General features: G+C 67.4%; 45 protein-coding genes, 1 tRNA gene and 1 pseudogene (1 of these 47 cut by a window edge). 34 read left to right on the forward strand and 13 right to left on the reverse strand.

Going from position 1 to position 54,389, the window contains the following annotated elements; translation table 11 throughout:
* Positions 1-1,773, forward strand: partial view of an amidase gene (locus J2T21_RS11870; RefSeq protein WP_307581570.1) — the 3' portion only. The gene continues 231 nt to the left of window position 1, outside the view; the window shows 1,773 of its 2,004 coding nt (coding positions 232-2,004); its start codon lies off the left edge, out of view; its stop codon occupies positions 1,771-1,773.
* Positions 1,774-1,795: 22 nt separating this feature from the next.
* Here the strand turns inward: J2T21_RS11870 and J2T21_RS11875 are convergent, their stop codons facing one another.
* Positions 1,796-2,428 carry a TIGR03085 family metal-binding protein gene (locus tag J2T21_RS11875; protein WP_307581571.1) on the reverse strand — a complete coding sequence of 211 codons (633 nt, stop codon included), beginning with the start codon at positions 2,426-2,428 and terminating at the stop codon, positions 1,796-1,798.
* Between the two features lie 143 nt (positions 2,429-2,571).
* Here J2T21_RS11875 and hisI point away from each other — a divergent pair, with 143 nt between their 5' ends.
* The 8 genes from hisI (at position 2,572) to lgt (ending at position 9,553) form a co-directional block, all read left to right on the forward strand.
* A complete protein-coding gene (hisI, locus tag J2T21_RS11880) occupies positions 2,572-2,973 on the forward strand; it encodes a phosphoribosyl-AMP cyclohydrolase (protein WP_071213331.1) in 402 nt (133 codons plus the stop codon).
* 46 nt (positions 2,974-3,019) lie between these two features.
* A complete protein-coding gene (locus tag J2T21_RS11885) occupies positions 3,020-4,579 on the forward strand; it encodes an anthranilate synthase component I (RefSeq protein WP_307581572.1) in 1,560 nt (519 codons plus the stop codon).
* Complete coding sequence (locus J2T21_RS11890; protein ID WP_307581573.1) at positions 4,576-5,181, forward strand: Trp biosynthesis-associated membrane protein; 606 nt, start codon at positions 4,576-4,578, stop codon at positions 5,179-5,181. The genes J2T21_RS11885 and J2T21_RS11890 overlap by 4 nt, the downstream gene beginning before the upstream one ends.
* A 114-nt stretch (positions 5,182-5,295) precedes the next feature.
* Positions 5,296-5,547 (forward strand): HGxxPAAW family protein, encoded by a 252-nt coding sequence (locus J2T21_RS11895; RefSeq protein WP_071213328.1) that lies wholly within the window; start codon positions 5,296-5,298, stop codon positions 5,545-5,547.
* A 2-nt stretch (positions 5,548-5,549) separates the two neighbouring features.
* Entirely contained in the window at positions 5,550-6,380 is an 831-nt protein-coding gene (gene trpC / locus J2T21_RS11900; RefSeq protein WP_307581574.1) for an indole-3-glycerol phosphate synthase TrpC, read from the forward strand.
* A gap of 64 nt (positions 6,381-6,444) precedes the next feature.
* Positions 6,445-7,725, forward strand: coding sequence for a tryptophan synthase subunit beta (gene trpB, locus J2T21_RS11905; protein ID WP_307581612.1), 1,281 nt, complete (start codon positions 6,445-6,447; stop codon positions 7,723-7,725).
* Positions 7,722-8,516, forward strand: coding sequence for a tryptophan synthase subunit alpha (gene trpA, locus J2T21_RS11910; protein WP_373457926.1), 795 nt, complete (start codon positions 7,722-7,724; stop codon positions 8,514-8,516). Before trpB ends, trpA begins: the two co-directional genes overlap by 4 nt.
* A complete protein-coding gene (lgt, locus tag J2T21_RS11915) occupies positions 8,513-9,553 on the forward strand; it encodes a prolipoprotein diacylglyceryl transferase (protein ID WP_307581576.1) in 1,041 nt (346 codons plus the stop codon). The genes trpA and lgt overlap by 4 nt, the downstream gene beginning before the upstream one ends.
* A 60-nt stretch (positions 9,554-9,613) precedes the next feature.
* On the opposite strand, the gene J2T21_RS11920 is transcribed toward lgt, so the two are convergent.
* From J2T21_RS11920 to J2T21_RS11935, 4 genes are all read right to left on the reverse strand, one after another.
* Entirely contained in the window at positions 9,614-9,898 is a 285-nt protein-coding gene (locus J2T21_RS11920; RefSeq protein WP_307581577.1) for a hypothetical protein, read from the reverse strand.
* Positions 9,895-10,395, reverse strand: coding sequence for a DUF2306 domain-containing protein (locus J2T21_RS11925; protein WP_307581578.1), 501 nt, complete (start codon positions 10,393-10,395; stop codon positions 9,895-9,897). The genes J2T21_RS11920 and J2T21_RS11925 overlap by 4 nt, the downstream gene beginning before the upstream one ends.
* 93 nt (positions 10,396-10,488) lie before the next feature.
* Positions 10,489-11,178: a hypothetical protein gene (locus J2T21_RS11930; protein WP_307581579.1), complete on the reverse strand. Its 690-nt coding sequence runs from the start codon at positions 11,176-11,178 to the stop codon at positions 10,489-10,491.
* Positions 11,179-11,306: 128 nt separating this feature from the next.
* Entirely contained in the window at positions 11,307-14,000 is a 2,694-nt protein-coding gene (locus J2T21_RS11935; RefSeq protein ID WP_307581580.1) for a LuxR C-terminal-related transcriptional regulator, read from the reverse strand.
* A gap of 545 nt (positions 14,001-14,545) precedes the next feature.
* Here J2T21_RS11935 and gltB point away from each other — a divergent pair.
* The 3 genes from gltB (at position 14,546) to pyk (ending at position 22,184) form a co-directional block, all read left to right on the forward strand.
* Positions 14,546-19,150 carry a glutamate synthase large subunit gene (gltB, locus tag J2T21_RS11940; protein WP_307581581.1) on the forward strand — a complete coding sequence of 1,535 codons (4,605 nt, stop codon included), beginning with the start codon at positions 14,546-14,548 and terminating at the stop codon, positions 19,148-19,150.
* Entirely contained in the window at positions 19,143-20,600 is a 1,458-nt protein-coding gene (locus J2T21_RS11945) for a glutamate synthase subunit beta (protein ID WP_307581582.1), read from the forward strand. Before gltB ends, J2T21_RS11945 begins: the two co-directional genes overlap by 8 nt.
* Before the next feature lie 66 nt (positions 20,601-20,666).
* Positions 20,667-22,184 (forward strand): pyruvate kinase, encoded by a 1,518-nt coding sequence (pyk, locus tag J2T21_RS11950; RefSeq protein ID WP_307581583.1) that lies wholly within the window; start codon positions 20,667-20,669, stop codon positions 22,182-22,184.
* 80 nt (positions 22,185-22,264) lie between these two features.
* On the opposite strand, the gene J2T21_RS11955 is transcribed toward pyk, so the two are convergent.
* Both J2T21_RS11955 and J2T21_RS11960 read right to left on the reverse strand, forming a co-directional pair.
* Entirely contained in the window at positions 22,265-23,191 is a 927-nt protein-coding gene (locus tag J2T21_RS11955; RefSeq protein ID WP_307581584.1) for a S1C family serine protease, read from the reverse strand.
* A 434-nt stretch (positions 23,192-23,625) separates the two neighbouring features.
* A tRNA-Leu gene (locus J2T21_RS11960) sits at positions 23,626-23,706 on the reverse strand.
* 158 nt (positions 23,707-23,864) lie between these two features.
* Here J2T21_RS11960 and J2T21_RS11965 point away from each other — a divergent pair.
* The 3 genes from J2T21_RS11965 (at position 23,865) to J2T21_RS11975 (ending at position 26,072) form a co-directional block, all read left to right on the forward strand.
* Positions 23,865-24,485: an ANTAR domain-containing response regulator gene (locus tag J2T21_RS11965; RefSeq protein ID WP_307581585.1), complete on the forward strand. Its 621-nt coding sequence runs from the start codon at positions 23,865-23,867 to the stop codon at positions 24,483-24,485.
* A 176-nt stretch (positions 24,486-24,661) separates the two neighbouring features.
* Positions 24,662-25,594 (forward strand): aldose 1-epimerase family protein, encoded by a 933-nt coding sequence (locus tag J2T21_RS11970; RefSeq protein WP_307581586.1) that lies wholly within the window; start codon positions 24,662-24,664, stop codon positions 25,592-25,594.
* Positions 25,595-25,643: 49 nt separating this feature from the next.
* A complete protein-coding gene (locus J2T21_RS11975) occupies positions 25,644-26,072 on the forward strand; it encodes a VOC family protein (protein WP_307581587.1) in 429 nt (142 codons plus the stop codon).
* Between the two features lie 17 nt (positions 26,073-26,089).
* On the opposite strand, the gene J2T21_RS11980 is transcribed toward J2T21_RS11975, so the two are convergent.
* Positions 26,090-26,713: an L-threonylcarbamoyladenylate synthase gene (locus J2T21_RS11980; RefSeq protein ID WP_307581588.1), complete on the reverse strand. Its 624-nt coding sequence runs from the start codon at positions 26,711-26,713 to the stop codon at positions 26,090-26,092.
* Positions 26,714-26,830: 117 nt separating this feature from the next.
* Here J2T21_RS11980 and J2T21_RS11985 point away from each other — a divergent pair, with 117 nt between their 5' ends.
* The 5 genes from J2T21_RS11985 (at position 26,831) to J2T21_RS12005 (ending at position 32,096) form a co-directional block, all read left to right on the forward strand.
* Positions 26,831-28,198: an MFS transporter gene (locus J2T21_RS11985; RefSeq protein WP_307581589.1), complete on the forward strand. Its 1,368-nt coding sequence runs from the start codon at positions 26,831-26,833 to the stop codon at positions 28,196-28,198.
* A 15-nt stretch (positions 28,199-28,213) separates the two neighbouring features.
* Complete coding sequence (locus J2T21_RS11990; protein WP_307581590.1) at positions 28,214-29,677, forward strand: pyridoxal phosphate-dependent decarboxylase family protein; 1,464 nt, start codon at positions 28,214-28,216, stop codon at positions 29,675-29,677.
* Between the two features lie 252 nt (positions 29,678-29,929).
* Positions 29,930-31,135, forward strand: coding sequence for an inorganic phosphate transporter (locus J2T21_RS11995; RefSeq protein ID WP_307581591.1), 1,206 nt, complete (start codon positions 29,930-29,932; stop codon positions 31,133-31,135).
* Positions 31,135-31,374 carry a hypothetical protein gene (locus J2T21_RS12000; RefSeq protein WP_083410980.1) on the forward strand — a complete coding sequence of 80 codons (240 nt, stop codon included), beginning with the start codon at positions 31,135-31,137 and terminating at the stop codon, positions 31,372-31,374. The genes J2T21_RS11995 and J2T21_RS12000 overlap by 1 nt, the downstream gene beginning before the upstream one ends.
* 158 nt (positions 31,375-31,532) lie before the next feature.
* The gene (locus J2T21_RS12005; RefSeq protein ID WP_307581592.1) at positions 31,533-32,096 is read left to right on the forward strand and encodes a dihydrofolate reductase family protein; all 564 of its coding nucleotides are present in this window, start codon (positions 31,533-31,535) and stop codon (positions 32,094-32,096) included.
* Between the two features lie 30 nt (positions 32,097-32,126).
* Here J2T21_RS12005 and J2T21_RS12010 read toward each other — a convergent pair whose 3' ends face one another.
* Entirely contained in the window at positions 32,127-32,654 is a 528-nt protein-coding gene (locus J2T21_RS12010; RefSeq protein WP_307581593.1) for a hotdog fold thioesterase, read from the reverse strand.
* 85 nt (positions 32,655-32,739) lie between these two features.
* Between J2T21_RS12010 and polA the strand changes: the two genes are divergently transcribed.
* From polA to J2T21_RS12055, 9 genes are all read left to right on the forward strand, one after another.
* Positions 32,740-35,370 (forward strand): DNA polymerase I, encoded by a 2,631-nt coding sequence (gene polA, locus J2T21_RS12015; protein ID WP_307581613.1) that lies wholly within the window; start codon positions 32,740-32,742, stop codon positions 35,368-35,370.
* Positions 35,370-36,668 carry a GNAT family N-acetyltransferase gene (locus J2T21_RS12020; protein ID WP_307581594.1) on the forward strand — a complete coding sequence of 433 codons (1,299 nt, stop codon included), beginning with the start codon at positions 35,370-35,372 and terminating at the stop codon, positions 36,666-36,668. Before polA ends, J2T21_RS12020 begins: the two co-directional genes overlap by 1 nt.
* 56 nt (positions 36,669-36,724) lie before the next feature.
* Positions 36,725-38,020 (forward strand): GNAT family N-acetyltransferase, encoded by a 1,296-nt coding sequence (locus J2T21_RS12025; RefSeq protein WP_307581595.1) that lies wholly within the window; start codon positions 36,725-36,727, stop codon positions 38,018-38,020.
* A gap of 4 nt (positions 38,021-38,024) precedes the next feature.
* Complete coding sequence (locus J2T21_RS12030; RefSeq protein ID WP_307581596.1) at positions 38,025-38,933, forward strand: polysaccharide deacetylase family protein; 909 nt, start codon at positions 38,025-38,027, stop codon at positions 38,931-38,933.
* Positions 38,934-39,095: 162 nt separating this feature from the next.
* Positions 39,096-40,562 (forward strand): 30S ribosomal protein S1, encoded by a 1,467-nt coding sequence (gene rpsA, locus J2T21_RS12035; RefSeq protein WP_307581597.1) that lies wholly within the window; start codon positions 39,096-39,098, stop codon positions 40,560-40,562.
* 317 nt (positions 40,563-40,879) lie between these two features.
* Positions 40,880-42,262, forward strand: coding sequence for an SNF2 helicase-associated domain-containing protein (locus J2T21_RS12040; protein WP_307581598.1), 1,383 nt, complete (start codon positions 40,880-40,882; stop codon positions 42,260-42,262).
* A 411-nt stretch (positions 42,263-42,673) separates the two neighbouring features.
* Positions 42,674-43,258 carry a hypothetical protein gene (locus J2T21_RS12045; protein ID WP_307581599.1) on the forward strand — a complete coding sequence of 195 codons (585 nt, stop codon included), beginning with the start codon at positions 42,674-42,676 and terminating at the stop codon, positions 43,256-43,258.
* A 28-nt stretch (positions 43,259-43,286) separates the two neighbouring features.
* Complete coding sequence (locus J2T21_RS12050; protein ID WP_209908480.1) at positions 43,287-43,787, forward strand: DUF4231 domain-containing protein; 501 nt, start codon at positions 43,287-43,289, stop codon at positions 43,785-43,787.
* An 8-nt stretch (positions 43,788-43,795) separates the two neighbouring features.
* Entirely contained in the window at positions 43,796-45,274 is a 1,479-nt protein-coding gene (locus J2T21_RS12055; protein WP_307581600.1) for a TIR domain-containing protein, read from the forward strand.
* Positions 45,275-45,842: 568 nt separating this feature from the next.
* On the opposite strand, the pseudogene J2T21_RS12060 reads toward J2T21_RS12055, so the two are convergent.
* A pseudogene (locus J2T21_RS12060) lies at positions 45,843-46,886 on the reverse strand (glycosyltransferase); the annotation flags it as partial.
* A 386-nt stretch (positions 46,887-47,272) separates the two neighbouring features.
* Between J2T21_RS12060 and J2T21_RS12065 the strand changes: the two are divergent.
* A complete protein-coding gene (locus tag J2T21_RS12065) occupies positions 47,273-47,974 on the forward strand; it encodes an AfsR/SARP family transcriptional regulator (RefSeq protein ID WP_307581601.1) in 702 nt (233 codons plus the stop codon).
* 26 nt (positions 47,975-48,000) lie between these two features.
* Here the strand turns inward: J2T21_RS12065 and J2T21_RS12070 are convergent, their stop codons facing one another.
* Complete coding sequence (locus tag J2T21_RS12070; protein WP_307581602.1) at positions 48,001-48,318, reverse strand: hypothetical protein; 318 nt, start codon at positions 48,316-48,318, stop codon at positions 48,001-48,003.
* Positions 48,319-48,592: 274 nt separating this feature from the next.
* On the opposite strand from J2T21_RS12070, the gene J2T21_RS12075 reads away from it, so the two are divergent.
* From J2T21_RS12075 to J2T21_RS12090, 4 genes are all read left to right on the forward strand, one after another.
* The gene (locus J2T21_RS12075; protein WP_307581603.1) at positions 48,593-49,972 is read left to right on the forward strand and encodes an NAD(P)-binding protein; all 1,380 of its coding nucleotides are present in this window, start codon (positions 48,593-48,595) and stop codon (positions 49,970-49,972) included.
* Between the two features lie 1,223 nt (positions 49,973-51,195).
* A complete protein-coding gene (locus tag J2T21_RS12080) occupies positions 51,196-51,414 on the forward strand; it encodes a hypothetical protein (RefSeq protein WP_209908448.1) in 219 nt (72 codons plus the stop codon).
* A gap of 3 nt (positions 51,415-51,417) precedes the next feature.
* Positions 51,418-52,308 carry a DUF692 domain-containing protein gene (locus J2T21_RS12085; RefSeq protein ID WP_307581604.1) on the forward strand — a complete coding sequence of 297 codons (891 nt, stop codon included), beginning with the start codon at positions 51,418-51,420 and terminating at the stop codon, positions 52,306-52,308.
* Positions 52,305-52,883, forward strand: a complete 579-nt coding sequence (locus J2T21_RS12090; protein ID WP_307581605.1) for a hypothetical protein — start codon at positions 52,305-52,307, stop codon at positions 52,881-52,883. Before J2T21_RS12085 ends, J2T21_RS12090 begins: the two co-directional genes overlap by 4 nt.
* Positions 52,884-53,037: 154 nt before the next feature.
* Here J2T21_RS12090 and J2T21_RS12095 read toward each other — a convergent pair whose 3' ends face one another.
* Both J2T21_RS12095 and J2T21_RS12100 read right to left on the reverse strand, forming a co-directional pair.
* On the reverse strand, positions 53,038-53,427 hold the full coding sequence (locus J2T21_RS12095; protein WP_209908445.1) for a hypothetical protein: 390 nt from the start codon (positions 53,425-53,427) through the stop codon (positions 53,038-53,040).
* A 17-nt stretch (positions 53,428-53,444) separates the two neighbouring features.
* A complete protein-coding gene (locus J2T21_RS12100) occupies positions 53,445-54,308 on the reverse strand; it encodes an FHA domain-containing protein (protein WP_307581606.1) in 864 nt (287 codons plus the stop codon).
* Positions 54,309-54,389: the final 81 nt, after the last annotated feature.

Below are 54,389 nucleotides of genomic sequence, written 5' to 3' on the forward strand. Positions count from 1 at the left end.
GGAGTGCCGTTCACCGTCAAGGACAGCTACATGGTCGCCGGGCTCACCGTGGCCTCCGGCTCACCGGCCTTCAAGGACCTCGTGGCCCAGCACGACGCATTCACCTTGGCCCGCATCCGCGAGGCCGGGGGAGTGCTGCTGGGCAAGACCAACATGCCTCCCATGGCCGACGGCGGCATGCAGCGCGGTCTCTACGGACGCGCCGAAAGCCCCTACAACACCAACTACCTCGCCGCTGCCTACGCGTCGGGCTCGTCCAACGGCTCGGCGGTCGCCACCGCTGCCAGCATGGGGGTCTTTGGCATGGGGGAGGAAACGGTGTCCTCGGGCCGCAGTCCCGCCTCCAACAACGGGCTGTGCGCCTACACTCCCTCGCGCGGGGTCATCTCGATCCGCGGCAACTGGCCGTTGTTCCCGACCCGCGACGTCGTGGTCCCGCACACCCGTTCCATGGATGACATGTTCCGGCTGCTGGACGTGGTCGTCGCCGACGACCCCAAGACCGCGGGGGATTTCTGGCGCGACCAAGAGGCCGTCGAACTGCCTGCCGCCTCGTCCGTGCGCCCCGAAAGCTACGCAAGACTGGCCGATGCCGACGCCTTGAAGGGCAGGCGCTTCGGGGTGCCGCGGATGTACCTGGGGCAGGAGCCCATGTTCCCGATCCGCGTGCGCCCCAGCGTACTGGCGCTCTGGGCGGCAGCCCGCAAACGGCTCGAGGACCTCGGGGCCACGGTCGTCGAGGTCGACTTCCCGGTCATCGAAAAATACGAGGGCGACACCCCGGGCGGAGAGCAGCTCGGCGCCCTCGGCGTGCTGCCCGAGGGATGGATGGATATCGAATTCAACGAGATCCTCTCCCACGGCTGGGACACGTTCCTGCGCGAAAACAACGACCCGGCACTGAACCGCCTGGCCGATGTAGACCACGCCAGGATCTTCCCCGCGCCCGCGGGGTCGTTGCCCGACCGCTACGACGAGGTCGCGGACTACGAGAACCGATACCGCGACGTGGTGCAGCTGGCGGCCGACGGCCTGCCCGAACTGGCCGACCTGCCCGGATTCGCCCGGGGGCTCAAGGCCCTTGAGGCCCTGCGCAAGGAACTGTTCGAGGACTGGCTCACCGAGCACCACCTCGACGGGGTGCTCTTCCCCGCCAACTCCGATGTCGGCGCCGCCACCGCAGACATCGAGAAGGAAGCGGCCGACAAGGCTTGGGAAAACGGGATCTTCTTCTCCAACGGCAACTACGCGATGCGCCACTTCGGCATCCCGTCCATCACCGTGGCCATGGGCACGATGGACGACATCGGCATGCCGGTGGGGCTCACGTTCGCCGGTCCGGCCTATGCGGACAACGCGATCCTCGGATGGGGCTGGGCCTTTGAGCATGCAGGCACCCTGCGCACGGCCCCTGCGTTCGCTCCCGGGCTGCCCGGGGACCGGAGCTGGTCAGATAGCCCTGCAGGCACATGGACCGAAACGCCGGAAATATCCATCACGGCAGGGGTGGACCCCGCAAGCCAGCACGAGGGCGCCCGGCACGTGCTTCTTGAGGGCAGCGTCCGGGCCCCGCAGTGCGCCGCGCTCCGGCTGACTGTCAATGGCGAACCGGCGGCGGTCCTGCGCGAAGGAACAACATGGAGGGCCACTGCGGTCCTGCCTGCGGCGGCGGAACCGGCTGCCGTCGGGTCGAACCCGGCCGGGCGTAGCCTGGCGGTTATCCATGTGGTGGCAGGCGGAGGACTGGCGGCCGGGGCCTATACGGAGATCTAGGCCCCCGCGGCCTGGTGTCCTGCTAGAGCGAGACCGACAGCAGGGCGATGGCTTCCTGGGCGCCCTCGAACGTCACCAGGGCCTCTTCGCGGCGTCCGGAGGCATGCAGCAACAGCTCGCCCGCGCGCCCGGTGATGGCCACCGAGGTGCTGGACTTGCGCGCCACGTGGCGCCGGCCGTCTGGCAGCACCAGGATGATCCCGACATCGACTCCGCGGTAGTAGTGCGCGGCCCGGCGCACCAGATCCTCCCACAGCAGGTCTTCGTACCTGGAGTCGAGCGCACGCGGAACCCAGCGGTCGCCCGCACGGCGGACGTCCTCGGTGTGGATGAAGAACTCGGAGAGGTTCGCGGCATGGTCCATGCGGGGCACCGACAGCGGGGAGATCCTCGGGGCGCCGGCCTTGAATTCATCCACGATCGAGGCGTAGGCATTGCGATCCAGCGCGCGATCGGCGCGGCGGGAAAGTTCGGCCTCCATGCGGTGCGCCAGGGGCTTCAGCACCAGGCCCGCGGCCAGCAGCGACTGCTCCCGCAGCACCAGGTGCGCGGCCAGGTGCCGGGTCTCCCATCCTGCGCACAGGGTGGGGGCCGTTGGCCCTGCCGCCAGCAGGACTTCGGCCAATACTTCACGCGAGGCTGGTACGAAATGCATCACTTCGAAACTAACACGTTCGGAGGCACTTGGAGCCCCTGTGTCGCGCCCGGGTCGCGGCATCTGTGGCCAAATCGTCACCGGGGGTCGCACCCACGTGGGTCGGCCCGCGTTTTGCCGCCCGTGGCACTAGACTGGTGTGGATGTCGCAGAACCCAGCCTTCGCCGCCCCCGCCTCCGTTGACGGGAAATTGTCCGCGCAGATTTCCGCCGCCCTGAAGAAGGACGACGCCGGATTGGTGGCCGCCGTCATCCAGCAGCACGGCACCGGTGAGGTGCTGATGCTCGGATGGATGGACGAGGAGGCACTGCGCCGCACCCTGACCACCGGGCGGGTGACCTTCTGGTCCCGCTCGCGCCAGGAATACTGGCGCAAGGGCGACACCTCCGGGCACTCCCAGCTGGTCCGCTCCGTGGCCCTTGACTGCGACGGAGACGCCCTGCTGGTGGTCGTCGACCAGATCGGCGCCGCCTGCCACACCGGGACGCGCACGTGCTTCGACGGCCGCGAACTGCCCGCCGTCGTGGGCCGCCGCGTTTCCTGATTTTCCCCCCGCTCGACTCCGTACACGCAAGGACCATTCTTCGCTCATGCAAGCTCTCGGCGCCCTGACCCCCACCCGCGAGCAATTCCGCGCGCTCGCCGCGGAACGCCGCGTCGTTCCCGTAAGCATGAGGGTGCTGGCCGATGCGCTGACACCCATCTCCATCTACCGCCGGCTGGCGGACGGCCGCCCCGGAACCTTCCTGATGGAATCCGCGGCCGCCGGGGGAGTGTGGTCGCGCTACTCCTTCATCGGCGTGAACTCGCCCGCCACGCTGACCACCCTGGACGGCAAGGCCCACTGGCAGGGCACCCCGCCGGCGGGCATGCCCACCGAGGGCAACCCGGTCGAGGTGCTGCGCGACACCGTCCGCGCCCTGCGCACCGAAGCGCTGCACGGGCTGCCGCCGCTGACCAGCGGCATGGTCGGCTTCATCGGCTGGGAGGCCGTGCGCCACTGGGAAAAGCTGCCCAACCCGCCGGCCGACGACCTGCACCTGCCCGAGCTGGCCATGAACCTGGTCGGCGACATGGCCGTGCACGACAACACCGACGGCACCCTGACGCTGATCGCCAACGCCATCAACTTCAACGGCACCACCGAGGGTGTCGACGGCGCCTACGACCACGCCGTGGCGCGCCTGGGCGAGATGCTCGAGGCGCTCGGCGAGGCGGCGGACAACCCGGTCTCGGTGCTCTCGGGCACCGACGTCCCGGCCGAAGAGCTGATGAACGCCGTCACCCACTCCTGGGACGAGGACTCCTACCGCCGGGCGGTGCTGCGCGGCAAGGAAGCCATCGTCGACGGCGAGGTCTTCCAGGTGGTCGTCTCCCGCCGCTTCGAGCTCGAGACCCACGCCGACCCGCTGGACGTGTACCGGATCCTGCGCGGCACCAACCCCAGCCCCTACATGTACCTGTTCTCGCTGCAGGATGCCCACGGCAAGGGCTACTCGATCGTCGGTTCCTCGCCCGAGGCGCTGGTCACCGTCAACGACGACCACGTGGTCACCCACCCGATCGCCGGCTCGCGCCCGCGCGGGGCCAACTACGAGGACGACCAGCTGCACGAAAAGAACCTGCTGGCCGACGAGAAGGAACGCGCCGAGCACCTGATGCTGGTGGACCTCTCGCGCAACGACCTGTCCAAGGTCTGCGTCCCGGGCTCGGTCGAGGTCACCCAGTTCATGGAGGTCGAGCGCTTCAGCCACATCATGCACCTGGTCTCCAACGTGGTCGGCAAGCTGCAGCCAGGCACCGACGGCTACGACGTGCTCGCCGCGACCTTCCCGGCCGGCACGCTGTCCGGGGCCCCGAAGCCGCGGGCACTCTCGCTGCTCGACGAGCTCGAACCCTACCGCCGCGGCATCTACGGCGGGGTGGTGGGCTACCTGGACTTCACCGGGGACATGGACATGGCCATCGCCATCCGCTCCGCGCTGATCAAGGGCAACCGCGCCTACGTGCAGGCCGGCGGCGGCATCGTCGCCGACTCCGACCTGGACGCCGAGGCACTGGAAACCATCAACAAGTCGGCCGCACCCCTGCGCGCCGTCTGGGCCGCCGGGACCATGGCGCCGGCACAAGTGGACGGCACCAACACATGAGCACCACAACGAAACCCCGCCGCAGTTCCAAGCGCTCCGTGATGCTGCTGGGGCTGCTCGGCGCGGTGCTGGCGCTGGCCACCAGCACCCGGACCTGGATCAACGTCCAGCCCGAGGTCGGCTCCGTGAAGATCCCGCTGATCCAGATCGCGGGCTCCGATGCCGCCACCGCCGTGGCCGCGCTGGCCGTGGTGGCCCTGGCCGGCTCGCTGGCCGCGATGATCGCGGGGAAAATTGCCCGCTACATCATCGCCGCGATCCTGCTGCTGGCAGGAGGCGGCATCGCCGGCGCCGGCATCTCGGTGCTCGCCGATCCCGTGTTTGCCGCCGCCACCAAGGTCGGGGAAGCCACCGGGTTGAACACCTCCGGCGGCGACTACGACCTGACCCCCTGGCCCTGGTTCGCGGTGCTGGCCGGCGCGATCCTCGTGGCCAGCGCGTTGCTGCTGGGCATCACCGGCCGGAACTGGGCCGGGTCGCGCAAGTACGCCCGCGACGCGGTGGCAACCGCGCCCGGGACCACGGCGGCCGAGCCGACGGGGCAGATCGATGAGATCTCCGGCTGGGACTCGCTCTCCCGGGGGGATGATCCCACCGGCTGATGCGCACACACTGCGCAACATGGCATGCCATCGCCTTAAAGAATGGCAGAATGGAACCGAGAAATGAATCGGGGCCACTCCCGATTGGCACGAGGTGAGAAGGAGTCTCCCACCATGGCTAACGCCAACACCCAGATCGATCCAATGCACGCAGAAGAAATCGGCCACGGCAACTCGAAGGCCGCTTGGGCGGCCGTCGGCATCATGATGGTCGGCTTCGTCGCCGGCGGCATCGCCTTCGCAGCACACAACCACCTCGTGGTGTACATCTGCTCCGGCGTCGTCCTGCTCGGCCTGGTCGTCGGCTGGATCATGAAGAAGGCCGGCTACGGCGTCAACGGCTCCAAATCGGGTGACTCGCACTAGCCGTGAGCGTACTAACTGAAATCATCGCGGGCGTCCGGATCGATCTGGACGCCCGTCGGTCCATCCGGAGCCAGGCGCAAATCGAGACCGACGCCACTTTGGCGGCCCCGGCACGTGACGGCTATGCCGCCCTGGGCGGCAACACCGACCCCGGGGCACGCGACGCCTCGATGCGCGTGATCTCCGAGGTCAAGCGCAAATCCCCCTCCAAGGGGGAGCTGGCCGACATCGGCAGCCCCGCGGACCTGGCCCGTGCCTACGCCGCCGGGGGCGCCTCGGTGATCTCCGTGCTGACCGAGGAACGCCGCTTCGGCGGTTCGCTGGCCGACTTCGACGCGGTGCGCGCCGCGGTGGACATCCCGCTGCTGCGCAAGGACTTCACCGTCGACGCCTACCAGATCCACGAGGCCCGTGCCCACGGTGCCGACCTGGTGCTGCTGATCGTCGCGGCCCTGGATGACGCGCAGCTGCGCGAATTCCTCGACCTGACCCACGCCCTGGGCATGAACGCCCTGGTCGAGACGCACACCGAGGAAGAAATCGCCCGCGCCGTGAAGCTCGGGTCCAAGATCATCGGCGTGAACGTGCGCAACCTCAAGACCCTTGAGGTGGACCGCGGCAACTTCGCCCGCCTGGCCGAAAACATCCCCTCCGATGTCGTCATCGTGGCCGAATCCGGGGTCCGCGACGTCGCGGATGTCGAGCACTATGCGTCCCACGGTGCCGATGCGGTCCTGGTGGGCGAGGCCCTGGTCAAGGACAACGACCCGCGTGCCGCCGTTCAGCGCTTCATCGAGGCCGGAACCGCCGCCAAGCCGGCCCGCGACCGCTAAGCAACACCCCCAAAACCCCCTCGAAGAATTCCTGAGCAAGAAAAGGATGCGCCAGATGAACCCGATGACCGGTGACCCAGACCAGGGTGAAAGCAAGCCCGCCTCCGAGCCTTCCCATTCCCTGCGCCACGCCGCGGGCCCGTACTTCGGCGACTACGGCGGACGCTGGATGCCCGAATCCCTGATCGCCGCCATGGACGAGCTCAACGAGACCTTCGAGGCGGCCAAGGCCGATCCGGAGTTCATCGCCCAGGTCAAGGACCTGAACAAGAACTACTCGGGCCGCCCCTCGCTGCTCACCGAGGCCAAGCGCTTCTCCGAGGCCGCAGGCGGGGTGCGCGTCTTCCTCAAGCGCGAGGATTTGAACCACACCGGCAGCCACAAGATCAACAACGTCCTGGGCCAGGCGTTGCTGGCCAAGCGCATGGGCAAGACCCGCATCATCGCCGAGACCGGCGCGGGCCAGCACGGCGTCGCCTCGGCCACCGCCGCGGCCCTCATGGGCCTGGAATGCGTGGTCTACATGGGTGCGGAGGACACGCGCCGGCAGGCCCTGAACGTCGCCCGCATGCAATTGCTTGGCGCCACCGTCATCCCGGTGACCGCCGGCTCCCAGACGCTCAAGGACGCGATCAACGAGGCGCTGCGCGACTGGGTCGCCAACGTGGGAACCACCCACTACCTGCTGGGCACCGCCGCCGGGGGACACCCGTTCCCCGCCATGGTCCGCTACTTCCACGAGGTCATCGGCGAGGAGGCCCGCGAGCAGATCATCGCCCAGGCCGGCCGGCTGCCCGACGCCGTGGCCGCCTGCATCGGCGGCGGCTCCAACGCCATCGGCATCTTCCACGGCTTCCTGGACGACGCCGAGGTCGAGCTCTACGGCTTCGAGGCCGGGGGAGACGGCATCGACACCCCCCGCCACGCCGCGACCATCACACTGGGCAAGCCCGGTGTGCTGCACGGGGCCAAGAGCTACCTGATGCAGGACGACGACGGCCAGACCATCGAGTCGCACTCGATCTCCGCCGGCCTGGACTACCCGGGCGTCGGCCCGGAGCATGCCTACCTGGCGGACATCGGACGGGTCCACTACGAGCCGATCACCGACACGGAGGCCATGGACGCCTTCTCGCTGCTCTGCCGCACCGAGGGCATCATCCCGGCCATCGAGTCCTCCCACGCACTGGCCGGCGTGCTGAAGATCGCCGAGCGGAAGATCGCCGGCGGTGCGGTGCCGGAAGAAACCATCATCATCGCCAACCTTTCGGGTCGCGGCGACAAGGACGTTGGAACCGCAGCGGAATGGTTCAACCTCATCGACACCGAAAAGGACGCCAAGTGAGCCCCGTATCCAAGAGTGCCGCGGCGATCGCCGCGGCCCGTGCCGAAGGCCGCCCGGCGCTGATCTGCTACCTGCCCGCCGGCTTCCCCGACGTGCAGGGCACCATTGACGCGGCCGTGGCGATGGCCGAGAACGGCGCCGACATCATCGAGGTCGGCATCCCGTACTCGGACCCCGTGATGGACGGCTCGGTCATCCAGGCCGCCACGGTCCAGTCGCTGGCCCAGGGCTTCAAGGTCGCCCAGGTGTTCGACATCGTCAAGGGCATCACCGAGCGCTGCGACGCCACCGTGATGATCATGACCTACTGGAACCCGGTGCTGCGCATGGGCGTGGACGAGTTCTCCCGCCGCCTGGCCGAGGCCGGCGGCGCCGGGCTGATCACTCCCGATCTGGTCCCCGACGAGGCGGCCGAGTGGTTTGAGGCCTCCGACAAGTACGGCCTTGACCGCGTCTTCCTGGTCGCACCGTCCTCCACCGAGGCCCGCATGAAGGCCACCGTGGACGCCAGCCGCGGCTTCGTCTACTGCGTCTCGGTCATGGGCGTCACCGGCGCCCGCGCCGAGGTCTCCGACGCCGCTGCCGCCGTGGTCGCCGCGGCCCACGCCGCCGGAGCCGAAAACGCCTGCGTCGGCCTGGGTGTCTCGCAGCGCAAGCACGTGGAAGAAATCGGCGCCTACTCCGACGGCGTCATTGTGGGCACCGCCCTGGTCGCGGCCCTGCGCGACGGGGGAGTGGACGCGGTGGCCAAGCTGACCGCGGAACTCAGCGGGCGGGCAGTGAACGCATGATGCCGCTGGCCGTGGCGGGAGCCAATATCCTGGCCTCGATCCCGAGCCCGCCGTCCGAGTTCTCGAAGTTCTCCATCGGCCCGCTGACCATCCACGCCTACGCGATCTGCATCATGGTCGGCATCATTGCCGCCATGTGGATCGCCTCCCGGCGCTGGCGGGCCAAGGGCGGGCCGGAGGACGTGGTCTGGGACATCTGCATCTGGGCGATCCCCTTCGGCATCGTCGGCGGACGCCTCTACCACGTGCTGGTCACCGACCCCGAGTACTACTTCGGCCTCCAGGGCCAGTCGGCGCACCTTTCCGAAATCCCGCAGATCTGGGCCGGAGGGCTGGGCATCATGGGTGCCATCTCGCTGGGCTCCCTGGGTGCCTGGATCGCCTGCCGGCGTGCCGGGGTGCGCCTCTCGGCGTTCCTGGACGCCGCGGTCCCGGGCGTGCTGCTGGCCCAGGCCTTCGGCCGCTGGGGCAACTGGTTCAACCAGGAACTCTTCGGCAAACCCACCACGCTGCCGTGGGGCCTGGAAATCGACCCGAACAGCTACAACTTCCCCCCGGGCCTGCCGGCCGGAACCCTGTTCCAGCCCACCTTCCTCTACGAATCGCTGTGGAACGTGGCCGGGGTCTTCCTGCTGCTGGCCCTTGACCGGAAGTTCAAGCTGCGCCGGGCTTCCCTGTTCTGGACCTACATCCTGTGGTACGGCATCGGCCGGACCATCATGGAAACCATGCGCATCGACGCCGCGGACACCATCACCATCCTGGGCATCGGGTTGCGCGTACACATGTGGCTGGCCATTGTCATGATCATCATGGGCGCCATCGGGTTGGCCTTCGTGCTCATCCGCCTGCGCCCGCTGCCGGATCCCGGGGTCTACCTCAAGGGCCGCGAATCCAAGGCCGAAGTCGCCGCCGGGACCACGATGGCGGACGCCTCCGGCTCGGAGGCGCAAGCCACTGGGAAGCCGGAGGGCAACAAGCCCGAGGACGGCAAGCCGGAAACGGGCGAGACCGGTCCCGGAATGCAGGACAAATAACACCACTGCGCCCGCCAAAACGGCTCCACGGTGCCGAGCGACGGCCGGTCCTCCCCTTCTTCACGGAAGGGGAGGACCGGCCGTCGCTGTCTGTTCCAGGGGTTCCCCGCCGGGTGTCGGATCGATGACTTCCACGGAGAGCAGGACGAGGCCAAGGTCCCGTATCTTCGCGAGCAGTCCGTGCAGCGCCGCCTGGTCCGGGACGAAACCGCCAATGCCGGTGGTGCCGTCGGACTCCGGTGACAGGGCCAGGCCGTCGAACCAGGCCGACCATCCGGGATCCAACCGGCCCTCGACCCGAACGCGGTAGCCGGCCGGAACCCGCGGCGCGGGAAGCCGGCTCATCGGGATGCCGCCTTCGCCATGGCACCGCCGAGGCGTTGGCCGCGGGGGGAACGGATGAGGATCTCCGCGGCCACGAGGTTGATCGCCCACCCGGCACCCATCATCAGTGCGGTGGTCAGTTCGCTTCTTCCGAAGAGGGAATTGCCGATGCCCTGGGTCAATACCTGGGTGCCGGCACCCAGTGCCAGCGCATAGGCCCGCACCATCCAGGCCCGGTGGGCCGGTACATCGCCGCGGCGTATTGCCGCGAATCCCAGGACGACGGCGGCAGCCATGCCCGTGCCGAACAGCAGCCGCAGCCCGAAGAGCAACTGGCCGGTGCCGGGAGCCCTGGCATAGAACAGCGTCATCCACAACGCCGAGAAGGCCACCGCCAGGCCCAGCGGCACCAAGACCCTGCCCGTCCAGCGGTGCCAGCGCGGGCGGCGGAGGCGGAAGCCGGGGGAGAACTGGAACGCCCCAAGCCCCGCGTAGGCGATCGCGGCAACGATGTGCACGGACACCGGCCACCGCGGGGACCAGCACCAGGGCGATGAGCGCGAACGGCACCCACCGCCCCGGTGCGCCGCTTCGTGAAGTGGGCAGGGAACTCATTTTGCACCGTGCTTCACCGGTGCCGAGGCGGTGGAGAGCCCCAAGGCCGCATCATTCGCGGTGCGCTGCACGCGCCACAGAGAGTATCCGAGGCCGAGCAGTGCCACCCCGGTGGGCACCGCGAACAACCTTTCGTTGACCATGGGCAGCAGGGGGATGGCGATGGTTGCGGCCGTGCCCGCGGCCAGCAGCGCGGCAGCCCATCGTGCGAGGAACCCGGCCCGGAACAAGGCGATGCCGAAAATGGTCCCGCCGGCGATGTAGGTCCCGGCGGAGGCCAGGGAGAGGGCGGTCATCAACCCGATGCCCTCGGTCGGGCTGCCACCGGTGGCGGCCGCGAACACGTCGTTGACGTACCCCGGTGCGCCGTGGGCCAGCACCGGCAGGACGACCGCCCCGATGGTTTCCACGCTCATCATGATGAGGTGGCAGGCGCCGAAGAGGAGGTATCCGAGCAGGCCAAGTACCCCCATTTTCCTGGTCTGGGTCAGGTACATGCCGGTGATTCCGATGAGCGCGAGGATTGACATCAGCAGCTTTGCCCCCTGGCGCAGCAGGTACTCGGGCGTGGTGGCAAAGGCAGCGTCCAGGTGCGGGTGGTTGACCTGGACCGCGAGGAACAGCAGGCCCGCTGCAACTGCGCACAATCCGGCGGCGCGGGCGATCTTGGTGGTGGTGATGGACATGTCGGGCTCCCTGGTTGCGGGTTTCCGCGACGGCTGCCGCGGGATGGCTCCAGACTAGGAATCCGCGGGGTGAGGGGGCATCACCCAAAGAGGTGAGCGTCGGGGTGAGATGCGGATGTTGCGGCGGTTTACAGCAAGCCGCGTTCACGCGCCCGGAGGACCGCTGCCCGGCGGTCGGTGACATCAAGCTTGGTGAAGATGTGCTTGGTGTGGGTGCGCAGCGTGTTGTACGAAATGAACAGTTCCGCCGCGATCTGCGGCCCGTTCATCGAGCTGTCCAACAACCCCAGCACCTGCAGCTCCCGTTCGCTGAGGGTGCCCGGCGAGGCGGGTGGGGGCGCCGCCCCGGGAATCGTGACGAGGCGCAGCAGCCGGGCGATGTCCGCACCGGCGCCCAGGCTGCGGGAGGCATTGCGCAGCAGCCCGAGCAGGGGCTCGCCCTCGTCGAGGAAGAGCCGGAGGTACGCGCCCGGCTCGGGAACACCGGAGATCGCCCGGGCCAGTGCGGCCCGGGCTTGTGCCCCGTGTCCGAGGGCATCATGTGCCAGGGCCAGCAGCAGCCGGATCTCCAGCACGCTCCCGGTGCGCCCGGATGCCCCGGCACCCGGAAGAAGCCGATCCAGCAGCGCGGCGGCGTCCCGGGCCGCTTCGGTCCCGGGATCCACCCGGTGCCGTGCGATCAGCAGGCGCACCAGCGTGAGCTGGTTGAACTCGCCCAGGTATCCGACCTCGTCGGTGGTTCCAACCCCGCATTCCAGGGCCCAGGCGGCGGCCTGTTGCAGCTTGCCCTCGGCGATCCACACCCGTGCCTTCAATGCCGCAATGGGGCGGATCTCGGGGACGAACCCCGGGCGGTAGAGCCGTGCGCCCTGGTCCAGCAGGGCGATTGCCTCCTTAGGTTCGCCCTGGGCGCGGGCGAGCAGCGCCTTCGCAACGAACCAGCGATACCGGCTCTCGGTCATCGGCGCGTGTTCCAGCAGCGCCGCGGCGGCGAGCAGGTGTCCCTCGGCGGCCTCGAGGTTTCCCGTCTGGCTGTCGATCTCACCCAACCCCACATGCAATTCGGCGGCCGCCCGCGACAAGGGCGAGCCCAGTGCTTCGGCCCGGGCCAAGGCGTCCTCGCAGAGCCGGCGCGCCATGGCGGGTTGGCCGGCGGCGAGCCACATGTCGGCGAGGACCACGGTGCTGCCGAGTTCATCGACGAGGTTTCCGGCCTGGTGCAGGTGTTCCACCGCCCGTCCGAACATCGCCAGCGCGTCGTCCACCGTGCCCTGCGCCCAGGCCGCAAGCCCCAGGTAGCCGGCCGCCGCGCCACGGGACAGATGGTCCTCCGGGCCGGCCGCCTCGAGCGCGGCCCGGGCATGACGGGAGGTGCCGGCCGCATCCCCGCGTGCCTGCGCCAGCGCGGCGCGGTAGACGGCGATGGTCGCAGGCAGCGCGCGCATTTCTTCGGTTTCGTGCCCGGCCCGAACGTGCCCGCGGGACAGTCTTCCCAGCGCCAGTTCCGCATCGCGAAGCCGCGGCTCAACACCGTCGAGGTCGCCCCCGGCCAGATGCCGGAACCCGTAGAACACACTGAGCACCGGGCTGCGCCGGACCAAGGAATCGGGTAGCCGGTCCAGCCAGCCGAGCAGCAGCGCATCCTGCCGGTTGCGCCGTATCCGGGGCAAGGCAAGTTCAATGAGGTGCGCCGCACCCTCGAAATCCTCGGCGGCCAAGGCATGCCCGACGGCATCCGGCCACATTTCACGGGCCCCGTACCACTGGCCGGCCCGCCGGTGCAGGATTGCAACCTGCCCGGGCCGTTCACCGGACAGTCGTGCCCGCAGCACATCGGCGAACAGTTGGTGGTAGCGGTACCACTGCCTCTTCTCATCCAGCGGGAGAAGAAAAAGGTTGGCCCGCTCCAGCTCCATGAGCATGCGGTCCCCGTCCGTGCGCCCGCTCAAGGCATCGCAAAGCGGACCCGTCAGCCTCTGCAGGACGCAGGTGTCCAACAGGAAGTCGCGAACCGGTGCCGGCTGGTGTGCCAGCACCTCCTCGACAAGGTAGTCGACGACATACCTGTCATTCCCGGCAAAGCGGTCAATGAACCCTGCTGCGTCCCCGTGTCCGGCCAAGGAGATCGAGGCGAGTTGGAGCGCCGCGATCCACCCCTCCGTGCGTTGCCCCAACACCGCCACCTGTTCCGGGGCCAGCTCCAGCCCTGAGGCCGAATTGAGGTATTCGGTCGTCTCGTCCGGGGTGAACCGCAGGTGCTCGGCGCGGATCTCCACCAGCTCGCCTCGTCCCCGCCAAAGTGCCAGCGGCAGATCCGGATCGGAGCGGGTGCTGATCACCAGGTGCACCTGCGGCGGAAGGTGGTCAAGGAAGAATGCCATGGCCCCACTGACATCGCGGTTGGAGATGAAGTGGTAGTCGTCGAGTACCAGCCAGACGTTTGAGGGTTCCGCAGCGAGCTCGTTCAGCAGGATGGCGAGCTCGGTTCCGGTTGGTGCGGGGGAAGCCGCAACCGGATCCATCGCCGCCGGGCCGACGCCGGGAACCGCCGCTTGCAGGGTCGTCACCACGCCGGTCCAGAACGACGCCGGATCGTTGTCCGTTGCGTCCAGGGAGAGCCACGCAATACGGCGACCCCGTTCGTGGTTCTGCCTCCACCACTGGGACAGGAGCGTTGTCTTGCCGAACCCGGCCGGGGCCGAGATGAGCGTGAGCCTTGGCTCGGCTCCGCGGGCCAGCAGTCCGTCGAGTCGCGGACGTGCCACCAGGCCGCGTCGTTGCCTGGGCGCATTCATCTTGGTGGCAATCAGGGGGCGTGCCATGGTCCGGCATTCTCTCGGGGCGATGCCGCGGCGGTTGGGTGCGGCCAGCTCAGGCCAGTCTACCCGTGGGCATCCTGGTCGTTCAGGGGGGCCACCACCACCATGACCACGTGTCCGGGGCCCTGCTGCCTTGGGAAGAAAGATGACAAGGCTTTGTTGTCGTACGACGAAACTTTCAGGAAACCCAAAAGTTCCAAGTCAGCAACGGGTTCGTAGTGGGCACGAAAACTGTTGGAAACAAAAGCGCGTATAAATCCGAAACATGCCGGTGCTACTCTTTTTTCACTGTGGCAGCACGTCCGGGCGCGGAGCACCCCTCCATCCGCACCCGATGCTGCCGGCAACCACAACGACGTGGAAACGCACGACCCGCGGCCCGCCCACCGGCTGGAACACACGGTTGCCGCGCCCGCAGCATTGGTGCCACACCCACACCCCACACCAAGCCCCCAGCGGGGCACCGATTCGCGAACCCAAAAACTCCCTCGGCCACCGTCGTCCGAAGAACCAGACCCGCCGCCCACACACCGAGAAAGGGACAACTCATGAGCATGACCGGAGTCCAACTCAATGCCTCACCGCATCAGGGCGAGGAGATTTCCTCGCCCTACACCAGGTTTGCCGACGTCCCGGCAGCACAGGGACTCTACGATCCGGCAAACGAAAAAGACGCGTGCGGCCTGGCGGTCATTGCCACGCTGACCAAGGAGGCCAGCCACCAGATCGTGGAACAGGCCCTCGAGGCGCTGCGCCGCCTCGAACACCGCGGCGCCGTGGGCGCCGACGCCGGCACCGGCGACGGAGCCGGCATCCTCACCCAGATCCCCGACGCATTCTTTCGCGCGGTCACCGATTTCGCCCTTCCCGCCCCCGGCCGCTACGCCGCCGGCACCGCCTTCCTCCCGCAGGAGACCGCGCAGCGCAACGCCGCCGTCACCGCACTGGAGGAACTCGCCGCCGAGGAAGGCCTGACGGTTCTTGGCTGGCGCGACGTCCCGGTGAACACCGCGGCCATCGGCGCCACCGCCCTGGGGTGCATGCCGCACTTCTCCCAGCTTTTCCTGGGTGCCGCCGAAGACCACGAGGCAGACCTCGACGCCCGCGTCTTCCGCATCCGCAAGCGCGCCCAGAACAAGTTCGGGGTGTACTTCCCCTCGCTCTCCTCCGCGACCATGGTCTACAAGGGCATGCTCTCCACCGAGCAGCTCACCGAGTTCTACCCGGACCTGTCCGACGCCCGTTTCGCCTCGCGCCTCGGCATCGTGCACTCGCGATTCTCCACCAACACCTTCCCCTCCTGGCCGCTGGCCCAGCCCTTCCGCACCATTGCCCACAACGGCGAAATCAACACGGTCAAGGGCAACCGCAACTGGATGCGCGCCCGCCAGTCCCAGCTGGCCTCCCCGCTGCTGGGCGAGGTCCCCGAGGAACTATTCCCGATCTGCAGCCCCGGTGCCTCCGACTCCGCATCCTTCGACGAGGTCGCCGAGCTGCTGGTGCTCTCCGGCCGCCCCGTGGCCCAGGCCATCATGATGATGATCCCCGAGGCCTGGGAAAACCACGCCACCATGGATGCGGACCGCCGCGCCTTCTACGAATACAACTCCATGCTCATGGAGCCCTGGGACGGCCCGGCCGCGGTCTCCTTCACCGACGGCAAGCAGGTCGGCGCGGTGCTGGACCGCAACGGGCTGCGCCCGGCCCGCTACTGGATCACCACCGACGGACTGGTCGTGCTGGCCTCCGAGGTCGGCGTCATCGATCTGGCCCCCGAGCAGATCTCCGCCAAGGGCCGCGTCGCCCCGGGCAAGATGTTCCTCATCGACACCGAGGCCGGACGCATCATCGACGATGCCGAGATCAAGTCGCAGGTCGCCGCCTCCGCCCCGTGGGCCCAGTGGCTCAACGAGAACAAGATCAGCCTCACCGAGCTGCCGGACCTGGAGCACGTCAAGCACAACTCCGCCTCCGTGCAGATCCGCCAGCGCACCTTCGGCTACACCACCGAGGAGCTGCGGATCCTGTTGGCCCCGATGGCCTCCGCCGGCGCCGAGCCGCTCGGTGCCATGGGCACCGACACCCCCGTCGCGGTGCTCTCGGACCGCTCGCGGCTGCTCTTCGACTACTTCACCCAGTCCTTCGCCCAGGTCACCAACCCGCCGCTGGACTCCATCCGCGAGGAACTGGTCACCTCCCTGGGCACCAGCATCGGCCCGGACGGGAACCTGCTGGCCACCGGCAAGGTCGACGCCCGGCAGGTGTCCCTCGACTACCCGGTGATCACCAACGACGACCTGGCCAAGATCGCCAACATCCGCGACGAATCCGGCGCCAAGGTCGCCCTGAAGGTCCGCGGGCTCTACCGCCCCGAGGGCGGCGAATCGGAGCTGCGCGCCCGCCTGCAGGAAATCTGCGAAAAGGTCTCCGCCGCCATCAACCGCGGCGTGAAGTTCATCGTGCTCTCGGATAGGGACTCCAACGCCCAGTGGGCGCCGATCCCGTCGCTGCTGCTCACCAGTGCGGTGCACCACCACCTGCTCAAGAGCGCCAACCGCACCAAGACCTCCCTGGTCATCGAGGCCGGGGACGTGCGCGAGGTGCACCACGTGGCCGTGCTCGTGGGCTACGGCGCCTCGGCGATCAATCCCTACCTGGCGCTGGAATCCGTGGAGGAAATGGCCACCCAGGGCGAGCTCGGCTCCGTGACCCCGGCCAAGGCGCAGACCAACCTGATCAAGGCGCTGGGCAAGGGCCTGCTGAAGATCATGTCCAAGATGGGCATCTCCACCGTGGCCTCCTACTGCGGCGCCCAGACCTTCGAGGCATTGGGCCTGTCCCAGCGAGTGGTCGACCAGTACTTTACCGGCACCTCCTCGCAGCTCGGGGGAGTGGGCCTGGACATCATCGCGACCGAAACCGCGATGCGCCATGCCGCAGCCTACCCCTCCGACCTGAACCCGGATCCGCACCGTGTGCTGGAAACCGGCGGGGAATACCAGTGGCGCCGCGAGGGACCGCCGCACCTCTTCAACCCGGAGACCGTCTTTAGGCTGCAGCACGCCACCCGCGAACGCCGCTACGACATCTTCAAGAAATACACCCAGGGCGTCGACGACCAGGCCAAGGGCCTGATGACGCTGCGCGGGCTGCTGGACTTCAAGACCGGCGAACGCACGCCCATCGACATCGACGCCGTGGAACCGGTGTCCGAGATCGTGAAGCGCTTCGCGACCGGGGCGATGAGCTACGGCTCGATCTCCGCCGAGGCGCACGAGACCCTGGCCCGCGCCATGAACCGGCTGGGCGGCAAGTCCAACACCGGCGAGGGCGGCGAGGACGTGGACCGCCTGCTGGATCCGGAGCGCCGCTCCGCGGTCAAGCAGATCGCCTCGGGCCGCTTCGGGGTCACCAGCATGTACCTCACGCACGCCGACGACCTGCAGATCAAGATGGCCCAGGGTGCCAAGCCCGGGGAGGGTGGCCAGCTGATGGCCAACAAGGTCTACCCGTGGGTGGCCCGCACCCGCCACTCCACCCCCGGCGTGGGATTGATTTCCCCGCCGCCGCACCACGACATCTACTCGATCGAGGACCTGGCCCAGCTGATCCACGACGCGAAGTGCTCCAACCCGGGTGCCCGCGTCCACGTGAAGCTGGTCTCCGAGGTCGGCATCGGCACCGTCGCGGCCGGCGTCACCAAGGCCAAGGCCGACGTGGTGCTGGTTTCCGGACACGACGGCGGCACCGGGGCCTCCCCGCTGAACTCGCTCAAGCATGCCGGGGTGCCCTGGGAGCTCGGCCTGGCCGAGACCCAGCAGACGCTGATGCTCAACGGGTTGCGCGAACGCGTCACCGTGCAGGTCGACGGGCAGCTGAAGACCGGCCGCGACGTGGTCATCGCCGCGCTGCTGGGCGCCGAGGAATTCGGCTTCGCCACCGCCCCCTTGGTGGTTGCCGGCTGCATCATGATGCGCGTCTGCCACCTGGACACCTGCCCGGTCGGCGTGGCCACGCAGAACCCGGAGCTGCGCGCCCGCTTCACCGGCCAGGTGGACCACGTGGTGAACTTCTTCGAGTTCCTCGCCCAGGAGGTCCGCGAGATCCTCGCGGAACTCGGCTTCGCGACCCTCGAGGAGGCCATCGGCCAGGCCGAGCTGCTCGACACCCGCGCCGCGGTCGGTCACTGGAAGACCGCCGGGCTGCACCTGGAAAAGATCTTCAACACCGCCGGCTCCAGGCCCGGGGCGGCGCGTTCGCGCACCGGGTCCCAGGACCACGGGCTGGACAGGCACTTCGACAACCAGCTCATTGTAGCTTCCGCTCCGGCCCTGGAACGCCGCGAAAGGGTCGTCCTTGACCTCCCCGTCAAGAACACCGACCGCTCGGTGGGCACCATGCTCGGCCACCACGTCACCCGCACCTTCGGCACCGACGAGCTGGCGGAGGGGACCATCGCGGTCACCCTGCGCGGGCACGCTGGCCAATCCCTCGGCGCGTTCCTGCCCGCCGGCATTGCGCTGGACCTGGTCGGGGACGCCAACGACTACGTCGGCAAGGGCCTGTCCGGCGGACGGATCTCCGTGCGCGCCGATGCACGCTCCGGCTTCAACCCGGCCGAGCAGGTCATTGCCGGAAACGTCATCGGCTACGGCGCCACCAGCGGCGAGCTGTTCATCGCCGGGCTGGTGGGCGAACGCTTCGCCGTGCGCAACTCCGGGGCCACCGCGGTGGTCGAGGGCATCGGCGACCACGGCTGCGAATACATGACCGGCGGAACCGCGCTGGTGCTGGGTCCCACCGGACGCAACTTCGCCGCCGGCATGTCCGGGGGCACGGCCTACGTGCTGGACCTGGACACCGCGGCGCTGAACCCGCTGGCCGTGGCCAACGAGGACCTGTTGCTTTCCGGCCCCGACGAGGCGGGCTGCGCGCTCATCAAGGAACTGCTCACCAAGCACGTGGCCCACACCGGCTCGGCACTGGCCTCCAGCCTGCTGGCCGACTGGCCGGTGGCCGCGGCCCGCATCACCAAGGTGCTCCCGCGGGACTACGCCGCGGTGTCCCAGGCACGAAACACTGCCGTCCATGAAGGATTCGACCCCGATTCAGCAACCGTCTGGAACAGGATTTTGGAGGTGACCCGTGGCTAATCCACGTGGATTCCTGGAGGTGCGCGAACGCGTCACCGTGCCCAAGCGCCCCGTCTCGGTGCGCATCATGGACTACCGCGAGGTAACAGCCAGGCAGGACGCCGGCGTGCTGAAAAAGCAGGCCGGGCGCTGCATGGACTGCGGGGTGCCCTTCTGCCACAACGGCTGCCCGCTGGGCAACCTCATCCCGGAGTGGAACGCCCTGGTCCACGAGGGCCGGATGGCAGAGGCCGCCGAGCGCCTGCACGCGACCAACAACTTCCCGGAGTTCACCGGGCGGCTGTGCCCGGCCCCCTGCGAGTCCTCCTGCGTGCTGGGCATCAACCAGCCGGCCGTAACAATCAAGCAGGTCGAGGTCGAAATCGCCGACACCCTGATTGCCTCCGGCGGGCTCGAGCCGGTGCTGGCCGTGCGCCACACCGACAAGCGCATCGCCGTGATCGGCTCGGGCCCCGCGGGCCTGGCCGCCGCCCAGCAGCTGACCCGCGCCGGGCACACCGTGGCGGTGTACGAGCGCGACGAGAAGGTCGGCGGGCTGCTGCGCTACGGCATCCCCGACTTCAAGATGGGCAAGGACGTCCTGGAGACCCGGCTGGCCCAGATGGAGGCCGAGGGAACCGTGTTCCGCACCGGGGTCTCGGTGGGCACCGACATCGAATTCGACGCCCTGAACAGGCTGTATGACGCGGTGATCGTGGCCACGGGCGCCACCGTGCCGCGCGATTTGCCGGTCCCCGGACGCGAACTCGAGGGCGTCCACTTCGCCATGGACTACCTGGTGGATTCGAACCAGGTGGTGGCCGGCGAGCGTGAAGGCCTGCGGATCAATGCCGCCGGCAAGCACGTGGTCATCCTCGGCGGCGGCGACACCGGGGCCGACTGCCTGGGCACCGCGACCCGCCAGGGCGCGGCCTCCGTGACCACCCTGGCCATCGGTTCGCAGCCCCCGGCAGAGCGTCCGGCGCACCAGCCCTGGCCCATGGCCCCGACCATCTTCGAGGTCCAGTCGGCCCACGAGGAAGGCGGCGAGCGGTCGTATTTGGCCGCCACCGTCAACTTCACAGGTGAGCACGGGAGCGTGATGGGTGTTACTGTGGCAGAGACCGAATTCATAGACGGTCAGCGCCTTCCGAAGCCGGGCACCGAGCGGGTCATTCCCGCGGACCTGGTCTTCCTGGCCCTGGGGTTCACCGGACCCGAGCAGGCCGGCTTCCTGGAACAGGCCAACACCGAGTTTGATGACCGGGGCAGCGTCGCCCGCGATGGTTACTACATGACCAACACCCCGGGGGTGTTCGCGGCAGGCGATGCCGGACGCGGACAATCCCTGATCGTGTGGGCCATAGCCGAGGGACGATCCTGTGCCGCGGCCGTGGACAAATACCTGATGGGCGAAACCCGCCTTCCGGCCCCCGTCTCTCCGACGGATCGGGCCATCAGCATGTTGTGAAACGGATGCACCTCTTATGCGGTGTTTTCCCGACCTGAGAAATGGAAAGGCAGATAGGCTAACCGTATGAGACGCGCAAAAATCGTGGCCACCTGGGGCCCGGCGATCGGTACCTACGACAAGACATTGGCAGTGCTCAAGGCGGGTGTCGACGTCGCCCGGCTGAACATGAGCCACGGCGACCACTCGATGCACGCCGAGAACCTCGGCAACGTCCGTGCGGCGGCCGAGGAGCTCGGCCGCCCGGTGGGCATCTTTGCCGACCTGCAGGGACCGAAGATCCGCCTGGGCCGCTTCGTGGACGACGCCAAGCACATGCTCAAGGTCGGGGACACGTTCACCATCGTGATTGCCGACGTGCTGGGGGATGGCACGTTCTGCTCCACGACGTTCAAGGGCCTGCCCACCGATGTCAACGTGGGCGACATCCTCTTGATCAATGACGGCAAGGTTGCCCTTCGCGCAACGGCCGTGGATGACGAGAAGGTCGTCACCGAGGTCGTCGTGGGCGGGGAGGTGTCCAACAACAAGGGCATCAACCTTCCCGGCGTGGCCGTGAACGTTCCCGCCCTGAGCGAAAAGGACGAGGAGGACCTGCGCTGGGCCATTCGGGCCGGCGTCGACATGGTCGCCCTGTCCTTCGTGCGCAACGCCGCCGACATCGGGCGCGTGCACGAGATCATGGACGAGGAAGGCCGGCGCCTTCCGGTCATCGCCAAGATCGAAAAGCCGCAGGCGGTTGACGCGCTGGAAGAAATCATCGACGCCTTCGACGCCATCATGGTGGCACGTGGCGACCTCGGCGTGGAGCTTCCGCTCGAGGAAGTCCCGCTGGTGCAGAAGCGCGCCATCGAGCTGGCCCGCCGCTGGGCCAAGCCGGTCATCGTGGCGACCCAGGTGCTCGAGTCGATGATCGAGTCCCCGACGCCGACCCGCGCCGAGGCCTCGGACTGCGCCAATGCCGTCATCGACGGCGCCGACGCGGTCATGCTCTCGGGGGAGACCTCGGTGGGCGAATACCCCATCGAGACCGTCGAGACCATGGCACGGATCATTTCCTCCACGGAAAAGCACGGGCTGGACCGCATCCCGCGCCTGGGCTCCAAGCCCAAGACCCGTGGCGGCGCCATCACCCGTGCCGCCGTGGAGATCGCCGACCAGTTGGATGCCAAGTACATCGTGGCCTTCACCCAGTCCGGCGATTCGGCCCGACGCCTGTCCCGGCTGCGTCCGAAGCGCCCGGTCCTGGCCTTCACCCCGCTGCCGCAGACCTACAACATCATGACCCTGATGTGGGGCATCCAGCCCCGCCTGGTCGAATACGCCGACCACACCGACAAGATGACCGCACAGGTCGACCGCGCCCTCCTGGCCGAAGGCCTGGCCGAGGTCAACGACATTGTCTGCATCGCCGCCGGGTCCCCTCCCGGACAGGCCGGGTCCACCAACTCGCTGCGCATCCACAAGGTCGGCGACCTTGCGGACGCCGGCCAGCTCGGCGACGGCAAGCCGATGCCGGCCCGCGAGAAGGTCGGTCCGTGGGACTCGGACAAGGGCGAGGGCGAAAACAGCCACACCATCTAGCTGGTTCGAGGTGCGGCGGGGGCCGGACTTCCACCACGATTCCCTTGGGGGACCGCGGTGGGGGTCCGGCCCTTTCGTTTTCAGCCAGTCAGCTCCACCGGCACGGCGATGACATCCACCATCGCACCGTTCCGGAGCACCGTCACCGGCAGCGGCACACCGATGGCTTCGGTGAACAACTGCTTTTGCACGCTTTCGGCGGTGGAGACCGGGCGCCGTCCGACGGTCAGCACCAGGTCCCCGGGTTTCAACCCGGACTTCTCCGCCGGGGACCCGGCGATGACATCGGCAACGCGCAGTCCCTGCCGCTGGCCCATGCGCGATGACAGCGTCTCGTCCAGCGCAAACGGGGCACTGACCAGGCCCAGGTAGGCGCGCCGGACACGACCGTCGGCCATCAGCGCGGCGATGATCCGCCGGGTGGTCGCGTTGATCGGAACGGCCAGGCCCAGGCCCGCGCCCGCCACGGCCGTGTTGATGCCCACAACCCGGCCGCGGGCATCGGCCAGCGCCCCGCCCGAATTGCCCGGGTTCAGCGCGGCATCGGTTTGGATGACGTCCTCGATCACCCGCCGGGCCCGGCCAAGTGCGGTGGGGATGGATCGCCCCAGCCCGCTGACCACCCCGGCGGTCACCGAACCGGCCAGGCCCAGCGGGTTGCCCACGGCGATCACCAGTTGGCCCACCCGCAGCCCCTCGGCGTCGCCGAGTCGGGCCGGTGCCTGCATGTGGGATAAACCGCGGATCACGGCCAGATCGGACAGGGCGTCCGCTCCTCTGATCTCCAGGTCCGTTGCCGTGCCGTCGGCAAAGGTCGCCCGTCCGGCAGTAGCCCCGGCAACCACGTGGGCATTGGTCAGCATGAAGCCGTCTTCGGTGAAGACCACGGCGGAACCCGCGCCAAGGCGCACCGGGCCACCGCGGCCGGTACGCATCATCTCGACGGCCGCAACATGCGGCCCAACCTCTTCGGCAACGCCGATGACGGTCCGGGAATAGGCGTCCATCACATCTTCAGGCCCAAGCCCGGATTCGGAAATATCGAAAGGCTCATTCACCGCACGCCTCCAGGGGTGCCCATGGTCCGATATTTGCGACGCTTCCTGCCCGCGCACCGGCCGCGCCACATGCCTATACAACGAAAGCGGTGCCCACCGTAGTCCCGCCATGGATACGCCATGGGAGAACGGCGAAGCAGGAAAGCCTGCATTTCCAGGTATCCCGCAATGCCGATTTCGCTGGTCGTCTCCGAGCGCCTGATCCAGCGGTCCTGCCAACGCCTTCAATCAACGCGGCCCAAGAATTGAGGTGATGTGCCCAATGGAAAGAATAAACACACAAATGGATCTCAAAGTGGCGGTCGTCATTGACGCCGGGGAATTGTTTTCCGGAAATGACAAAGGCCCCGATCCCTTGTGAACCAAGGGATCGAGGCCGGTTGTGCCCGAGGTGGGACTCGAACCCACACACCTTTCGATACTGCATTTTGAGTGCAGCGCGTCTACCATTCCGCCACTCGGGCGGGCACATTTTGAAGCAGCGAGAATAAGCGTAACTGATGATTGCTTTGCGCAGAAATCCTCGCGTCCTTGCGGTTATCCACTGTACATGCAGATAGGCTTAACCGTAAAACCGAGAGTCGATGACAGCCCCGGTCACCCCGGGAATGAAGGAGCACCCATGAGCGATCTGCCCGAAGTAACACGAATTGATCCCGAGCCCAACACCGGCGCACCCCGCCGCGTGATTGTTGCCGAGGATGAAACCCTGATCCGCCTCGACATCGTTGAGATCCTGCGCGGCGAGGGCTACGACGTGGTTGCCGAGGCGGACAACGGGGAAAAGGCCATCGAGCTGGCGCGCGAGCACAAGCCCGACCTGGTGCTGATGGACGTCAAGATGCCGGTCATGGACGGCATCACCGCGGCCGAGACCATCGTCAAGGAGCGCATCGCACCCGTGGTCCTGCTGACCGCCTTCAGCCAGAAGGAGTTGGTGGAACGCGCCCGCGAGGCCGGAGCCATGGCGTACGTCGTCAAGCCGTTCACCCCCGCGGACCTGGTGCCGGCCATCGAGATCGCCATCTCCCGCTACGAGGAAATCCGCGCGCTGGAGAAGGAGGTCGGTGACCTCACCGAGCAGTTCGCCACGCGCAAGCTCGTCGAGCGAGCCAAGAGCCTGCTGACCACCAAGATGGGCCTGACCGAACCCGAGGCGTTCCGCTGGATCCAGAAAACGTCCATGGACCGCCGCCTGTCCATGCGCGAAGTTGCCGAGACCGTCATCGACCAGGTCAAGTAGCCAAGCACCAGGATCGCCCTCGACGGGGCCGCGGAATCCCCGACACGGGAATTCCCCGGCCCCGTTTGCATTTTCCTGCTGCCACGGGCGTGTTGGCTCGATAGGATTCTTGGGACAGGCAATGCAGGGCAATCAACCGCGAGGAAAGGGCCACCGTGCCACATCCGGATTCACCGATGGGTGAGCAATTCGAACTCTCCGGAACCATCGCCGGCCGCACGCAGCACGCGGTGGTGACCCAGATCGGTGCCGCATTGCGCAGGCTGGTGGTCGACGGGGTGGAACTTGTCCAGGACTACCCGCAAGACATGGCCGCGCCTTCCGCGGCCGGCGTCGTCCTGGTGCCCTGGCCAAATCGCGTTGCCGGAGGAACCTGGAGCCACGACGGCATCGAGGAACATCTGGTGATCACCGAACTGGAGCGCAACAACGCCAGCCACGGACTGCTGCGGCACAGCAGCTATCGGCAGGCAAAACGAACAAACCACAGCGTGGTATTGGCGGCGGAGATTTCACCCGCGCCCGGGTATCCCTTCGAACTGGCCACGTCCGTGCACTATGAATTGGTGGCGGACGGGTTGCAAGTCACCCACAGGCTGGAGAACCTCGGCACGTCCAAGGCCCCGGTGGCCGTGGGAGCCCACCCCTACCTGCGAGTCGGTGACACCCCGGTGGGCGAGCTGACACTGCTCATCGACGCCGCGCGGCACCTGGAAGTCGACGGGGCGATGATTCCCGTCGGGCGGCCGTTGCCGGTGGACGGCACGGACCTGGACTACCGGCACGGCAGGAAACTGGGCAACGTCGCCCTCGACAATGCGTGGACGGATCTCACGCGCGGGGCCGACGGCGGTTCACGGCACTACTTGGAGGCACCGGATGGAACCCGCGTGGAATTGCACATGGATCGGAACTACGGCTTCATCCAGGCCTACACCACGCAAACCTTCAAGGGCCCGGAAGGTCCGGTGCACGCGGTGGCCCTGGAACCGATGACCGCGGCGGCGAACGCCTTCAACAACGGAATGGGACTGCGTTGGCTGGCGCCGGGCGAGACCTGGGAATCCTCGTGGGGGATCAGGCATGTGGCCGCGGGCGGTTCCCGATGAACAATGGAAGCACGGCAACGTACAACGCGTGGAAGGAAGCTGTGTCCCGATGAAAACCCAAGGTGTGGTCCTGAGTTTGGCGGTGAGGGATGCCGCGCGCTCCCTGGCCTTCTACCGCGATGTGGTGGGCATCGAAAACGCCACGCTCGCCATGGGCATGGTCTGCCTGGAACTGCCGGGAATGACGATCTTCCTGGCCGAGACCGAGGACTTCACCACGTATTCGCGTGAGGCCAAGCGCACGCCGCTGCTTCCGGTGCCCGCCACCGACGCCTTCCTCAGCTGCGCCATCGCCACCGAGTACGAGGTCGACGAAATACTCGCCGCGGTGGCCGACTCGGAAGGCAAGGGCTTTACGGCCCACCGCATACCGCACGTCAGCGGACGGATGCAATACGTCGGCACCTTCGCCGATCCGGACGGCCATCTCTGGCAGCTGGTCTGCAACCTCGCCGACGCCGAAGGCCACATGCAGTAGGCCGGCCCGGTCCCTCGTTACTCTTCGAAGCGCGAGGGATCGCCCAGCCCCACCCGGGAGATCACTGCCTCGCCGCTGGAGTAGTCGATGACGGTGGTCGGCTCGGTCCCGCATTCGCCGGAATCGATGACGCCTTCGATCACGTTGTCCAGCGCCTCCTTGATTTCCCAGCCCTGGGTCATCGGATCCTCTTCGCCCGGAAGCAACAGCGTGCTGGAAAGGATGGGCTCCCCGAGCTCGTCAAGCAGCGCACGGACCACTGGATTGTCGGGGATGCGCACGCCAATGGTCTTCTTCTTGGCCTGCATCAGCCGACGCGGGACTTCCTTGGTCGCCGGCAGGATAAAGGTGTAGCTGCCCGGGGTCACCGCCTTGATGTTGCGGAAGACCTTGTTGTTGACCTCCACGTACTGGCCCAACTGGGCGAAGTCCTTGCACACGAGCGTGAAGTGGTGCTTGTCGTCGACCTGGCGGATGGACCGGATCCGGTCCAGCGCCTCGCGGTTGCCGATCTGCGCGCCAAGGGCGTAACAGGAATCGGTGGGGTAGGCGATCAGCCCGCCATTGCGTATCAATTCCACGGCCTGGGCGATCGCGCGCGGCTGTGGGTTTTCGGGGTGAACATCAAAGAATCTAGCCATTGAAAGAGTTTACGGCTCCGCGCCGGTTCGCGCACTCCCTTTCGCCGAATCCCACAGGTTCTCCCGGGGTCGGTGTGCTCTGGTCACGGGCCGGTTTCGGTGCGTAGACTCCAAGCCATGGTGACATCGGGGGAAATCCCGCTTCCACGCAGGGTCATCGGCATCTATGCGCTCGGTTCGATGGGCACCGGCGGGTTTTCCACGCTCCCCGGGCTGGTGCTGATCTACTACATGACCGACACCCTGGGCATCGCTGCGCTGGGCGCTGGCCTGCTGCTGGGCGTGGCCAAGATCTGGGACGTGCTCATCGACCCGGTCATCGGGATCCGCAGCGACCGCGACCTGGCCGCCACGGGTTCACGGCACCGCTTCATGGTCGTCGGGGGAACCTTGCTTCCGTTGTTCTTCATCCTCACCTTTGCCGTGCCGGCGGGCCTGGGCCAACTTGTCGCGGGGCTGTGGGTGTTGGTGGCATTCACCGCCACCGCCACGGCCTTCAGCCTTTTCCAGGTCCCGTACATGGCCCTGCCGGCCGAACTGACCGCCAGCTACGACCAACGCACCCGACTGCTGTCCCTGCGCGTGCTCGTCCTGTCCCTGGCGATCCTGCTCTTTGGTGCCGGGGGACCGGCGCTGCGGACCCTGGGCGGGGAAAACCAATGGCTTGGCTATTTCCTGATGTCCGTCGTGGCCGGAATCGTCATCGGAGCCAGCCTCCTGGCCAGCGCCCGGGTTGCCCCCAGCGGCGGAACCCGGGCCACGGTGCAACGGGCCCCGATCCGCCAAGGCAATCTCCTGGGCCTGGCGGTGCTGCGGCGCAGCCAGCCGTTCCGCGCGCTGCTGCTGGCCTTCGCGCTGCAGGGCCTGGCCACCGGGGGAATGCTTGCCGGGGCCCAATACGTCGCCACCTGGGTGCTGCACGACGAGGAAGCGGTGACGTTCCTGTTCATCGCCCTGATCGGCCCGGCACTGCTCTTTGCCCCGATCTGGCGGATGGTCGCCCGGCGGATCGGCAAGGAACGCAGCTTCCTGCTCTCCAGCATCCTGTTCGGCCTCGCCGCCCTGGCCCTGGCCGGGATGCTCCTCCGGCCCGGAACCTGGGTGTACCTCCCGGTGGCGCTCGCCGGGGCCGGATATGCGGGAATGCAGTCGCTGCCCATGTCGATGCTGCCCGATGTCATCACCCACGATGCCCTGGAGCACGGGCAGGGCAATGCCGGGATCTTCGGCGGAGTGTGGACGGCGGGGGAAACCACCGGGATGGCCCTGGGCGCCGTGATCCTCACCGTCGTCCTGGCGGCCAGCGGATATGCCGAGTCCGTGGCGGGCCAAGCCACCACCCAGCAACCCTCGGCCATCACCGGAATCATCCTGGCCTTCAGCGTGCTTCCCGCCCTGGTCATTGCCCTGAGCCTGTGGGCGTTCGGCCGCTACCCGCTGCGCGAATCGAACTTCAACCAGCCGCACGGCGCCGCAGCGGCCTAAAGGGGAAAACCGGAAATGCCACAAGACGCACAAGCGATCCTGGACCAACTTAGGTCCTGGCGGGCCCAGGACGCACCCACCCACGGGGGACACGTCATGTCCTACGTCTATGACTCGGGACTGGCCGAACTCGACGCGCTCGCCGCACAGGCCATGGCCCTGGTGCAACCGGTCAACGGGCTTGACCCCACCATGTTCACCTCCGTGGCCCACATGGAGCGCGACCTCATCACCTTCGCCCGCGACCTGCTCGGCGGGGATCGCACCGTGGTGGGGACCGCCACCAGCGGCGGGACCGAAAGCAGTCTGCTGGCCGTGAAGACCGCCCGGGCCAACCACCGCGGCACCGCACGTTCCGGGATCCTCGCGCCGGCCAGCGTCCACGCAGCCTTCCACAAGGCCGCCGAATACCTGGGCCTGTCCCTTGACCTGGTCCCGGTGGGCCGCAACGGCCAGGTCGACGCTGAAGCGGTGATCGCCCGGATGGGCCCGGACACAGCCCTGGTCGTTCTCTCGGCACCGTCCTATCCGCACGGGGCCCTTGACCCGATCGAACAGGTTGCCGCGGCCGCCCTGGCCCGCGGCATCGACTGCCACGTCGACGCCTGCTTCGGGGGGTGGATCCTGCCGTTCTGGGACGGGCTGCCACCCTGGGACCTGTCGGTTCCGGGAGTCACCAGCCTGGCAGCCGACCTCCACAAATACGGATACGCGCCCAAGGGCATCTCGGTGTTGCTGACCAAGGGTGCGCAGCGCCAGCGCGGCCAATACTTCGCCACCACCGATTGGCCGGGCTATCCGGTGGTGAATCCCACGTTGCTGGGCTCAAAGTCCGCCGCACCGTTGGCCGCGGCCTGGGCCATCACCAGGCACCTGGGCGTCGGCGGCTATGCGGCGCTCGCCGAGTCCTGCAAGCGCTCCACCGCGGCATTGGCCGCCTGCATCAAGGGCATCGAGGGACTGGAAGTGGTGGGTTCCCCGGCCGGGCCGCTGCTGGCCGTGGCCCGGGACCCGGGTGCCGGCGAGCGGTCGGGCATCGATCCGCACCTGTGGGCGGACAGGCTGGCAGCCTCCGGCTGGCACCTGCAGCTGCAGCCCGGCTACCGGCAGCCCGACGGCAGTTGGCTGGCACGCACCACGCACCTGACCTTCACCCCGGTCACCGAATCGGTGCTGCCCCAATTGTGCGCGGCGCTGGCCACCTGCGCCGATGAGGTCCGCGGCGTCGCGGGCGTGGACCCGCAACAGGTTCTCGCCGCGTTGGGGCAGTCCGGCGCCGCAGGTGGGGAATCGGACGAAGTGCAGCGTGTGCTCTCCGCCATGGGCGTTTCCCCGGGGGATGGCTCGCTGCCCAAGGACATGGCTCCGCTGCTGGCCCTGGTCGAGGCCCTGCCGCGCGAGGCCTCCGGGAAGCTGCTCATCGAGCTTCTGGCCGGCCTGGTGGCACCGCTGGACCGGGATCCGGGCCCGAAACCCTGAGCCGGCGGTGATGCCGATTCGAGGCGTGAAGTCGCTCACGTCGGTTCCGCGGCCCGCCCGCGCATGCCACTACACGGGCGGGGTCGGGCGCTGTGGCGGTGGGGCCGGGGAATTGACTAGCGCGGGGCAGGCCATATGATGAATCTGCGACTTAGGTGAACAGACCCCCAACATTGGGCAAACAATGCGGGAAATTTCGGAGTCACCCAGCGCGAACCGGCCCTCGCCCGCAATCCCAAGATTGGTTTATACATGGATCTGACGCTCATCGTCGTCCTGGTCATTGCACTTGCCTTGTTCTTTGATTTCACCAATGGCTTCCACGACACCGCCAACGCGATGGCTACGCCCATCGCGACCGGTGCCATCAAGCCGAAGGCCGCAGTCGCGCTGGCCGCGGTACTCAACCTTGTTGGTGCATTCCTTTCAACCGAAGTCGCCAAGACCATTTCCGGAGGCATCATCAAGGAGGGCGGGGACACCGGCGTGCAAATCATGCCCGCGATGATCTTCGCGGGCCTGATGGGCGCCGTCGTCTGGAACATGCTCACCTGGCTGCTCGGCCTGCCTTCCAGCTCCTCGCATGCCCTCTTCGGCGGACTGATCGGCGCCGCCATCGTGGGCGCCGGGTTCGGCGCCATCGACTACAGCGTGCTGATGTCCAAGGTCCTGCTGCCGGCCCTGGTCGCACCGGTCATTGCCGGTACCTCCGCCTATCTGTGCACCAAGCTGGCCTACTCGGTCACCAAGCGCCAGTCCGGCCTCGCCTCCCCGAAGCGCGGCGGATTCCGCTATGGACAGATCTTCTCCTCCTCGCTCGTGGCACTGGCCCACGGCACCAACGATGCGCAGAAGACCATGGGTGTCATCACGCTGACCCTGGTTGCCTCCGGGTTGCAGGATGCCGGAACCGGCCCGCACTTCTGGGTCATCGCCTCCTGTGCCCTGGCCATCGCACTGGGCACCTACATGGGTGGCTGGCGCATCATCCGCACCATGGGTTCGGGCCTGACCGACGTCAAGCCCGCCCAGGGCTTCGCCGCAGAAACCTCGACAGCCGCGGCCATCCTGGTCTCCTCGCACCTGGGCTTCGCACTGTCCACCACGCAAGTCGCCTCCGGGTCCGTGATCGGTTCCGGGCTGGGCCGCAAGGGCGCAGAAGTCCGCTGGGGGACGGCCGGGCGCATTGCCCTGGGCTGGCTATTCACGCTCCCGGCCGCCGCGATCATCGGGGCCGCGGCCGCGGCACTCGCCCACCTGGGCAACGGCGGCCTGGTCATCGTCAGCATCCTGGGAATCGGTGCCTTGCTCGTCATCTGGATCCTGTCCCGCCGCGAAATCGTGGGACACAACAACGCGATCAGCGACGTTGATGTCTCCGGTGCCGCCGTGAACATCCCCACCAAAAAGCAGCGTCGCAAGATGGAGCGCGCCAAGGCCAAGCAGGAGAGCAAGTAATGACCATTCAGTGGGATGAATTCCTGATCGTCGCCGTCACCACCTGGGTCGCCGCCCTGTTCATCGTCGGGGCATACTCCTTTGGCGTGCGCATGCTCGCCGTCGGTGAGGATGCCAAGCGTTCGGCCATGCCGGCCAAGCTCGCCGCCTACGGCTGCTTTGCCATGTGCGGCATCGTGGTCCTCTTCGGGATCATCCTGATCGTGCCCTCGCTCAGCGAGAAGATCCTCGGCGCCTAAGCCACGCGCCGGCCGAACCACCCTGCGCTTTCGCCCGTCCGGATCCTTGGATCCGGGCGGGCGAAAGCCGGTTAAGCCCCGGCCTGCGGCCCTCGGGCCGCGAAACCCCCATGCCGGATACCGGCGGCGGGGCCGCGCCCATGGATAGGATGGGCTCCATGACGCAATTCAGGTATTTCGTGGCGGCCTCGGCCGACGGCTACATTGCCGATGACAACGATCGACTCGACTGGCTCATGGAGTTTGACGGGTTCGAGGGGCAGGCGGAAAGCTACGCCGAATTCATGGGGCAGATCGGGGCCGTCGCCATGGGCGCCGACACCTACTCCTGGCTGCTGAACCAGGCGCTCGGGGAATGGCCCTACGCGGGGCTGCCGGTGTGGGTCTTCACGCACCGGGAACTTGCCGCGTTCCCCGGGGCCGATTTGACCTTCGTCCGCGGCGACGTGACCGAATGGGCAGGGGACGTGGCACGCAGCGCCAACGGCAAGGACGTCTGGGTCCTGGGGGGCGGCTCACTGGCCGGCCAGTTCGTGGACGAGGGGCTGCTCGACGAGCTGCTGCTCTACACCATGCCGGTGTTGCTCGGCGGCGGCCGTCCGCTGTTTGCCATGCGCGGGCACACCAAGCTGGCCCCGACCTTCAGCCGTGAATATCCCGGGGGAGTGCGTGAGACCCGGTTCGAGGTCGTCAAGGCGCCGGGCCAGACCCGAGAATACTGACCGACGCCCGGCCCGGCCGCCGGCCCGCCTTCAGCTTTCGGGGTTGTCCAGCAGCATGTTGGTGATCCGCGAGGTGCACAGGCGCCGGCCGGCCTCGTCGCTGATGACGATCTCATGGGTGGTGAGTGTCCGGCCCAGGTGGATCGGGGTGCACACCCCGGTCACCAAGCCGGTGACCCCGGCGCGGTGGTGGGTTGCGGAAATGTCCACGCCCACGGGCTTCTTCACGCCCTTGCCGTGCACCGCCGCGGCAAAGGACCCCAGCGTCTCGGCCAGCGCCACCGACGCCCCGCCATGCAGGATCCCGGCCACCTGCTGGTTGCCCTCCACCGGCATCGTGGCCACCACGCGGTCGGCCGTGATCTCCGAGAAAACGATGCCCAGCTTCTCCACCAGCGAACCCACCCCGTGGCTGGCCAGCATCGGCCACATGGCCTCGGGGACGCCGTGCGCGGCCAGCTGCCGGGCGTGCGGGTTGCCCGCCGATGCGCCGTTGGAGGCGAAGGTGCCAGATGTCTCGAGCGCCGGTGCGTTGTCTTCAGTGAAATTATTGCCCATGCCAACTAGGCTGGCACCTGTGAGCGAATCAACCAAACTTGTGGCAACCGATCCCCAGCGCCTGCTCGTCATTGACGGGCACTCCATGGCCTTCCGTGCCTTCTACGCCTTGCCGGCGGAAAACTTTTCAACCGACACCGGCCAGTACACCAACGCAGTGCACGGATTCGTGTCGATGCTGCTGACCATGATCCGGCAGCAGAAGCCCACCCACGTGGCGGTGGCCTTCGACTTGGACACCCCCACGTTCCGCTCACTGGAATACACCGAGTACAAGGGCGGGCGCAACAAGACGCCCGAGGAATTCCACGGCCAGATCGACCTGATCCGCAAGGTCATGGAAGCCATGAACATCCCGTCCATTTCCATGGACGGCTACGAGGCCGATGACATCCTCGCCACCCTGGCCGCCAAGGGCGAGGCGGCGGGCTTCGAGGTCCTGGTGGTCTCCGGGGACCGCGACGCCTTCCAGATGATCACCGAGAAGACCCTGGTGCTCTACCCCAAGAAGGGGATCTCCGACATCCCGCCGATGGACGCCGACGCGGTCGAGGCCAAGTACTTCGTGCGTCCCGAACAGTACTCGGACCTTGCGGCGCTGGTTGGCGAAACCGCCGACAACCTCCCGGGCGTTCCCGGCGTCGGCCCGAAGACCGCGGCGAAGTGGATCAACCTCTATGGTGGGCTGCCCGGCATCCTGGAGAACATCGATGCCATCAAGGGCAAGGTCGGGGACTCGCTGCGCGAGCACGTGGACAACGTCACCCGCAACCGCCGCCTGAACCACCTGCTGCGCGACCTTGAGCTGCCGGTGGCCTTCGAGGCGATGGTCCTGGACCGCCCGAACCGCGAGGCCATCGAGGAACTCTTCGACGCCCTGCAGTTCAACACGCTGCGCAAGCGCCTCTTCGACCTCTTCGGCGATGATCCGCAGGACGCCGCCGCCGAAGCGGTGATCCCGGTGCACGAGATGCTCGGCGACGACGCGGCGCTCCAGGGATGGTTCGGCGCCCACGGCGCGCAGCTGCTGGGCCTGCACGCCGCCACCGTGCCCGCTCCCGGCGGCACCGACGTGGTCGGCGTGGCCTTCGCCTCCAACGACGCCACAGCCTTCGTGTCGCTGGCGGACATCGACGCGGACACCAAGCAGGCGCTGGCCAAGGTGCTTTCCTCGACGAGCTATGCCAAGGCCGTCCACGACTTCAAGGGCACCTACAAGCTGCTGCTGGAACACGGGCTCGAGTTGGCCGGGGTCGTCGATGACACCATGATCACCGCGTACCTGATCCAGCCGGATCGCCGCAGCCACGAATTGCCCGACATCGCGCAGCAGCACCTGCGCATCGCGCTGGAGGAACCCAAGGCCCCTGCCGACGGTCAGCTGGCCTTCGACCTCGAGGGCCCGGACCACGCCACCCCGGCGGTGCGTGCCGCCCACGTGGTGCGCCAGTTGTCCCAGCACCTGGGCGGGATGCTCGTGGAGCGCGGGGGAGAGACCCTGCTCAAGGAGCTGGAAATGCCGCTCTCGCTGGTGCTGGCGCACATGGAGATGGCCGGCATCGCCATCGACACCGCCAAGCTCGACGAGCTCTACGACGGTTTCACCGCCGGTATCAACCAGGCCACCGAGCAGGCCTATGAGGCCATCGGCCACGAGGTCAACCTCTCCAGCCCCAAGCAGCTGCAGGTGGTCCTCTTCGAGGAACTGGACCTGCCGCGGACCAAGAAGATCAAGACCGGCTTCACCACCGACGCCGAATCGCTGCAGGACCTGCTGGAGAACACCGGGCACCCGTTCCTGAAGGCGCTGATGGCGCACCGTGACGCGAACAAGCTGCGCCAGACCGTCGAGGGCCTGCGCAAGGCCGTGGCCCCCGAGGGCCGCATCCACACCACCTACGCGCAGACCGTCGCGGCGACCGGACGATTGTCCTCACTGAACCCGAACCTGCAGAACATCCCGGTCCGCTCCGAGGCCGGCCGGCGCATCCGCGAGGTCTTCGTTGTCGGCGAGGGCTTTGAGACGCTGCTGACCGCGGACTACTCGCAGATCGAGATGCGCGTCATGGCGCACCTCTCCGAGGACGAGGGATTGATCCAGGCCTACAAGGACGGCGAGGACCTGCACCGCTTTGTCGGCTCGCACGTGTTCAACGTCGAACCCGAGGACGTCACCAACGAGATGCGATCCAAGGTCAAGGCCATGAGCTACGGCCTGGCCTACGGGCTGAGCTCCTTCGGGCTGTCCAAGCAGCTGCGGATCTCCGTCGACGAGGCCCGCACGCTGATGAAGGACTACTTCTCCCGCTTCGGCGCGGTCCGCGACTACCTGCGCGACGTCGTCACCAAGGCCCGCGTGGACGGCTACACCGAGACCATCTTCGGGCGGCGCCGCTACCTGCCGGAGCTGGCCAGCGACAACCGCCAGCTGCGCGACATCGCCGAGCGGGCCGCGCTGAACGCCCCGATCCAGGGTTCGGCCGCCGACATCATCAAGCGCGCGATGCTCGGGGTCGAGGAAGGCCTGTCGGAGGCCGGCCTGAAGTCGCGGATGCTGCTGCAGGTCCATGACGAATTGGTCCTCGAGGTCGCCGCGGGCGAACTCGAGGCCGTCGAGGCACTGGTGCGCGAGAAGATGGGCGCGGCCGCGGATTTGAAGGTCCCGCTCGATGTGCACGTGGGCATCGGCACCTCCTGGCAGGACGCCGGACACTGATGCTTGGCGGGCACCTGCGCCTCGGAAACGTCGCGGCGGAACGCGGCGCCGACACCGGCGCCGCGTCCCCGGGCTATGCCGCCTGGGTGAAGGCGGTGTGGGAGGGGTTCTACCACTACAAGCCCGCCACCGCCGAGCAGCTCGAACAGATGCTGCAATCCCACCAGGTCGACGAGCGGGTCCTCACCGCGGTCTGGGACGATTCGCGCCCCCGGGACCTGGTGGACCCGCTGGTGCCGGTGGCCACCTACGGCACTTTCGCCAAGACGCTGAACCTCGGGGCCGCCGTGGTGCCGGCGCACCTGGTCACCGCGGTCACGGTGCGGCCCACGCACCGGCGACGCGGCATCCTGCGCGAGCTGATGTCCGCGGACCTGGCCCGAGCCAAGGACGCCGGGTACCCGGTGGCCGCGCTGACCGCCTCCGAGGCGACCATCTACGGGCGCTTCGGCTTCGGCCGGGCCACCGAGGCCCAGACGCTGCACCTGGACGTGCGCGGGGACGTGCGCTTCCATGCGCCGGCGACCGGGTCCATGGTGCAGCTTGCACCGGAGAAGCTGGCACCGATCGCCCCGGCGGTCTTCGAACGTTTCCACGCCGCCCGCCGCGGTTCGGTGGGACGCCAGGAGGCCTACCTGCGCCACGCCACCGGCGCCTGGGGCGAGGAGGGCCCGGAACCGGAACCCAAGCTGCGTGCCGCGGTGTACCTGGACGGATCCGGGGACATCCAGGGGTACGTGACGTACGTCTTCGGCGGCTGGGACCCCAAGCCGATCACGCTCAAGGTCCGCGACCTGGTCGCGGCCACCGAGGTGGCCCGGCGCGAGATCTTCCGCTTCCTGGCCGGCTTCGACCTCATCGAGTCGGTTTCCTGCCCCTTTGCCGCGGCGAACGACCCGCTGCCCTGGGCCTTGGAAGATCCCGCCCGGGTGCGCTTCAGCGAGCGCGAGCACGGGCTGTGGGTGCGGGTGCTGGATGTGCCCGCGGCCTTCGAGGCCAGGGAATACCGCGGCACCGGTTCCTTCACGCTTGCGGTCACCGACCCGCAGGGCCTGGCCGCCGGGCGCTACGGCTTCGACATCCGCGAGGGACGGGCCAGCGTGTCGACGCTGGCCGAGGGGTCCCCGGCGGATGCCACATGTGGCGTCGTTGCCCTGGCGCCGCTGCTGCTGGGCTCCGTCGGCACCGCCGAGCTCGTCGCCGCCGGATTGCTGGAACCGGCCTCACCCGCCCGCGCGGACGAGCTGGCAGCGTTGCTGGACATCCCCGGAGTGCCGCATGCCATCAACGGGTTCTAGGCCCATGCCGGCAGCAGCCCCCCACCCGATCCCCATTCAGAGAGCACCCCACAACCATGAGTGAAGACACCACGATTCGCATTGAACGGTTTGAACCCGAGCTCATCGACGGTGTCCCTTCCGCGGCCACCGCGGAATTCCTCACGGCCATCAGCCGCGGCTTCCACGAGGCCGCGCTGGAGGCCGGGGAGCTGAAGATCCTCGCCGGGCTCGAGGCCAACGACAACACCACCTTCACCGCCGTCTACGACGAGTCAGCGGTGCAGCCCTCGCTTCACGCCGAGGCCCCGGTGGCCACCTATGCCTCGTTCCCCGGGACGCTGAACATCGGGGGAGGGAACCTGATGCCGGTGCACCAGATCACCTCGGTCACCGTGAGCCCCACCCACCGCCGCCGCGGCCTGCTGCGCCGGCTGATCACCGAGGACCTTGCCGGCGCCCGCGAGGCCGGGATGGTGTTCGCCGCGTTGACCGCCTCGGAGGCGACCATCTACGGGCGCTTCGGGTTCGGCCGGGCCACCCAGCGGGCACGCTTCGCGCTCAAGACCCACCGCGGGGCGGACCTGCGCGTGGAGAACGAGGGCACCGTGGTGGCCATTGCCCCCGGGGAACTGAAGAACTACGCCCCGGGCATCTTTGCCGCCGCACACGCCCACACGCTCGGCTCGATCAGTGCCACGCAATTCGACGTGGGCCAGGCAGCCGGGCTGTGGGAGGACTACGACTCGCTCAAGCCGGTGAAGAACCTGCGCGCCGCCCTGCACCTGGATGCCCAGGGCAGGCCCGACGGGTTCATGAGCTACCTGTTCTCCGGGTGGAAGACCGCCCCGCCCACCATGGAAATCGGCCAGATGTGCACCGCCACCGGCGCCGCCCGCCGCGAACTGATCGCGTACCTCGGCGCCCACGACCTGGTGGAAAAGATCACCGGCCGCGGACCGGTCGACGACGTGGTGCCCACCGCCCTGGAAAATGCGCGCGCCTACAAGGTCACCTCCCTGGGGGACCACCTCTGGTTGCGCATCCTTGACCTGGAGACCGCGCTGTCCGCGCGCAGCTATGGGCGCGACGGGCACATCCGGCTGCGCGTGCACGACGCCCTGGGGTTCGCCGACGGCATCTGGGACCTGATGGTCCAGGACGCCTCCGCCGGGGTCCGCCGCGCGCCGGAAGGGGCCGTGCCCGAGGCCAGCGTGGATGTCCGCGACCTGGCCTCGCTGTACCTGGGTGGCTTCAGCGCCACGCACCTTGCCGCCTCCGGGGTGCTCAGGGTCCACGCGCCCGAAGCGCTGGGCACGCTCAACGCCCTGTTCGCCACCGACACCGTTCCCTACTGCCAGGCGGATTTCTAGCTCAATGCCCACACCGTTTCCCGGCTCCCCGACGGGGCGCCGCACGCTGCTCGCTGGCCTGCTCGGGACCGGTGCCACCCTGCTGGCCTCCTGTGCCGCGGATCCGCTGTCCCCGAGGGGCCCGCGCCAACCCCCGCCACCTGCCGCGGCACCCGCCCCGGCCCGCGTGGTGCCCAGCCGCAGCGCGGTTCTCTCCGCCTACGCGTCGAAGCACTCCGGCGCGTTCGGGTTGGAGGTCAAGGGCATCGAGCTGGGCCTGCCTGCCTCGGCGCGGGGAGCCGCGCTGACCTTCGACGCCTGCGGGGGACCGAGCGGCGAGGGCTACGACGACGCGCTGATTGCGGCCCTGCGCAAGCACCGGGCGCCGGCCACGCTGTTCATCAACCAGCGGTGGGCGGCGGCCAATCCGGGGCTGGTCCGCGAGCTGGCCGCCGACCCGCTCTTCGAGATCGCCAACCACGGCACCACCCACGCGCCGCTGGCCAGCCGGGGGCAGGCCGCCTACGGCATCCCGGGCACCGCCAGCATTGCGGCCGCCTATGACGAGATCATGGACAACCAGCGCTACCTGGCCGACACCTTCGGGGTCCAGGCGAAGTTCTTCCGTTCCGGGACCGCGCACCAGGACGAGCTCGGTGCCGCGCTGTGCCGCGAGCTGGGCCTGCTCCCGATGAATTTCACCGTCAACCTCGATGCCGGCGCGACGTTCCCCGCCGCGAGCGTCGCGTCGCAAACCAGGGCGCTGCGTGCGGGGGACGTGGGGATCGGGCACTTCAACCGCCCGGCCTCGGGAACCGCCCGCGGCGTGTCCGAGGCGCTGCCCGCGCTGCTCGAATCGCTGGCGGCCCGGAACCTGGTCCTGCTGAGGCTGTCCGAGGCCTTCGGAGCCCAAACCGGTGCCCCGTCGGCTTGACAACTTGCCGGTTTGCCGTTTTGACCCGGCAGGGTGCAGGGGAATAGACTAGGGACGCGTGTTGCGGCTATTGCCGTGCCCGCACCCAAGCTAAATTCGGAAAATGCCGGGGCTTCCGGCTGCCCGACTCATACAGACTATCCACATCGGAGTCCCTACTACATGACCATCACCTCCAACGAGAAGACCAGTGCCCCGGTCGTTGCAATCAACGACATTGGCTCTGCTGAAGACTTCCTCGCTGCCGTCGACGCCACCATCAAGTACTTCAACGATGGCGACCTCGTCGAAGGCATCGTCGTCAAGGTTGACCGCGACGAAGTTCTGCTCGACATCGGTTACAAGACCGAAGGTGTCATCCCTTCCCGCGAACTTTCCATCAAGCACGATGTTGACCCGGGCGACGTTGTCGCCGTCGGCGACAACGTCGAGGCCCTCGTCCTCACCAAGGAGGACAAGGAAGGTCGTTTGATCCTGTCCAAGAAGCGTGCTCAGTACGAGCGTGCCTGGGGCGACATCGAAAAGATCAAGGAAGAAGACGGCGTCGTTACCGGCACCGTCATCGAGGTGGTCAAGGGCGGCCTTATCCTCGACATCGGGCTGCGCGGCTTCCTGCCGGCATCGCTTGTCGAAATGCGCCGTGTGCGCGATCTGGCTCCGTACATCGGCCAGGAAATCGAAGCCAAGATCATCGAGCTGGACAAGAACCGCAACAACGTTGTGCTGTCCCGCCGTGCATGGCTCGAGCAGACCCAGTCCGAGGTTCGCTCCACGTTCCTCAACAAGCTGGAAAAGGGCCAGGTTCGTCCGGGCGTCGTTTCCTCCATCGTCAACTTCGGTGCATTCGTGGACCTTGGCGGCGTAGACGGCCTCGTCCACGTTTCCGAGCTGTCCTGGAAGCACATCGACCACCCGTCCGAGGTTGTCGAGGTTGGCCAGGAAGTCACCGTCGAGGTTCTCGAAGTGGATCTGGACCGCGAGCGTGTTTCGCTCTCGCTCAAGGCCACCCAGGAAGATCCGTGGCAGACCTTCGCCCGCACCCACGCCCTCGGGCAGGTTGTTCCGGGTAAGGTCACCAAGCTTGTTCCGTTCGGTGCATTCGTGCGCGTCGAAGACGGAATCGAAGGCCTCGTGCACATCTCCGAGCTGGCCGTGCGCCACGTGGAGCTTGCAGAGCAGGTTGTCTCCGTCGGGGACGAGCTGTTCGTCAAGGTCATCGACATCGACCTCGAGCGTCGCCGCATCTCGCTGTCCCTCAAGCAGGCCAACGAGGGCGTCGATCCGGAAGGCACCGAATTCGATCCGGCACTCTACGGCATGGCCGCAGAGTACGACGAAGAGGGCAACTACAAGTACCCGGAGGGCTTCGACCCGGAGTCCAACGAGTGGCTCGAAGGCTTCGAGACCCAGCGTTCGGCTTGGGAGCAGCAGTACGCTGACGCCCAGACCCGCTGGGAAGCACACAAGAAGCAGGTTGCCCAGCACGTTGCCGACGACGCTGCCGCAGAATCGGCTCCGGCCGAGTCCGCTTCTTCGTCCTACTCCTCGGAAGCCCCGGCTCCCGAGGCAGGCACCCTGGCATCCGACGAGGCCCTCGCAGCACTGCGCGAGAAGCTCACCGGCGCCTAAGCCAACCTGCGCCAACGGATCATTGATCCACGCGAGGTAGCTTGACCGAAGGGCCCCCTTCCACCCATGGTGGAAGGGGGCCCTTTCGCCGTATCCGGGGCAAACGACCCACCACCCGGATGGTGGACAGGCGGCTGATCCTGTGCCGGGCCAATCCTGGGACCGCGCCGCAAAACGGCAATCACCGGCGGACGGCGGAATGGACGGCGGGCGAACGTTCCCGACCCGGATACCCCGGAATTCGGCCCGTTCCAGCGTTAGGCTGGTGGGTGGGAAATACCGGTGCCTGTCTGGGTGGCTGCTTGCCGCCATGAAAGATGATGCTTTTGCTGGTGCTCCATGCGTTCTGGTCGATCGAGCATGGTCTCGGGTTGTGGGCGGAAGACTCCGGGAAGACCGTCAAGAGCCCCGGCCAGGCAGTGAGGTCGGCGCGCCCCCATCCCTTTGCCGCCACCGGTGATGTCGTGCTGGGGCTGCAGCCCGGTGCGGTCGGCAGCACCACCCTTTGGCTCCGGTCCCTGCGGCAGTCGCCGCTTGACTCGCCCGAAGTTGTGCGTGTGGTTCCGCAGCGCCGTGGCGCAGGCGACCCCTCGCTCTTGTCGTGGTTGGTCCCCGTGGTGTGGGTGGGCCCGGAAGCCGACGGGGCCCGGCCCCATCCGGCATCCGATGCCGAGGCTCACGGCAGGGTGCTGGAGAGGGCGTTGCTTCCCGAGGGCTTTTCCGTCGCGGAAGGCACCCCGCCCTTTGATCCCCGCATGGCGCCGTCGGTTCGGTTCCTCCAGGAACTGCTGCGCTTCGCGGACGAGCTTGCGCAGCGCGGCAGGGTCATCCCCGAGATTGCGTGGACGGAGAAGGACGGGAAGGGAGACCCGGTGGCACAGTCGCGTTGGCGTGCGGTTCTGCGGGGACCCGATGCCCTGGCGTTCGGGGACTTGACCGCTGCCACGCCACCGTCGTTTCGGGCAGAGCCGGGTTCGGAGGATGCCGGCGAATTGGTCGCCGCGGCGCTGGACGTGCTGACCGACGCGGCGGTTCGGCGACGACTTCCAACGGACTTGCGGATACTGCCACCTCGCCGTGGCCGCAAACCGGGGCAACTTCCTGTGGTCGAGGCTTGGCTGGAGGCGCTGTCAAGCCCGAATGCGGATCTCAACGCGCCGGAACCTGCGTTGGAGGACCTGGAACGCGCCTTGGCGCCCTGGGCCGGATACGCCGTCGAAGCCACCTCTGTGGCTCCTGCAACCTTTCGACTCGGTGAAATCAATGGCGCAGAGGTGGGTGAACCTGCACGGCCGGGCACGCAACGATGGCGCGTGGAGTTCCTCTTGCAGTCCGCGGCAGACCCGAGCCTGTTGGTTCCCGCCGAGCAGGTCTGGAGGGACGACGGAGCCCTGTCCCGCTTGCTGGGGCGTCCGCAGGAGATCCTGCTGGGTGGACTGGGGAAGGCCGCCCGCATCTATCCCGGCATCGAACACGGCTTGCGCCAATCTCGGCCGCAATCGATGGAACCTGACACCGAGGCGGCCTTTGATTTCCTGCGCCACGGAGCCCCTGCCCTCGCCGAAGAGGGATTCGGGGTGTTTTTGCCTGCATGGTGGGACCAGCTGCCGGAAGTGGGACTGACCGTGCGCTCGCACCCGCTGGCCGAGGTGCTGCGTCCGGTGTACACGGCACTGCGCGAATCCGGGCCGGAGATGTGAAACGGGCCATGGGCCCCGTAGCGGTTTGGGCACGTGGTGGGCCGGCCGCAGGCGAGGTGTTATTCCTGCCGTGCGAGGGATGAGGGCAGCTCGGCCCCGATCCGAGGTCGCCGTTTCTTGCCGCCTTGGGCAACCAGCGGACTTCGGCGTGCCGTGCCCGGGGCGGTGAATGGAACCAATCCCCGCAAAATGAGCTCCACGGGTTCCCGTGTTTCCGGCCCGCCATCCGGGGCGGCCGGAGATGCCCCCCGCCCACGCATGGACGTCACCGGGGCCGGGGGCGCATCATGGACTTGTGGAGGCACCTGAATGCGGTGCGCCCGGGCGCCCGCATCCACTTGCGTTTGGCTGCGCCCCGGCAGGGAGGCAGCCCCGGACCTCACGGGGGAGGCGGTGCGAAGGATGATCCTGGTGTTTGCCGGTGTCCAGGCCGACCTGCGCGACAGATTGCAGCCCCGGCTCCCTTTCCGTGCCGAGGCGCCGTTGCGCCGGCGCCTCACATGCCTGCTGCTGCGAAGCCGGCCGCGGCTTGCTGTCGGCGCGCTTGCCTCCGGCAGCGACATCATCGTGGCCGAAGCCGCCCTGGCAGCCGGCGTCCAGCTCAAGGTCCTGCTGCCCTTTGACGTGCCGGCCTTCGAATTGAGCAGCATCCGGGCGCACGGCGGGGAATGGGTGGCACGGTTCAACGCCCTGCTCACTGCCACCGGGCCGCCGCTGGCCGGAACCCTGGATCCTGCCGATCCCGCCGTTTTTACCCGCCACAACCAGGTCCTGCTGGAGCGGGCACGGGCTTGGGCCATCGGATCGGAACCGGTCAGGGCGTTGGCAATCCGGCCCGCATCCCGGGGTCTGAGCGAGACCACCGACGACTTCGCCGAGCGCTGCGGCCCGCTGTCCATTCCGGTGTGGGACATCGATCCGCTCGCCGAGCAGGACGGGGGAGCGTTCCCCGTACCGCTCGAAGGATGCGAACCAAGCCCCAAGGATCAAGACTAGGGCCAACCGCAAATTCTAGGAGAAGACCATGGCACGGGCAAAACGGAAACGACGCCCCGAATGGGAAAAACTTGCCTCGGACCTGCCCGAGCCGCAGGATTCAAACGGCGCGCAGGACTTGCTGTGGCAGATGTTCAGCGCCCAATTCCGTTGGTACGACCGCGCCGCAAGCCGATCCCGCTGGGCCTACCAGGGTCTCAAGGCCCTGACGCTCGCCAGCGGTGCATCGGTCACGGTGCTTGCCGCATTGGCCGCTCCGGCGGCGCTGACAGCCCTGGTCGGTGGACTCATCGTGCTCTTCGAGGGCCTGCAACAAATTGGCCAGTTCCACGCCAAATGGCTGAACTACCGTTCCACGGCCGAGCGCATGCGCCACGAGGGGTTCTTCTTTGCGGCCGGGGTCGGCGCTTACGCCAATCCGGAGCGGCGACGGGAAAGGCTGGCCCGGTTCATCGAGGAATCCGTGAGCACGGAACATGCTGCCTGGACCGAATCGGCCGGCAAGGGCGCCGAGCCGACCAAGGACTGAGACCCGCTATGTCCGAGTCCATCTTCATCAGCTATCGCCGGGCGACCTCCACGGGCAGTGCCGGCCGCGTCTATGACGCCCTGGCCGCGCACTTCGGGGAGGAACACGTTTTCATGGACGTCGATTCCATCGAACCGGGCGAGGAATTCGCCGGTGTGCTCACCGAGACCCTTTCCGGGTGTCGGGCGGTGTTGGTGATGATCGACCCGGACTGGTTGGAGGTGGCCGACGCGCAAGGCAGGCGCAGGCTCGATGATCCGGGGGACTTCGTCCGCCTCGAGGTCGAAAGTGCGCTGGTCGCCGGGGTCAAGGTCTTCCCTGTGCTCCTCGGCGGCGCCGCGATGCCCTCGGCGGCGGCGCTGCCCGCCCCGCTTCGCGCGCTGGCCGGCAAACAGGCGGTGGAAATCAGTCCCACCCGGTTCCGGTACGACGCCGGGCGGCTGATAATCGCGCTGGAAGGGATCGTGGGAGTCCCCAGGAAACGGCACAAACCCTCGCGGCGAGAGGAACACTCGGGGCGGTTTGTGCTCCCTCGCTGGGCCCTGCCGTCCATCGTCGGGGTGCTCGCTGCGGTGCTCATCGTCGTCGTGGTGCTGTTGCAGCGCCCCGGCCCGGCGTCGTGGCAGCCCCTGCCCGATGCGCCGCTTGCGCTCGAGGGGGCATCGATGGCTGCCCACGGGGAAAAGATCTGGGTGGCCGGCGGGGTTTCCGCGAGCGACGGCCGGGAACTGCTGGATGATGTGAACATCTACGACCCGGCCACCCGAAGCTGGAGCGCGGGTCCCCAATTGCCCGAACCGCTCGCCTTCGGCGCCCTCGTCGCGGCGGGGCCCGACCTCTACCTCGTGGGCGGGCAGGGTGCCGCCGGTGCGGTGGACACGACGCTGCGGCTGGATGCCGGAACCGGGGAATGGCTCCGGGACGAGCCCCTGCCCGCAAGCCGGGAAGCCGGCGCTGCGGCCTGGGACGGAAGCCGGATCGTCTATGCCGGAGGCGTCGGCACTGACCACGCCGCCGCCAGGGAGGTCTACGCCCTGGCTGCGGGGGCGTGGAAACAGATCGGCGAACTTTCCGTTGCCCGGGAGAAGCCTGCCGCGCTCAGCGATGGATTCGGCACGGTGTGGATCATCGGGGGCCGGGATCGTGCCTCAGGCGTCCCGGCGTTCGGCACCGTGGACGTGGTGCAGGTGGACGGGATCAGCCAGGGGCAGCCGGTGCGCCCCGTGCACAGCGCCGCCGCGGTGTGGATTCCCGGTGCGGGGCCGTGTGCCATCGCCGGGGATACGGGCCAAGGCGTCAGTGCCCAAGTGCAGTGCCTGAACGGGCCTGCGGGGATTCCTGCGCTGCCGGCCCCGCGCGCGGGCCTGGCCGCTGCCGCGCTGGGCCCCGAAATCTACGTGATGGGTGGTTATGAAGACGGACAGCATGGAAGCGCCGTGCTGAATGTCTTCCGCGCCGGAGGCCAAGGGGACGGGACAGGGCCATGACCGGAGGCAGCAGGCACACCGAGATGCCGACCAAGGCCCAGGCTGCCGCCGCGGTGCCGGCCGCGGTGCCGGCCGCCAGCGCCAGCGCCAGCGCCAGCGCCGCTGCCCACAGCAGGTGGGGAAGGAACGTGCGCGCCCTTTCGCGGCTGCGCAGACGTCCCTTGCCGGTGACCACGTAGGCGGGGGTGCGGCGCAGCAGGGCGGCCAGTGCGGATGCGGCATACACGGGGGCCGCGACCAGCGTCGCCAGCAGCGCCAGTGCGATCGAGGTTCGGCGCTCGGCCGGATGCAGGTACCAGCGCTTCATCCGGTGCAGGATCAGCAGCCAGCTGCACACCACCAGGCACCAGAGGGTCAACGGCAGCGCCCCGAGCTCGTCTGGGCCCGTGCGGGTCCGGGCCCAGACGAGTTGGGTGATATTCGCCAGGGTGCCCAATATCCAGGCCAGGCCCACGCTTGGATAGAAGGACTGCAGGAAGACGTAGGCGGCGGCCTGCCGGCCGCCGAGCCGGCGGCGCGCTTCGCGTCCGCCACCGAGCAGGATCTGCCAGATGCCCGAAGCCCAGCGGTCCTGCTGGCCGAAGAAGTCGGTCCAGGTCGAGGGCCCCTCGCCGACGGCCAGGATGTCCGGGGTGTATACCCCGGTCCAGGCGGCGCCGGTGGCCGGGTTGGTCGCGGCGTGCACCGCCATGCCGGTCAGGTGGTCCTCGATGATCGAATCCTGGTAACCGCCGATCTGCTCCCAGGCGCTCATCCTGTAGAGGTGGTTGGTGCCGATCAGCAGCGGCGCACCCAAGCCGTTTCCCCCGCGCTGGATGATGCCTGTGAAAATGTATCCCTGGGCGGCGGCAGCCCTGGCGATCAGGCTGGTGCCGGTGTTGCCGTAGACCTGGGGAGCCACGACGAAGGCCAGGTCCGGATCGCGGAAATATCCCAGGGTGCGCAACAGGAACCGGGGGAAGGGGACATGGTCGGGATCCACCTGGGCGACGATGTCGTAGTCCCGGCCGTGGGCATCGCGCCACGCGTTGTGGTTTCCCGCCTTCGTCCCGGCCCGGAACCGGCCACCGGAGGTGTTGTAGTCCGGGTTCCCGAGCCGGGTGAAATGCCTGACCCCGAGCGATGCCGCAGCTTCGCGGACCGCCGGGTCGTCCCCCTCGTCCAGGATCCACACGTCCACCGCTCCGTCGTATTCCACTGCCCGCATGGCGCGCAACGTCTTCAGGAGCAGTTCGACAGGTTCCCGGGACGGGACGATGGTGGTCAACACGGCCACGCGCAGCCCGGGCACCGGTTCCATGGGCACCGGGTCGCTCGCGACGGCGGCAAAGGCGACGACCCCGGCGCTTTGCGCCAGCCGGAGCAGTTCGGGCAGCACCACCAAGGCCCACAGGGCCCAGCCGTACGGGCCCGGGTCGGAGCGCAACGCCAGTGCCGTGATCAGGGCGATGAACGCGGCCGCAGCCGCCAGGTTCAGCACCAGCAGCGAACCGAGCACCGACTTCTCCCGGCCCTCCAGGATTCGGCGGAAGGCGAGCCGGTCAAGCCGAGGATCCGGGGGACCGGCAAGATCCGTGTAGCCGGCGTAGCTCGCTGGCGAGGCATCTGTCATCGCGCTGGCCACCCCCTTGGGAAGGTCGCTCCGCCCCGTGTGCCGAGCCCCCGGGTACGCCGGGCCGGTGCCCGGGCACGTGGCTCCTGTCTCGAGTTAGCGCCCCGATCCGTCACCGGGGCGTTATCGGCGGGTGTGCCAGGCGGCGGGAAAAACCCATGGAAGATCCCTTGCCACAGCCCGTGGCGTTGCCGCTTCGAGGCCGCTCGGGAGCGCTTGCCTACCACCGGGGTCCCGCAATGTCTGTAGTCTTTTGGCCACTGGCAAGGCGGTGGCCGGGAATTGTATGGTGGCCTTGTCCATTGTTTCAATCCTGTTTGGGGGACGCCATGGCATCGGGGCTGGTGCGTTCGCTGGAGTCTGGCTGCGGTAATGGAAACGCGCCGGTGCTTCACCTTCTGGGGCCCCCCTCCGCCACCTTGGGCGGAAATGTCCGGCACCTGACCGATGGGCACGCCCGGATCCTGGGATACCTGGCCTTCAACCCGGGCGAGCACGACCGCCGCTTTGTGGCCAGCACCCTGTGGCCGGACGCGGGCGGGGAACGGGCAGCGGGCAACCTGAGGGCGCAATTGTGGCGGCTGCGCCGCGACGGCATCGGCCTGGTCGATTCGGATGGGCACCTGTTGTCCCTGGGAGATGGCGTGCTGGTGGACGTCCAATTACTCGATGATTGGGCCACCCGGTTGATTGCCGGGATCCCGACGGCCATCGACCTGGCGTGGGTGCCCAGGAACATCGACACCGCAGAAATCCTGCCCGGGTTCTCCGACGAGTGGATAGAGATGGAACGCCAACGGCTGCAGCAACGGATGCTCCATGCCGTGGAATGCCTCAGTCGCGAATTCAGGTTGGCCGGCAGGTTCGCCGAGGCCCTGGAGTCGGCACTCGTCGTGTGCCAGACCGATCCGCTGCGCGAGTCCGCCCAGGAAACGCTGATTGAAACCTACTTGTCCGAGGGAAACCCGCTGCTGGCGCAGCGCAGCTTTGCGGAATACCGGGACCTGGTCATGGATGAACTCGGGGTTGAACCGTCACCGGCCTTGGCCCAACGCCTGGATTCCTTTTTGCGCGGCGAGGATCGCTGACCATTCGGGGAGCACGCTGCCTTGGACTATTCCAGCTCTGCCATGATCGCTGCCCAATGGTCCACGGCGATGGTCAGCAACCGCTTGTCGGTGGCGGTCGCCAACAGCACCTGCTCGTCATTGCGACGCAGTGACTGCCCGTAGGCCTCCTGCAGCACCCTGGCAGTGTCGGGGCCGACACCCGTGGCCCTGTCCAGCTTCTCACGGACCTCTGCCCAGGTGGTCCCGGGCTTCAGCATCTTCCCCAGGTCTTCCTTGACGTGGTTCGGGAAAGCGGTCAGGCCGGACCCGGAGACCGCCACATTGATGGCGAGGTCTTCGGCGCGTGCCCGGTGGCCGGCCACAGCGGCAACGTTTGTTGCATTTTCGTCTTCCCTGGTGGCCGTCGACCGCGGGGCCCGAAAGCTGCGGCGTGGCGTCGTGAGCGGCCCCGCGTCGGTATCCAACCCTACGCCCGCCGTCGGACAAGCTGAAGGGAAACAGCTTCCCAAAAGGCATTGATCATCCCCGGTCCGCGCGCGAAACCACGAATTGGTCGGCGGAAAGGGCCCGCACCGCCCCCTTGAAGCCGCCCCAAACGGTGGGATCATTGATGCAGCATCAAATAGGGGATCGACAGTGAAAACCACGGATTATCTCATCATCGGGGCGGGTGCGAGCGGTCTCGCATTCGCTGACACGCTGCTCGGCGAATCGGACGCCGAGGTCCTGCTCATTGATCGGCGCGCGAAGGTCGGCGGCCACTGGAGGGACGCCTATTCCTTTGTGCGACTTCATTCGCCGTCGGCGTACTACGGCGTTGACTCGTTGCCGCTGGGCCAAAACCGGATCATCGCCTCCGGCCGGAACACCGGCTTCTACGAGCAGGCCACCGGTGCCGAGGTATGCGCATACTTCGAGACCGTGCGGGCCAGTCGGCTGGAGGCCTCCGGACGGGCGCACTTCCTCGCCCGGAGTGAGTTCCTCGATCACCACGGCGGCACGGCCAGCATCCGCCACACGGGGAGCGGAGAGATCGAACAGATCGGCGTGCGCCGCCGCGTTGTCGATGCCCGATACCAAGAGGCGTCCGTGCCCGCCACCCATGTGCCGTCCTATGCCGTCGATCAGGACGCGGCGTTCGCCCCGATCGGGATGCTGCCCGGGCGGGCGGGGGAGCATCGCGGGTTCATCGTCATCGGTGCCGGCAAGACAGCGGTCGATGCCTGTCTGTGGCTGCTCGACGCCGGCATCGACCCCGAAAGGATCCGCTGGGTGAGACCGCGAGAGATGTGGTTCACGGATCGGGCGGGCATGCAGCCCCTGGACCAGGTCGCATCGATCATCAACGGTTTGGCCGACGACGCCCAGGCCGGTGCCCAAGCCCGCACCCTGGTAGACCTGTGCCACCGGCTGGAGGATGTTGGCAGGCTGATGCGCATCGATTCCGATATCGAGCCCACGATGTACCGGGGGACCATGCTGAGCCTCGCCGAGCTGTCGGCGCTGCGGCAGATCGAGAACGTGATCCGCCTCGGCCACGTCAAGTCCGTCGAAGCGGGCCGCCTGCGGCTCACCGATGGAGACGTGGCCACCGGCCCCGGCACACTGGTCATCGACTGCTCCGCGCGCGGTCTGGCCAGCTCCCCTCCGGTGCCGGTCTTCGCCGAAGACACCATCACACTCCAGCAGCTGCGGCACAACTCGCCGACGTTCAACGCCGCGCTCCTGGGTTTCATCGAGGCCCACGGGGACGACGCAGCGGAGAAAAACCGCTTGGCGCCGCCGAACCCCTACGCCAGCACGCCCCGCGACATGGCAACGATGTTCACCCGCACCTGGGTCAGCGAGCAGCTCTGGCAGGGGCAGCCCGATATCCGCGGCTGGATCGAACACAGTCGGCTCAACCTGCTCGGCGGGCTCGCTGAGAGGATGGAAGACGCCGCGGTCAAGGCGGCCGCCGGGCGCTTCGCGACCCACGTGGCTACCGCTGTCGCGCGGCTGCCGCAGCTTGCCTGACGGACCGCGAACCGTGCACATCGGGAGCGACGCCAGGCATGGAAGCAGGAACCAGGCGCTCGAAGCCGCCAACATCCTTGGTGGTTGTGCCCCCGATCTTCGGCGGTTTTGATGTCCTCGACGTGGATGGACGGGGCCCGCCGCCAGGGGTAGCCTGTCGAGGATGCCTTGAACGTTGAGGGGCCAGAATAGGCCCACGCAGGTACAGCGGCCGCGAGTCATGTTCCCCAAACGGACGTTCACACATGCGAAATCGTAATCTGACCGGCTGATTCCGCGTTTGGCACCGCCGACCGACTTCCGGGTGGCGCTTGTTCCTTGCCTAATGGATTTACCCAGGCAGGTTGGGTGAGGGTTCCTTCAAATGCTGCGTATGTATTTGGTTGAGGGTGAATTCGAGGGTGAATTTGAGATTCACACTTGCTTAACCTGCGAATTATTTGCCATCGTTTGGTCTAATTCAATGTGTAGAGCACTGCGGAGCGACCAGTACCCGGGAAAGCCGGGGGACCCCACTCCGCGTACAAAAGTGCTCGGTGTTGGGGTGAAAACCCGCATCGCAGCACGGATGCAAGATGTTGGGGGTGCATCGGTGCAAGGGGATGTTCCGGGACTGACCTTGGTGGAACATGAACCCCCTCCCCGCAGCACGCATTCCGTGCGCGTTGGCGAAGGCTTCTGCAAAGAAGTGGATTATCCAGTGGGCCTTAAGCATGTAAATATCTGAGATTTCTTGCAGAAGATCCTCCGTGGCGGCTGTTCAGCTGGGGTTCAGCGTAGGTGGCAGGCAGGGACCGGTGCTGGACAGCCCGGTGCGCGACTCGAGCTTGTCCTTGCCCATTTGGCGGCGGTGGACTGGTAGGAGTGGACGGCGGCGAACTCGGTCGGTCCCCGAGAGTCCGCCAACAGCCGCCGAAGCTCCGTTGCTGGGTATTCATTCACGGGTCGGGACGTCGCTTTCGGCCTGGTTGGTGGTTCACGGGACGGTGTAGCTACAGCCTGCGTTGGGGTCATCGGATTCCGAATGGCAAATCGTGAATCGGACTGGCTGGCGCGGTCCCGTGGGCTGTCGGCTTCGGAGTCGAGGCCAGTCGATTGTTCGCCTTGTCTGGTTCGACCATGTCTGGTAACGGCCGAGTAATGCCGGCCTTGGTTTAATGCACCCACGGATCGGTCCTTGAACCGACCGAACGTCGTTGCCAAACCCAGGTAAGGAAAAGGTCATGGAAGCAGAACATGCACCGGCATTGAAGATCCGCGAACCCGGCATTCGTGAAGTACGCATAGCACTCGAACCGGACATGGAGTTCGGCAAGATGGTCGAGGTGCTCAAGGAGGCATTGACCTTCAACTTCCCTCGCGGGTGTGCGCCATGCCTGTCGGGCCTGGACCGCCTGGCCATTGACAGCGTGATCTTTGAACGGCTCCAGCAGCGGTTCTAGACCATGCCAAACCCACCCAAGCTCGGTGTTGGCGTGCTCTACCAGCCGGTGCTGGATCCGTTGCTGCGCTCGGCGGACTGGCCCGCCGACTACCTTGAGATCATCCCGGACACCCTCTGGCACGACGCGGGGCGGGGAACCCATCCGCGCTTCGACGTCGACAAGGACGTGCGGAGCATGCTTGAGGGCGTCCGCGAACGCATGCCCATACTGATGCATGGGATTGGCTTGTCAATCGGCAGTTCCGAGCCGTTGGACGAGGAGTACGTTGAGCAATTTCGGTCTTGGGCGGCATGGCTGGACTGCCCGTGGGTGAGCGAACACCTTGCCTACAGCGCGGCGGCAACGGATGAGGGTTCCGTCGTCGCCGGGTTGACGCTGCCGGTGCCACTTGAGGAATCGACCGTCGATCTCATAGGGCCCCGCTTGGCGCACCTGAGTGGGCTTCTCGGATTGCCCGTGGCGCTGGAAAACAACGTCTACTACTTCCGGACTCCGGGGGAAACCCTTCCCGAACCGGAGGTTCTCAACCGGCTGTGTGCCTGGGGAGAGGGCTCGATCCTGCTGGACGTGCACAACCTTTATGTCAATGTCCGAAACGGCGTCATGGACGCCGACGAGTACCTGAGGGCCCTCGACCTCACCGCGGTGCGGGAGATACATATTGCCGGTGGGATGGAGATCGACAACTTTTATGTCGACGCCCACTCCGGGATCCCGCCCGCAGAGGTCTGGGAACTGCTGGACACCGTGGCACCGCTGTGCAGCAACCTCGGGGGTGTGACGTTCGAGGTGCTGGGGTCGTGGTTCGATACGGTGGGGGCCGACGGCCTCGCAAGCGTACTTGACCGCGCGCGCGTGAGCCTCGCTGCCCCGGATGGGCGGCCGTCGTGAGCTTGGCAGCGTATCAGGAAGGCCAGCTGGCCATGCTCAGGGATTCCCGCCGGGCATGGGCCTATTCCAGAGGTGATTTTGGCGACCTGGCCGCTCGTCTGACGGGGCTTGAGCGGGAGCGGCTGCAGTCCCAGGGGCTGGACGCCGGCATGGCCTTGGCCCGCAAGCTGCACGAGGGTTGGCGCCTCACCAAGCTGCTGACCCTGCTGCCCAGAACCTTCGACGTCGGCGACCCCGAACTCCTGAGTCGGCTTGTGGCCGAATTTTGGAGTGCAACGCCGCCCCGATCGTTGTACTTCGAATCCGAGGCCGCGGAGTTCGCCCGGATCGTCACCCGGAATTCACCCTCGGGCACGCTCCTGCACGAAGTCGCAGTCCTTGAAGGGGCGCTCCTCGCGGCGGCCGGCCATCGGCCCAACGCCGCTCCGCAGACAACAACCGTGCGACTGAACCGCGATCCCCGAGACCTCATGTCCGGAACAGCGGCCGTCCCATTGGGCGATGGCGCCTTCGAAACCGCCATCTGGTCCGACGAGACAGGCGTACATCTATCGGTCCGTTGCGTGCGTCCATAGTTTGCCTGGGCACCCCTGCCCTTCGTTTGTGTCGCACCACAACATCCGGGCAACCGGCTTAGTAATACGCCCGAAGTGCAGGCCGGATCGCTGAGTTCCACCAACCGTGGAGGGGCCCCGCAGGCAGTCCGGCGCGGGCTGCCGTGTGTTCCGGCTAGACGCGTAGAAGGTGGGCCACGGCGGGGCCCCAGCTTCCGACCCAAGAGGCCACCGACGTAATGGGTCCGACCAGTGCTTGCCCGGCCGCAGCAATTGCGCCTGCCGAGGTCAACAGCACCGTCACCTTCTCCAGCGCATCCCTAACGCGGGAGCGCTCTGGTTCCTGGGCCTCGAGTTCGGATTCGATCTCGACCAGGCCCGCGGACACGGCAACGGACGTGGCGTCGTCGAGGGCGACGTCATCGACGGCACCGCGCAACTTTCGCACCGCCTCGCGAACAGCGCCGGTGCCCACAGCTTTTCCCCGCTGGTCCCCGTAGATCCACTGGTTCCCGGCCACGTTGTTGACCACGCCGGCTGTTTGATTCCCAATATTGAAACTCATCTTGTGTCCTTAAGGGTTCACGGATGCGGTGGAAGCGGCAGCTCGCGATCCACGCGCTTTTGCCGCGCGATGGCGACAAGGTGCAGCACGCCTCCAACGAGCATCAGGACCATCCCGAGGCCCGCCACCGCCCAGCCGGCCAGGCCGGATGGAAGTCCGAGGATCTCAACCCCGAACGGATCAATGAAGATGTCGGGTGCTTCGCCGGTGCTTGCCGCGTCGGCCACGGCCATGAGGAACCGAATGATTCCGGCCGCGAAGAAGGACGCACCGGCCAGTGCGATGAGGAAACCCGACAACAAAATCCAGCGGGCCCGGGTTTTTGCGGCGGCCACGTCAAGGAGCAGGCTGCGGCGTTCCTCAAGAATCTGGAGGTTGTACTGGTTTCCACCAATATTGTTGATGGAGTCCGCGCGCTGATCTCCAACGTCAAACCGCGTTCTCGCAGCGGTGGCAGCATCGTGGCGCGGGGACGGACCCAGTTCCTGGCGTTGCGGCGGACCGGACTCTTGGCCAACTTCGAGGCGAGTCGACGCGAAGGTGACAATGTCTCCGGCACGCAGCACCTGCGGTCTGTACAGGCGGGTCCCGTTCACCGTGGTTCCTGCCGTGGAACCCAGGTCGTCGACGTAAATTTGGTTTCCTTCTTGCCACAGCACCGCATGTCTCCGGCTGACATCCGGACTGTCCAGCAGCAGGCCGGAACCCGCTTCCCGGCCCACCTGCAGCGAACTGCCGGAAAATGTCACCCGCCGACCACGATTCCCGTTTGGGTCGAGCACGAAGAGGATGGGCCGATCGTCGTGTGAAGTTTTGCCCATCCGAATGCACCTCGGCGATTCGAGCGATTGCCTGGTGATTTCCAGAAAAGGGGTATCCATTTAGATGCCCAAACTGTACTCACCGGTCTACTTTGGTGTCGGTGGCTCGCCACGGGCGATCTACCGGCCCAAGGTCCAAGG

Origin of the sequence: Paeniglutamicibacter psychrophenolicus (assembly GCF_030812255.1) — a bacterium.
Lineage (GTDB): Bacteria > Actinomycetota > Actinomycetes > Actinomycetales > Micrococcaceae > Paeniglutamicibacter > Paeniglutamicibacter psychrophenolicus_A.

Coding starts and splice junctions, on each gene's coding strand:
- pyk (WP_307581583.1), top strand. CDS start 20,667: ATGAGACGCGCAAAAATCGTGGCCACCTGGGGCCCGGCGATCGGTACC.
- J2T21_RS11975 (WP_307581587.1), top strand. CDS start 25,644: ATGAAAACCCAAGGTGTGGTCCTGAGTTTGGCGGTGAGGGATGCCGCG.
- J2T21_RS11895 (WP_071213328.1), top strand. CDS start 5,296: ATGGCTAACGCCAACACCCAGATCGATCCAATGCACGCAGAAGAAATC.
- J2T21_RS12050 (WP_209908480.1), top strand. CDS start 43,287: ATGGCACGGGCAAAACGGAAACGACGCCCCGAATGGGAAAAACTTGCC.
- J2T21_RS12100 (WP_307581606.1), bottom strand. CDS start 54,308: ATGGATACCCCTTTTCTGGAAATCACCAGGCAATCGCTCGAATCGCCG.
- J2T21_RS12020 (WP_307581594.1), top strand. CDS start 35,370: ATGCTTGGCGGGCACCTGCGCCTCGGAAACGTCGCGGCGGAACGCGGC.
- J2T21_RS11990 (WP_307581590.1), top strand. CDS start 28,214: ATGCCACAAGACGCACAAGCGATCCTGGACCAACTTAGGTCCTGGCGG.
- hisI (WP_071213331.1), top strand. CDS start 2,572: ATGTCGCAGAACCCAGCCTTCGCCGCCCCCGCCTCCGTTGACGGGAAA.
- J2T21_RS11965 (WP_307581585.1), top strand. CDS start 23,865: ATGAGCGATCTGCCCGAAGTAACACGAATTGATCCCGAGCCCAACACC.
- J2T21_RS12000 (WP_083410980.1), top strand. CDS start 31,135: ATGACCATTCAGTGGGATGAATTCCTGATCGTCGCCGTCACCACCTGG.
- J2T21_RS12080 (WP_209908448.1), top strand. CDS start 51,196: ATGGAAGCAGAACATGCACCGGCATTGAAGATCCGCGAACCCGGCATT.
- J2T21_RS11970 (WP_307581586.1), top strand. CDS start 24,662: ATGGGTGAGCAATTCGAACTCTCCGGAACCATCGCCGGCCGCACGCAG.
- J2T21_RS12010 (WP_307581593.1), bottom strand. CDS start 32,654: ATGGGCAATAATTTCACTGAAGACAACGCACCGGCGCTCGAGACATCT.
- J2T21_RS12040 (WP_307581598.1), top strand. CDS start 40,880: ATGATGCTTTTGCTGGTGCTCCATGCGTTCTGGTCGATCGAGCATGGT.
- rpsA (WP_307581597.1), top strand. CDS start 39,096: ATGACCATCACCTCCAACGAGAAGACCAGTGCCCCGGTCGTTGCAATC.
- trpB (WP_307581612.1), top strand. CDS start 6,445: ATGACCGGTGACCCAGACCAGGGTGAAAGCAAGCCCGCCTCCGAGCCT.
- J2T21_RS11955 (WP_307581584.1), bottom strand. CDS start 23,191: ATGGACGCCTATTCCCGGACCGTCATCGGCGTTGCCGAAGAGGTTGGG.
- J2T21_RS11995 (WP_307581591.1), top strand. CDS start 29,930: ATGGATCTGACGCTCATCGTCGTCCTGGTCATTGCACTTGCCTTGTTC.
- J2T21_RS12085 (WP_307581604.1), top strand. CDS start 51,418: ATGCCAAACCCACCCAAGCTCGGTGTTGGCGTGCTCTACCAGCCGGTG.
- polA (WP_307581613.1), top strand. CDS start 32,740: ATGGCCTTCCGTGCCTTCTACGCCTTGCCGGCGGAAAACTTTTCAACC.
- J2T21_RS11980 (WP_307581588.1), bottom strand. CDS start 26,713: ATGGCTAGATTCTTTGATGTTCACCCCGAAAACCCACAGCCGCGCGCG.
- J2T21_RS11985 (WP_307581589.1), top strand. CDS start 26,831: ATGGTGACATCGGGGGAAATCCCGCTTCCACGCAGGGTCATCGGCATC.
- J2T21_RS11875 (WP_307581571.1), bottom strand. CDS start 2,428: ATGCATTTCGTACCAGCCTCGCGTGAAGTATTGGCCGAAGTCCTGCTG.
- J2T21_RS12005 (WP_307581592.1), top strand. CDS start 31,533: ATGACGCAATTCAGGTATTTCGTGGCGGCCTCGGCCGACGGCTACATT.
- J2T21_RS11885 (WP_307581572.1), top strand. CDS start 3,020: ATGCAAGCTCTCGGCGCCCTGACCCCCACCCGCGAGCAATTCCGCGCG.
- J2T21_RS12025 (WP_307581595.1), top strand. CDS start 36,725: ATGAGTGAAGACACCACGATTCGCATTGAACGGTTTGAACCCGAGCTC.
- J2T21_RS11935 (WP_307581580.1), bottom strand. CDS start 14,000: ATGGCACGCCCCCTGATTGCCACCAAGATGAATGCGCCCAGGCAACGA.
- J2T21_RS11920 (WP_307581577.1), bottom strand. CDS start 9,898: ATGAGCCGGCTTCCCGCGCCGCGGGTTCCGGCCGGCTACCGCGTTCGG.
- gltB (WP_307581581.1), top strand. CDS start 14,546: ATGAGCATGACCGGAGTCCAACTCAATGCCTCACCGCATCAGGGCGAG.
- J2T21_RS11930 (WP_307581579.1), bottom strand. CDS start 11,178: ATGTCCATCACCACCACCAAGATCGCCCGCGCCGCCGGATTGTGCGCA.
- J2T21_RS12095 (WP_209908445.1), bottom strand. CDS start 53,427: ATGAGTTTCAATATTGGGAATCAAACAGCCGGCGTGGTCAACAACGTG.
- J2T21_RS12030 (WP_307581596.1), top strand. CDS start 38,025: ATGCCCACACCGTTTCCCGGCTCCCCGACGGGGCGCCGCACGCTGCTC.
- lgt (WP_307581576.1), top strand. CDS start 8,513: ATGATGCCGCTGGCCGTGGCGGGAGCCAATATCCTGGCCTCGATCCCG.
- J2T21_RS11890 (WP_307581573.1), top strand. CDS start 4,576: ATGAGCACCACAACGAAACCCCGCCGCAGTTCCAAGCGCTCCGTGATG.
- J2T21_RS12055 (WP_307581600.1), top strand. CDS start 43,796: ATGTCCGAGTCCATCTTCATCAGCTATCGCCGGGCGACCTCCACGGGC.